This is a genomic window from Streptomyces sp. enrichment culture (genome assembly GCF_964273255.1).
GTDB lineage: Bacteria > Actinomycetota > Actinomycetes > Streptomycetales > Streptomycetaceae > Streptomyces.
This window is the reverse complement of the sequence record NZ_OZ186835.1, coordinates 2,748,646-2,806,316: the sequence shown is the minus strand read 5'-3', so window position 1 is coordinate 2,806,316 and position 57,671 is coordinate 2,748,646. Positions and strand designations below refer to the sequence as shown.

Genomic DNA, 57,671 nt, shown 5'->3' with positions numbered 1-57,671 from the left:
GTAGGAGGTGACCACCGGCGGTGCCTGCGGCTCCGGCGGGGCGTCCGCGACCGCCTGGGCGGCCAGGGGGTCCGGGCCCGGAGCACCGCGGTGTCTGGACCAGTAACCCGCGCCGGCCAGCAGGATGGACAGTATGACGGCGAAGCTCAGCACGCCGCCGTTGTTCAGCATCGTGAGGAAGACACCGCAGCCGACCAGCGCGAACAGGACGGCGGCCAGGGCGTGGCCGTCGACCCGGCCGGTCAGCAGCCTGCGGACCTCGTTCTCCTCCTCGTCCTCGTACGGGACGAGGAGCCAGGCGAAGCCGTAGAAGATCAGCCCGACGCCGCCGGTCGCGGAGAGCACGGCGAGCGTGATCCGGAAGATCACCGGGTCCATGTCGCACTGCCGGCCGAGGCCGGCGCAGACACCGCCGATCAGCTTGTGGTCGCGGTCGCGGCGGAAACGACGCGGCGGCCCGGACGCCTCGGCAGCCGGCGGAGCAGCGGGGCCGGAGGCCTCTCCGGCCGCGGGGCCCGGCGGCCGGAGAGGCCCCGCGGCCGGACCCTCGCCTCCGTCCCTGCCGTCCCTGCCACGCGCCCCCGCGGGCCCCGGCGCGCGGGGTGCATCCGCGGCGGACGCGGCATCCTGCGGCCCGGCGCCCGGGGAGGGGCGCGGGCCGGAGCCGGGTCCCGGACCCGTCGCGGCGTGCTGGTGATCTGTCATGCGTCCATGGTGACGGGCGAGCCGTCCGGACGGCAGTCGGGACGACCCTGGTCCGACCCTGATTTCGGCCCCGGACGAAGGCAGGGGGGCGCCGACGGGGCGCGAACCAGGAGATCAGGGGAGTCTCCGGGACCGACCCTGATGCCCCCGTGCAGGTGGCCGTGTGACCATCATTGACATGTCGGAAGCCGCAGCAGCGCCAGTCGTCGAGCCCCGGCCGCCGCGCAAGCTCTACCGCAGCAGCGACGGTCGCTGGCTCGGAGGAGTGGCGCGGGGGCTGGCCGGGCACCTCGGGCTGCCCGTGATCTGGGTCCGGCTCGTCTTCGTCGGCCTGTTCATGGCCGACGGTCTGGGCACGTTGCTGTACGCCGCGTTCTGGTTCTTCGTCCCCCTCGGCGTCGGCGGGGTGGAGGCGCACCGGCCGCCCTCCCTGGTCACCACCGAGACCTCGCCGGACGGCCGCCGCAGACTCGTCACGCGCAGACCGGACAAGGGCCAGATCGTCGCCCTGCTCCTCATGGTCGTCGTGGCCATGGTCTTCGTGGGCAGCGTGAACCTCACCAACGGTGCCCGGGCCTATCTCTGGCCCACCGTCCTGGTCGGGGCCGGCGTCGCCCTGGTCTGGCGGCAGGCCGACAACGCCCGCCGGGCCCGCTGGGTCGAGGTGGGGCGCCGCCGCCGCACGGTCACCCTGCTGCGTGCCGGCGCCGGTGTGCTGCTGGTGACGGCGGGCGTCTCGGGCATATTCGTGCTCCAGGGTTCGGGCGCCCACCTGGGCCCGGTGCTCCAGGCGGCCCTCGCGGTCCTCGTCGGCATCACCCTGCTCGCCGGGCCCTACCTCGTGCGCATGACCCAGGACCTGTCCGAGGAGCGGCTGATGCGCATCCGGGCGCAGGAACGCGCCGAAGTCGCCGCCCACGTCCACGATTCGGTGCTGCACACCCTCACGCTGATCCAGCGCAACGCCGAGAGCCCCGGGGAGGTGCGCCGCCTCGCCCGTGCGCAGGAGCGCGACCTGCGGGCCTGGCTCTACAAGCCGGAGGGCAACGGCAAGGACGAGGACGAGGAGCCCGCCACCCTCGCCGAGGCCGTGAAGCGCAACGCGGCCGAGGTGGAGGACCAGCACGGTGTTCCGCTGGAGGTCGTCGTCGTGGGCGACTGCCCCCTCGACGAGCGGATCGGGGCGCAGATGCAGGCCGCGCGCGAGGCGATGGTCAACGCCGCCAAGTACGGTGGCGAGGGGGGTGCCGTGCAGGTCTACGCCGAGGTCGAGGGGAAGACGGTGTTCGTGTCCGTACGGGACCGTGGCCCGGGCTTCGACCTCGACTCGATACCCGCCGATCGCATGGGCGTCAGAGAATCGATCATCGGCCGCATGGAACGCAACGGCGGCACGGCGCGCCTGCGCGCGGTGCCGGACGGCGGCACGGAGGTCGAGCTGGAGATGGAGAGGGCGGAGAAGTCATGAGCGAGCCGACCGAGGCGAACCGGCCGACGGGGCCGGCGGAGGCGGCGGAGTCCGCGTCACCGGCCCACGCTGCGGGGCGGCGCCATGTGCGGGTCGTGCTGGTCGACGACCACCGCATGTTCCGCACCGGCGTCCAGGCCGAGATCGGTCAGACCGAGCAGACCGGCGTGGAGGTCGTCGGCGAGGCCGCCGACGTCGACCAGGCGGTCACCGTGATCACGGCCACCCGGCCCGAGGTGGTGCTGCTCGACGTGCACCTGCCCGGGGGCGGCGGTGTGGAAGTGCTGCGCCGCTGCACCCCGTTGATGGGTGACACCGAGCGGCCCGTCCGCTTCCTCGCCCTGTCCGTGTCGGACGCGGCCGAGGACGTGATCGGCGTGATCCGGGGCGGGGCCCGCGGATACGTCACCAAGACGATCACCGGTACTGACCTCGTCGACTCCATCTTCCGCGTCCAGGAGGGCGATGCCGTCTTCTCGCCGCGCCTGGCCGGCTTCGTCCTGGACGCGTTCGCCTCCACCGACGCCCCGCCGGTGGACGAGGACCTCGACCGTCTCACCCAGCGGGAGCGCGAGGTGCTGCGGCTGATCGCCCGGGGATACGCCTACAAGGAGATCGCCAAGCAGCTGTTCATCTCGGTGAAGACGGTCGAGTCGCACGTCTCGGCGGTCCTGCGCAAGCTGCAGCTGTCGAACCGGCACGAGCTGACGCGTTGGGCGACGGCACGTCGGCTGGTCTGAGTCACGTCCCCGCCGCCTTCACGGGGGCCCGGCCGCCTGGACGGTCCGCCCCAGCCCCTGCCCCAACCGTTGTCGCTGTCGCGCCGGGCTGCCGTCGATGCGCGGCGTCGCCGCCCGTCGCGTGGTCCAGGCTGCCGGCCGTCGCTTCCGTGCCCAGGAGAGGGGCCGCTCCCGCGGACGCGGGGCGGGTTTCCCGGGGACGCGGGGAAGTTGTCCCCGGGGACGCGCATCCGTTGCGCGCGTCCGGCGGCGGTGTGCACAGGGGAGCGGGCCCGCCGCCGGACCTTTCCGGCGGTGGTGTCCGGCAGCCGCCCCTGGTCCGGGCGGCGGTGGTGCGCCGAACACCTGGTGAAGGACGCTAGACCTGTCGACCGGGCCGGGCCCACGTTTGCGCGGAAGTGATGCCGGCGGACCGGCGGACGACCGCAAGCGACCGGGATCCCCGCGCGTCTCCGACGCCTTCACCGAGCCCGCTGACCGATGCGGGAAACGCCCCCGGCACACGGGGATCCGGATGCTATGCGGCCCGGAGGAAGGAACCGCAGAGCCCCCGCCCCGGCCCCTACCGGCCCTCGCCCTCCCCGCTGCCCCGCCCTGCGGCCCGTGACCCGCGCTCCAGACAGAGCTCCCGCCCCGCGATCCGTCCAGCCCCCGGCGGCTGTACCGGCCCGGTGCCGGGAGCCGTGACCGGTCTGGCTAGGCTCCGGCTCATGGACGTACTCATCCACCTCTTCGTCGGCCTGCACATCATCGGCATCGCGTCGCTCCTGGGCGGCTTCCTCACGCAGATGAAGGCGATGGGCGAGGGCACCGCCCGCTTCAGCCCCGCCATGCTGCACGGTGCGCTGACGATGCTGGTCACCGGTGTCATCCTGGTCGGCCTCAACGAGGCCCAGGACCACACCGTCAACCACATCAAGATCGGCATCAAGCTCGCCCTGCTGATCGTGATCCTGGGTCTCGTCTACGTGAAGCGGGACGACGAGAAGGTGGACAAGGGCCTGTTCGGCCTGGTGGGGCTGCTGACCACGGCGAACATCTTCATCGCCGTCCTCTGGACCTGATCCCCTCGAGCTCGGGCGACGAGGCCCACGCCGACCGGGCGGAGCCGACCGCCCCGGCGGCGACCATGAGCCACACGGCCACCGCCACCCACACCAGTACGTGCCCCAGGTGCTCCAGCCACGGGGCGTCGACGGCGGCGGACGCGGACAGCGTCGCCGCCGCCGTCATGCCCAGGGGGAACACGGTCGACCAGCGCCGGGTGTCGTAGCCGAGCCGCGGCCGCACGATCTCGCCGGCCAGCAGCACCACGTACCAGGCGAGGTCCAGGACCAGCAGGCTCACCGTCACGAACCGCAGCACGCCGCTGTCGTCCTCGTTCCACAGGTACAGGCGCGGGCTGTCCGCGGTGAGCAGCCGGGAACCGGCGAGCCCGGAGATGGCGAGCGCGCCCCCGGCGATCCAGTGGTCGCCCGCCCCGTCGAGCACCTGCCGCCAGTCGAAGCGGAACAGGGCGAGGACGTAGAGCACCAGCCCGAACCAGAACAGCACCATCGCCGGACGCGCGAGCCACGCCGTCGCCTCGGCGGCGGCGAGCGTGGCGCCGAGCACGGCGAGCCCTTCCGTGGCCACACAGCACAGGAACACCGATCCGGGCATGCGCGGCTGCCAGCGGCTGACCACCAGGACGAGCAGCACCGGCCAGAGCACGGTGGCCAGCGCCAGCAGCGCCTCGGACAGGACGAGCAGGTCCCGGGCCGCGAACGCGGCACCGATCACGGTCGTGGCGGCGACGGCCGTGAGTGCGCCCGGCGTCGCCGCCTCGGTGACCCAGCGCTCCCGCTCCCGCAGCAGCCGCAGGACGAACTCCGCCGCCAGCCCCAGCCACCCGGCACAGGCCAGCACCAGGGAGACGTGCGAGAGGAACGCGTAGCCCGCCAGGCTCAGGGCCACCGACACGATGCCGGTCGCCATCACGGCGGCTCCGGCCGAGGGGGGACGCTGCGCCCACCAGGCGCGGACGGGTGAGGCTGAGGGGCGGCGCATGGGCGGAATGCTAGAAGAGCGCACCGGGCGGTGATCGGCGGGGCGCGCGGGGCCCCCGAAACGCCCGCCTCCCGGCCGTAGCGGAGCAGGCCGTGACGGCCCCGGGCAGCGGCGGACCTCGGGCCGCCCCGGGCCGTAGCAGACCCGGGCCACGACCGGCCCCGGGCCGTAGCCGACCGGGCCGTCGCGTACCGGCCTGGAGCTGGACGAGCCCGCAGCAGGACGAGCCCGCAGCAGCAGGAGCGGCCCGAAGCAGGAGCCGGCCGGCTGCGTCAGGCGGGGCGTACCACGCTGTGGATGGACGACTCGCCGTCGTAGAACACCGACTCCTCGCGGACGAAGGTGCCGGGCTTCGGGGCGTGGATCATCTTGCCGTTGCCGATGTAGAGGCCCACGTGGGTGATGTCGTCGTAGAAGAAGACCAGGTCACCGGGCTGCGCCTGGGACAGGGGGACGGTCGTCCCGGCCTTGACCTGGTCGTAGGTGGTGCGCGGGAGGACCACACCGGCGGCCTTCCACGCGGCCTGGGTCAGGCCGGAGCAGTCGTACGAGCCGGGGCCGGTGGCGCCCCAGACGTACGGCTTGCCGATCTGGGCGCGGGTGAACGCGAGGGCCTTCTCGGCCTTGGTGGCGTACCCGGAGTCGGACGACGCCGGAGGGGCGGTGGTGGAGCCCGAGGAGCCCGAGGAACCGGAGGTGCCCTGGCCGCCGCTGTCCGGCTGGGCCTCTTCCCGGGCCTGCTGCCGCTCGGCCTGCTGCTCGGCGAGTTCGGCGGCCTTGCGGGCGGCCTCGTCCTGCTTCTTCTTCTCGATCGCCGCCAGCCGGGCCTTCTCCTCGGCGGTCAGCTTCGACATCAGTTCGCGGGCGTCCGCGAGCTTCTTCTGGACGGTGGCCTTGGCCGTCTTCAGGTCGTTCTGCGACTCGGTGAGCGTCGCCAGGCCCTCGGTCGCCTCCCGGCGCTTCTTCATCGTCTCGGACTGCTGGGTGACGTAGTCGTCGACCGCGGCCTTCTGGCGGCCGGTCATGCGGTCCATCAACTGGCTGCGGTCGAAGAAGTCCTGCGGCGAGTCGGCGAGCAGGAAGGTGGCGGTGTCGGGGGCGCCGGCCCCGGTGCGGTACTGGGCGGCGGCGTAGGACCCCAGTTCCTCCCGCGCGTCGTTCAGCTTCTGGGTGCGCCTGGCCACGTCGTCGAGGAGGGTGTCGACGCGTTCGCGCTGCTTGGCGGTCTTCTCCTTGGCGGCGTTGTACTTCTCGGTCGCCGACTCGGCCTGGCGGTAGAGGTCGCCGACCTTCTTCTCGACCTCTTCCAGGCTGGGCTTGCCGTCGTCGGCCGGGGCGGCGTCGGCCGTCTGGGACAGCAGGGCCACGGAGGTGAGGGCCGCGGTGGCCAGAGCGGGGGTGCGTATGCCTGCCACGCGCGTGCCCGGGGTGCGCGACTTGCGGTGCGACGCCAAGGGAGGCGACTCCTTCCAGAACTCCGCCCACCGGTGTACGGCGGGGGTCCCCGCCCAGGCCTGCCGGCACTGGGGGAGGGTTCGGGCGGGTGCTTCGGAAGGGTTGCCCTACGGCCGCTCCGCGGGGGAGTGGGCCGATTCACCCCATGGTCTCGGTGGAACCCCGGCTCCGGCTGCCCTGACGGACAGTGACGGACTCGGCGGGGGCCGCGCGAGCCGGCGAGGTTCGCCGGCGGGGGACGAGCGGCCCGCCCGCACCGTAGCCAACTGATGTGGCCCTTGTGAAGGTTGATGGGTGATATGCCCGATACATTTTCGTGACCTGTTCGATGCGGTCACCGTCGGTCACCGCACGACACTGCAGGGTGCGCACGTGCCGGACGCGGGGGCGGGCCGGCGGCGGGGCCTCGCGGCGGGCGCGGAAACGGCGTGATGTTCCCGGGGCGGCCCCGGGCTGTCGGTGGGGCACCCTAGACTCGGAGAGCGATGAGCAGCCTCTTTGACGACAGCTTCCTGGCGGACCTCCAGGCCCAGCGGGGCCCCGTGGACGAGCCCCCGCCGCCGCCCGAGGACGAGCACGGACCGGAACCGGTTCCGGACGACCTGTTCGGCGGGAAGTTCGACGTGCCGCCGGACCGTGAGGCCTACTACCGGGACGGTGCCCCCCGCCCCGTGGTGGACTCCGCGGCCCTCCTGGAAGGGCTCAACGACAACCAGCGCGCCGCCGTGGTGCACTCCGGCTCCCCCCTGCTCATCGTGGCCGGTGCCGGCTCCGGCAAGACCCGCGTGCTCACCCACCGCATCGCCCACCTGCTCGGCGAGCGGGGCGTCCACCCGGGCCAGATCCTCGCGATCACCTTCACCAACAAGGCCGCGGGCGAGATGAAGGAGCGCGTCGAGCAGCTCGTCGGCCCCCGGGCGAACGCCATGTGGGTCATGACGTTCCACAGCGCCTGCGTGCGCATCCTGCGCCGGGAGAGCAAGAAGCTCGGCTTCACCTCGTCGTTCTCGATCTACGACGCCGCCGACTCCAAGCGTCTGATGGCCCTGGTCTGCCGCGACCTGGACCTCGACCCCAAGCGGTACCCGCCCAAATCGTTCAGTGCCAAGATCAGCAACCTGAAGAACGAGCTGATCGACGAGGAGGACTTCGCGGCCCAGGCCGCCGACGGCTTCGAGAAGACCCTTGCCCAGGCGTACGCGCTCTACCAGTCGCGGCTGCGCGAGGCCAACGCGCTGGACTTCGACGACCTGATCATGACCACGGTCAACCTGCTGCGTGCCTTCCCGGACGTCGCCGACCACTACCGCCGCCGCTTCCGGCACGTCCTGGTCGACGAGTACCAGGACACCAACCACGCCCAGTACGCCCTGGTCCGCGAACTCGTCGGCACCACGGAGCACCCCGTCGACGTACCGCCGGAGGCCGAGGTCCCCCCGGCCGAACTGTGCGTGGTGGGCGACGCCGACCAGTCGATCTACGCCTTCCGCGGTGCGACGATCCGCAACATCCTCCAGTTCGAGGAGGACTACCCGGACGCGACGACGATCCTGCTGGAGCAGAACTACCGTTCCACGCAGACCATCCTCAGCGCGGCCAACGCGGTCATCGAGCGCAACGAGTCCCGCCGCCCGAAGAACCTGTGGACCAACGCCGGCGCAGGCGCGCGGATCACCGGGTACGTCGCCGACACCGAGCACGACGAGGCGCAGTTCGTCGCCGACGAGATAGACCGGCTCACGGACGCCGGCGAGGCCAAGGCGGGCGACGTCGCCGTCTTCTACCGCACCAACGCCCAGTCCCGTGTCTTCGAAGAGGTCTTCATCCGCGTCGGCCTGCCCTACAAGGTCGTCGGCGGGGTCCGCTTCTACGAGCGCAAGGAGGTCCGGGACGTCCTGGCCTACCTGCGCGTGCTCGCCAACCCCGAGGACTCGGTGCCGCTGCGCCGCATCCTCAACGTGCCCAAGCGGGGCATCGGCGACCGCGCCGAAGCCATGATCGACGCGCTCGCCCAGCGGGAGAAGATCAGTTTCCCGCAGGCGCTCAAGCGGGTCGACGAGGCGTACGGCATGGCCGCGCGCTCGTCGAACGCGGTGAAACGGTTCAACACGCTGATGGAGGACCTGCGGACCGTGGTGGAGTCCGGGGCGGGGCCGGCCACCGTGCTGGAAGCCGTCCTGGAACGCACCGGGTACCTCGCCGAGTTGCAGGCGTCCACCGACCCGCAGGACGAGACCAGGATCGAGAACCTCCAGGAACTCGCCGCGGTGGCCCTGGAGTTCGAGCAGGAGCGCGCCGAGGGGGAGGCCGGTACGCTGGCCGACTTCCTGGAGCAGGTCGCCCTGGTCGCCGACTCCGACCAGATCCCGGACGAGGACGAGGACGGCTCGGGCGTCATCACGCTGATGACCCTGCACACCGCCAAGGGCCTGGAGTTCCCGGTGGTCTTCCTCACCGGCATGGAGGACGGCGTGTTCCCGCACATACGCGCCCTCGGCGAGACCAAGGAGCTGGAGGAGGAGCGGCGCCTGGCCTATGTCGGCATCACGCGGGCGCGCGAGCGGCTGTACCTCACCCGCTCGACGCTGCGCAGCGCGTGGGGGCAGCCGTCCTACAACCCGCCCTCGCGTTTCCTGGAGGAGATCCCGGCCGCGCACCTCGACTGGAAGCGCACCGGGGCGAGCGCTCCGGTGTCCTCCGGACCGGCGTCGGGGATCGCGGCGTCGCTGTCCTCCTCGCGGTCGCGTTCGTCGGCCTCGGGTGCCTCCGGGTTCGCCACCCGGCGGACGGCGGAGAAGCCGGTGGTGTCGCTGGCCGTCGGGGACCGCGTCACGCACGACCAGTTCGGGCTCGGCACCGTGGTGGCGGTCAAGGGCACGGGCGCCAACGCCGAGGCGACCATCGACTTCGGCGACACCAAGCCCAAGCGGCTGCTGCTGCGGTACGCGCCGGTGGAGAAGCTCTAGCGGACGAGACGGCCCGTGGGCACCGTCGGCACGGCGGAGCCCACGGGCCGAGGGGCGACGAGCGATGGGCCGACGCGACGGAGCTCACGGGCCGGTGGCGACGAGGGGTGGGCCTGCGCGGCGGTGCCTGCGCGTCCGGCTGCGGCCGGCGGTGGGTCGGTGCGTCAGGACGGGTTGAGGCCGTGGCTGCGCAGCCAGGCGAGCGGGTCGATCGTGGAGCCGCCGCCGGGCCGGACCTCGAAGTGCAGGTGCGGACCGGTGGACTTGCCCGAGTTGCCGGAGAACGCGATCGGATCCCCGGCCTTCACGGTCGTGCCCGGGGCGACCTTGTAGCTGGAGAGGTGGCAGTACCACGTCTCCGTGCCGTCCTTCGCCGTCACGATCATCATGTTGCCGTAGCTGGGGTTGAACTGCGTGCGGACCGTGCCGTCCGTCGCGGCCATCACGGTCGAGCCGTACGGCACGGGGAAGTCGATGCCGGTGTGCACGGACATCCAGTTGGTGCCCGCCTGGCCGTAGTAGGCGCTGAGTCCGTGCAGGGCGACCGGGAGCGCGAACTTGGGCCGCAGCCGCTCCTTGCGGGCGGCCTCCTGGGCGGCGCGCTTGCGGTCGGCCTCCTGCTGGGCCCTGAGGTCGATGCGTTCCTGCGTGCGGCTGGCGCGGTCGGCGAAGTCGTCGGCCCCGGCGGTGAGGCTCTGCAGCTGGGTGTCCAGCTTGATGTTCGCGGCGGCGGGTTTCACCGGCTGGGCGTCCGCCGCGGTGGTGTTCGTCTCCTGGCCGCCCGTCTCCCCGTTCAGATCGACGACCGAGGCGGCGGCGACACCGGCCACTCCCATGACGCACACCGAGGGAACGGCGACCGTGAGCAGGGCGGACCGCTTCGGGGGCGTGCGGCGGCGGGAGCGGTTGCCGCTCCGGGAGCCCGCGCGGGGGAGCGGTGCCGGGGCGAGCTCCTCCTGGCCGTCCAGCAGGATCACCGCGGGCAGTTCGCCGGTGTCGCCCGGGCCGTCCGCCGCCGGGTACGCGGTGTCCTGGCCGCCGTCCGGTTCGTCCTGGCTGAACTGCGCGGTGCCGGCCGGCTCGTAGGTGGCGGTGGCTTGCTGGTCGAAGCCCTCGGCCTGTGTCCCGTGGACGTCGGACGCACCGGTGGCGGTGCCGTCGGAGTTCCACTGGGTGGCGTCGTACGCGCCGGAGTCGAAGGTCTGCGTGCCCCATTCCCACTGCTGGGTGCCGTCGGAGGGGAACCCGGAGGGTTCGGGCTGGAGCCAGGCCGAGGCGTCCCACTGGCCGCTGATGTCGGGGGCGTCGGCCTGCGTCGGGATCACGGCCGTCTGCTGTCCGCCGGTGGTCCAGCCGGTCGCGTCGTGGAAGCCGGTGTCATAGGCGGCGTACTGCTGGGCGTCGTAGGCGTCGTAGGAGCCGGTGCCCGGTGTGTCGCCGCCCCACTGTGCCGCGTCGTAGGTGCCCGCGGCCGGGACGCTGCCGGGCAGGTCTCCGAAGAGCGGATCGGTGGCGAAACTGCCGGTGGCAGGGGGCGCGGAGGCAAAACCGGTGGCGTCGTAACCGCCGTACGTGGTGAAGTCGCCGTACTGGCTCTCCTGCGTGCCGTACGGCGCGTAGGGCACCGAGGCGGCGTCGGAGGCCGGAGCCGGGGGCGTGGTCCCCGACGGGTGACGGTCGTTCACCAACTTCTCTTTCGCCTCGACAACGGTGGCTGCCAGAGCAGTGCGGCGACTGTACCCGGCGGTATGCGGGCGCGACAATCTTCCGCAGGTTTCAGGCTCGCAGGAAACGGGCATTCGGTTGCGTTTTGGCGGCGCCCACACGAGGTCTTGGCTCTGCGTTCGAAATACGTTCGAGTGAAGCGTGGGGTCGACGCTGACAAGTCGGCTCCACGGGACGGCTGTTGTGCGAACGGCCGAGGGCGCGGGATGCCGTCGGCAGGTGGCAAGTGCCCCGGGCGTGTCGGCTGCCCGGGGGCGGAGCGTTGTCGGGACGGTGACGAGTCGACCTCAGACCGGTGACGAGTCGACCTCAGACCGGCGTCGGACAGACCTCGGACCGGCGCCGGACCGGCGTCGGAGCAGCGGCGGACCAGCGGCGGATGGGCGCCGGACCAGCGGCGGACCAGCGGCGGATGGGCGCCGGACCAGCGGCGGACCGGCGCCGGAACGGGTGCGCTCTGATGCTGGTCCGGCCGCGGATGAATGCCGGGCCGGCGGCGGACCGGGCTCAGGCCACCGTCATGCTGCCCGCGCGGCCCGCGGTCGGTTCTCCCGGCTGTGCGGTGTCCAGGGCCTCCCGGATGCCGGTCGCCACGGCCGGGTGCACCGGCAGGGCGAGGTGCCCCACGCCGCTCACCCGCACGTTGTCCACCGCCAGGTCCGGGTGCTCGATGCAGGCGGTCTCCAGCGGGTCCATGATGTGGTCCAGGTCGCTCCAGAAGGCGACGAACCGGGTCCGGCAGCCCGGCGCGGGCCGGGCGAGCTCCTCGAGCACTGCGGAGCCGGGGCGCATCTGCCGCACGATGGGGTGCGCGTTGGCGAGCGGCGCGACGCGCGTGCCCGCGTGGGGGGTGCCGAGCGTGACCAGCGTGCGCACCCGGGTGTCGCCGCCCAGCCGTTGCACGTAGTACCGGGCGATGAGGCCGCCGAGGCTGTGCCCGACCACGTCGACCCGGTCGCTGCCGGTGCGCTCGCACACCTCCTCGATGTGGCGGCCCAGCAGTTCGGCGGCGGTGCGGATGTCACAGGTGAGCGGGGAGTAGTTGAGCGACTCGATCTGCTGCCTGCCGTGCTGGGCGAGGCTGCGCCGCAGCAGGAGGAACACCGAGCGGTTGTCGATGAACCCGTGCAGCAGGACGACCGGCGGCTTGGCCTCGGCCGGCAGCTGGGCGGTGCCCTCGGGGGCGGGCAGGGCGGGCCGTGTGCCCCGCCGCTCCTGGACGATGCCGGCGGGATAGAGGAGGAGATGGCCCGCGAGGATCGCGAGCTCCAGGGCGGTGGCTTTCAGCAGGGCCAGGGAGAGGTCCGCGAGCCGGGTCGGCAGAAGACGCCGGCACAGCGGAAGAAGGGGAAGAGCTGCCTGGGTGACCTTCATGGGCCGACCTCCTGTCGGCACGCGGAAGGACAGCCCTGTCCCCCGTGTGCCCTCATGGGACGTCGCGACGACGAGGGCCGACGCTGCGCGCACGCGTCGCGTCGGACGGTCGCGGTACTGCGGCGACCTCGTCGCGGATCCCTTATGCGCATGTTCCCACTGATGTCCGCGTGTCGCACGATCACGTGGAGTCCGGAGCCGGCGGCCCGGGAACGCTGCGCGGTGAACGTGTCCCTGTGTGTGATTTCCCCCTCGCTCCGCACCGCGAAACGGCCGGTTGCGGGATGCTGGAGATAACGTTCGTTCACTCCCCGGCCGGGCTCGGCCGGGGCGTCCGTGTTCCGGCCGTGCGCCCGGCCCAGCGGGCTCGGGCACCTGCGGCACACGCGACCGGTGCGGTCGGTGCGACGTGCCCGAGGTGTACGGCATGACGGATGTGTGCGGTACTTGTCGGTACGGATGGATCTATTCGGTTCAGTCGGTTCAGTCGGTTGATGGAGGCAGTGATGGGTGTGGCAGCCGGTCCGATCCGTGTGGTGGTGGCGAAGCCGGGGCTCGACGGCCACGATCGCGGGGCCAAGGTGATCGCGCGGGCGCTGCGGGACGCCGGTATGGAGGTCATCTACACCGGGCTCCACCAGACTCCCGAGCAGATCGTCGACACCGCGATCCAGGAGGACGCCGACGCCATCGGGCTGTCGATCCTCTCCGGTGCGCACAACACGCTCTTCGCCGCCGTGATCGAGCGGCTGCGGGAGCGTGACGCGGCGGACATCCTGGTGTTCGGCGGCGGCATCATCCCCGAGGCGGACATCGCTCCGCTGAAGGAGAAGGGCGTCGCGGAGATCTTCACCCCGGGCGCGACGACGGCGTCCATCGTGGACTGGGTGCGCGCGCACGCCCGGCAGCCCGCCGAAGCCTAGGCCCCGGACCGGCTGAACAGCGCCGGAGCCGTTGACGGCACCGGCGATGCCGCCCACCGCAGGTCGTTCCTCCGTCCCCGTGCGGCCTCCCGGACCGGGTGGGGCCGTCCCGCGGTGCTTCCCGGGCACGGGCGGTGCCGGGCGCGCGGCCACGGCGCGCGTCCCGTCGGCCCGTGCGCGACCGGGCCGGCTCACGGCGCGCCTCCCGTGGGCGATGGCACCGGCCGGACCGGCGGCGGGGGCCCCAGCTCCTGAAGCATCGTGGCGCGCAGGCGCAGCGTCGTCACCAGTCGCTGGAACGCCTCCGCCCAGTAGCCGCCGGCCCCCGGGGAGGCGTCCTCGGACTCGTCCGGCAGGGCCAGCAGCGCGTCGAGACGGCCGGCCTCGCCGGGGTCGAGGCAGCGTTCGGCCAGGCCCATGACACCGCTGAAGCTCCATGGGTAGTTCCCCGCGTCCCGGGCGATGTCGAGTGCGTCGACCACCGCCCGCCCCAACGGCACACCCCAGGGGACCGCGCACACCCCGAGCAGCTGGAACGCCTCCGACAGGCCGTGGGTCCGGATGAACCCCGCCACCCACGCCGCCCGTTCGTCCGGAGGCAGGGCGGCGAGCAGCCGGGCGCGCTCGGCCAGCGACACCGCGCCCGGGCCCCCGGCCTCCGGGGCCGAGGGGTCGCCCAGCAGGGCCCGTGACCAGTCGGGGTCCCGCTGCCGTACCGCGGCCCGGCACCAGGCCGCGTGCAGTTCGCCCTGCCAGTCGTCGGCCACCGGCAGCGCCACGATCTCCCGCGGCGTCCGCCCGCCGAGCCGGCGCGGCCAGGTGGCGAGCGGTGCCGACTCCACCAACCGGCCCAGCCACCAGGACCGTTGCCCCCGTCCGGCCGGCGCCTCGGTGGTGATGCCGTCGCGTTCCATGCCCGCGTCGCAGGCATGGGGTGCCTCCACGGCGATGGTCGGCGTGTCCCGGGTATGGTCCATGGCCACGCAGGCCGCCGCCCGCACCGCCATCCGACCGGCGAACGCCGACTCCGGGAGGGCCGACAGCAGTTCGGCCGCGGTCGCCCGGACGTTGCGGCTGCGGTCGCCCAGGGCCTGTTCCAGGAACGGTTCGTCGTCGGGACCGAGCCCGGTGCGCAGCGAGTCCAGGAACATGAGGCGGTCCTCCGCCCGCTCCGTGGCCCAGGTCCCGGCCAACAGGCCCCGGGCGGCGGCGGGCTGCCCGGAGCGCAGGGCGGCGAGCAGCGCGACCCGTTCCGCGAACAGGCCCTCCTGCCACAACCGCTGTCGCGCCGCCGGATCCTCGATGCCGGACCGGGAGAGCCCTCCGCCCGGTGTGGCACGCAGTGCGAACCGCCAGCCGGGGTTGAGCCGTGCCAGCCACAGGGCGCGGGGACCGGCGAAGCGCAGGGCCGCGGGGCGCAGGTCGGTCCGCCCCCGTGCGGCGTCCAGCAGGGCAGGGATCAGCGCGGGCGGCGCGGCGAAGCCCCGGTCGTTCGCGGCGGCGAGCCACTGGGGGAGCAGTTCCCGCAGGTCGGGCGCGGTCCCGCGGCGTCCTCCGGAGGCGCCGGGACGGTCGGAGAGAAGCACCTCGAGACGCCGGGCGGCGGCCGGGGGCAGCACGGGGCGTGGGTCCGGCGGTGCGGGCCGCGGCCGCTCGGCCGCCCCGGCGGGCCGCAGACCGGCGCGCCGGCCCACGGTGGCCTCGGCCGCCGCGTCGAGCAGGGCCCCCGGTGCGTCCGGGCCGGGCGGGATGCCCGGTGGCGTACGGCGGTCCGTCCCCAGGAGGGCGGTGGTGACGAGCTCGTCCCAGGCGTCCGGCCCGGTGGCAGGAGCGCCGGGCGGTGCCGAGTGCGCCCCGCCGGGACCGGCCCCGGCGGCGGGGGACTCGGCCGGGGCCCCGGGCGGGCGGCCGGCCGGGGCCGCGGCGGCGGAGATCCTGCTCATGAGCTTCCCTTCCGTCGGATGTCCCGGAGCGGTCGGAGCCTCACGGGTGCCGGGTGTCCCGTGAGGCCGGTGCCATGCATGAGGCAGGTGGGTCCGGAGTGAACGCGGCGGCCGGGCCGGTTCAGCACAGCGGGACCACCTCTCCGGGCCCTTCCGGCCATGCCGCCAAAGGGGTGAATCCCTGGTGGCCGTACTCACCGAAGACCCGCACCGGTGTCCCGCCGGCCAGGGACACCAGCCGCCACAGTCCGGAGCGGGAGCACGCCGCCGGGGTGAGCGGCAGGGCGGCGTCGGTGCCGGCGTCCGCGAGCTGCCAGGCGGCGCCGTCGGGGACCGGGACCACGCGGTCGAGGGTCACCGGCACGGCGTCCAGCCACGGGTCGTCCCGCAGCGCCTCCCCGTACTGGCGGGCGGCCTCGGCCACGGTCGTGCCCGGTGGCCGCGCCGTCGTCGGGACGGGGGGCCCGAACCGCTCGCGCAGTGCGGCCCGCAGCCGGACCGCACCGGGATACGGGGCCAGCTCCGCGTCCAGGGCCAGCCCCACCGGCAGCGACGGTTCCGGCGTCCGGCCCGCCGCTCCGTAGGAGAGGTGCAGGGCCGTGCGGCCCGACGCGATGCCGTGGAACCAGATCCGGCGGGTCGTCAGACGGGCGTCCGCCGTGTCGTACTGGGCGAGCACCAGCCAGTGGTCCCGCGCCCCCGGCCCGTCCGCCGGCGCAGGCAGGCCGACACGGGAGCGGACCGTGGCCGCGAGACCGTCGGGCAGCAGCTCACGCCGCAGCCACCCCCGCGCGAGGAGATGCAGCAGCGCGCACTCCTCCAGCAGCCGTACCGGCCACTGCGGCCCGGTGCCCGGTATCGCCGCCAGCTCCCGCACCCGGGCGGCCAGCCCCGGTGCCTGGGCGTCGACCATGCGGGCCGCCGTCTCCTCCCACAGGCCGGACCCGGCCTGCTCCGCGGCGGCCAGGCCGCCCCGCAGCAGGTCCGCCAGGCGCTGCTCCAGTTCCGTGACGCCCGCGGTGACGCGCTCCGCCCGCCGCTGAGCCCTGCGCCGCGCCGCCTCCGGATCGGCCGGCCCCGCGGTGGCAGCCCCGGCCGCCCCCGTACTCCGCGTGCCCCTCTCCTTCTGCCGGTCGCGCCGGTCGCGCCGGTCCGCCGCCCAACGCACCGCCCATTCCGGTGCCGCCGCCCGCGGCACCGGCCCGTCCCCCGCGGACCAGAGCGCCAACAGCCCCTTGGCGTGCCGGCACGGCTCCCGGCGGCTCGGGCAACTGCACCGGGACGCGGGCGCGGACACGGCCGCCACGTCGACGACCGTCCGGTGCCGTGCGCCGCCGACGGTCCCCTCGTACAACCCCCACACCACACCGTCGTCGGACCACCCCGTGTCCGACCAGCCCCCGGGCATGCCCGGTTCGCCGCCCGGCACCCCTGACGCCTGGTCAGAAGCCGCTGCGGCCCGCTGATCCGGGTCCCGGCACACCCCCTGCTGACTCATGTTCACGACCGTACGCACCACCACTGACAACGGCCCCGGCGCAGGGTTTTCCACAGGTGGGCGCGCGCAGTTTCCACAGGCCAGGACGATTGTCAGTGGCGTGGTGCACCGTGGTGACAGATCCGAACCGGCCGAGCTGGAGGGGGACGACTCAGCCATGTCCGCACCCGTAGAACCGACGTCCGGCGCCGCGCGCCGGAGCGGCTCCGCACCCGTGGAAACGGGCGCGCGCACCGGCCCGTTCCCGGCCACTCCGGCCCCCGCACCCGGCTCCGCCACCGTGCCGGACCCGGCCGCGCCGGTGCTCCGGCCGCACGCCGAGGACGCCTTCGCCGGTGAACTCGCCGCACTGGCCGCGCAGGACGACCGCCCCCGCCCGGCGAACTGGCGGCTCTCGCCGTGGGCCGTCGTCACCTACCTCCTCGGCGGCACCCTGCCCGACGGCACGGTGATCACACCTAAGTACGTGGGTCCGCGGCGCATCGTGGAGGTCGCCGTCACCACCCTCGCCACGGACCGGGCGCTGCTGCTCCTCGGCGTGCCCGGCACGGCGAAGACCTGGGTGTCGGAACACCTGGCCGCGGCGGTCAGCGGCGACTCGACCCTGCTGGTCCAGGGCACCGCCGGCACGCCCGAGGAGGCCCTCCGCTACGGCTGGAACTACGCCCGGCTCCTTGCCCACGGTCCCGGCCGCGACGCCCTCGTGCCCAGCCCCGTGATGCGCGCGATGTCGCGGGGCGCCACCGTCCGGATCGAGGAACTGACGCGCATCCCGGCCGATGTGCAGGACAGTCTGCTCACCATCCTGTCCGAGAAGACGTTGCCGATACCGGAGTTGGGCGAGGAGGTGCAGGCGGTCCGCGGCTTCAACCTCATCGCCACCGCCAACGACCGCGACCGCGGGGTCAACGACCTCTCCAGCGCTCTGCGCAGGCGTTTCAACACCGTGGTGCTGCCGCTTCCGGACACGCCGGAGAAGGAGGTCGGCATCGTCGCGCGGCGGGTGGACCAGATCGGACGGTCCCTCGACCTGCCGCTGCTGCCCGACGGCATCGACGAGATCCGCCGGGTCGTCACCGTCTTCCGCGAACTGCGCGACGGCGTCACCTCCGACGGCCGTACGAAGCTCAAGTCGCCCAGCGGCACCCTGTCGACGGCGGAGGCCATCTCCGTCGTCACCAACGGGCTCGCCCTGGCCGCCCACTTCGGTGACGGGGTGCTGCGGGCCGGGGACGTGGCGGCAGGCCTGCTCGGCGCCGTCGTGCGCGATCCGGCGGCCGACCGGGTCGTCTGGCAGGAGTACCTGGAGACCGTGGTCCGTGAGCGCGACGGCTGGACGGACTTCTACCGCGCCTGCCGGGAGGCCGGCGCATGAGCGGCGGCACCCGACCCGTGAGCCGCCGCTCGGCCGGCCTGCCGGGCGCGGCCCCGACCGCCAGGGGGACGGGATGACGAGCGGCGGCCGACAGGGTTCCGACGGGCCGGGGACGGCACCTCTGCTGCTGGGCGTGCGGCACCACGGACCGGGGTCGGCGCGAGCGGTGCGCGCGGCCCTGGACGCCGCCCGGCCCGCCGTCGTCCTGATCGAGGGGCCGCCCGAGGCGGACCCGTTGGTTCCGCTGGCCGCCGACCCGGACCTGCGCCCGCCGGTCGCGCTGCTGGCCCATGCGGTGGACGAGCCCGGACGGTCCGTGTTCTGGCCGCTGGCGGAGTTCTCCCCGGAGTGGGTGGCCCTGCGGTGGGCCGTCGAACACGGCGTCCCCGCCCGCTTCATCGACCTGCCGGCCGCCCACACCCTCGCGTGGGAAGCAGACGAGGAGGACCACGGCGACGGTCACGGCGACGGTCATGGTGACGGCCACGGGGGGACCGGCGGCCGGACGGACAGGGCGGACAGGGGAGATGGGGGAGACAGGGGAGACAAGGAGGGCGGCGGGGCCAGCGGGGCCGGCGGGGCCGGCGGGGACGCATCCGGCCCGGGCGGGGAGGCCGCCCCGGGGAACCGGGTGCGGATCGACCCGCTGGGCGAGCTGGCCCGCGCCGCCGGGTACGACGACGCCGAGCGGTGGTGGGAGGACGCGGTCGAGCACCAAGGTGGGGGCAAGGGGGACCCCTTCGCACCGTTCACCGCGCTGGAGGAGGCCATGACGGCCCTGCGGGAGACCCACGGCAGTGGCGGGCACGAGCGGGACCTCCTGCGCGAGGCGCACATGCGGCTGGGCATCCGGGCGGCCCGGCGGGAGGCCGGGGACGACGTGGCCGTGGTGTGCGGGGCGTGGCACGTGCCCGCCCTGCGCAGGAGGACCACCGTCGCCGCCGACCGGGCCCTGCTGAAGCGGCTGCCCAGGACGAAAGTGGACCTCACCTGGGTTCCCTGGACCCACCGCAGGCTGTCCCGGAGCAGCGGGTACGGGGCCGGTATCGACTCGCCGGGCTGGTACGGGCACCTGTTCGCCGCCCAGGACCGGCCGGTCGAGCGCTGGATGACCAAGGTGGCCGGACTGCTGCGGGCCGAGGACCGGATCGTCTCCACCGCACACGTCATCGAGGCCGTGCGGCTGGCCGAGGCTCTGGCGGCGCTGCGCGGCCGTCCGCTGGCCGGCCTGAGCGAGACCACCGACGCCGTGCGGGCCGTGCTGTGCGACGGTTCCGGCATACCGCTGGCCCTGGTGCACGACCGGCTCGTCGTCGGGGACGTGCTGGGCTCGGTCCCGGCCACGGCACCCGCCGTACCGCTGCAGCGCGACCTCACGCGGACCCAGCGGCGGCTGCGGCTGAAACCGGAGGCGGCCGTCCGTGAGCTGGAGCTCGACCTGCGCAAGGACACCGACGCGGGCCGCAGCAGACTGCTGCACCGGTTGCGCCTGCTCGGCGTCGGGTGGGGCGAACCGGCGGCCTCGCGCGGGAGCACGGGCACCTTCCGGGAGACCTGGCGGCTGCGCTGGGAGCCCGAACTGTCCGTGCGGGTCGCCGAGGCGGGCGTGTGGGGGACGACCGTGGCCGCCGCCGCGAACGCCAAGGCCGAGGCCGACGCGGTCGGCGCGCGCGGGCTGGCCGAGGTCACCGCTCTCGCCGAGCAGTGCCTGCTCGCCGGACTGCCGGACGCGTTGCCCACGGTGATACGGGTCCTGACCGACCGGGCGGCGCTCGACACGGACGTCGGTCACCTCGCCCGGGCGCTGCCCGCCCTGGTGCGCGCCCTGCGCTACGGGGACGTCCGGGGCACGGACACGGCAGCGCTGGCCGGGGTCGCCGCGGGTCTCGCCGAGCGGGTCTTCGTCGGCCTCCCCCCGGCCTGCACCGCCCTGGACGCCGACGCGGCCGAGGAGATGCGGGGCCATCTGGAGGCGGTGCAGAGCGCCCTCGGCCTGCTCGGCGACGCGCCCGCCCCGGGCCACGGCGGCCTGCGGAGACGCTGGCAGGCGGTGCTGCGGACGCTGTCGGGGAGGGACGCCGTGCCCGGCCTCGTCCGCGGGCGCGCGGTGCGCCTGCTGCTGGACGGCGGTGCCCTGACCTCCGACGAGGCGGCACGGCTCATGAGTCTGGTGCTGTCCCCGGGGACGCCACCGGCCGATGCCGCCGGGTGGATCGAGGGCTTCGTGGGCGGTGGCTCCGGCGGCATGCTCCTCGTCCACGACGCACGGCTGCGCGCCCTCGTCGACGCCTGGCTGACCGGCGTGCCGGTGGAGGCGTTCACCGACGTGCTGCCCCTGCTGAGACGGACGTTCTCGGCCTACGAGCCGGGAGTGCGCCGCACGCTCGGCGAACTCGCGCGACGCGGACCGGGAGCACCCGCCCGCACGAGCGGACCCGGGCGCGGTGAACCGGGAAGCGCGCCGGGCCTCGACCAGGAACGGGCCGCCGCCGTGCTCCCGGTCGTACGGCTGCTCCTCGGCGGCCGGGAGCCGGACGGCGAGGAGCGTGAGGACGAGGGAGACGGCGGGCGCGACGGGGACCGAGGGGACAGCGGACGCAGCGGATACAGCGGACGCAGCGGAAACAGCGGGCACAGCGAGGAAGGCGGGGGCGGCGAGGGAGGCGGGGACCCGCGCACGGAGCCGGCGGGGGTGGTCTCGGCATGACATTCGACCCGCAGGGCCCGAAGTATCCGAGGGACTCGCCGTATCCGAAGGACGCGCAGGACGGGACGGGCCCGCAGGGTCTGAAGGCGGGACCGGGTGAAGGGAGCGGACGGGTGGAAGCGCAGGACGACCCGGAGGGCGAGCGGCTGCGGCGGTGGCGGCTGGTGCTGGGCGGAGACACCGCGGACGGCACCGGTTACGCGTTGTCCGGACGGGACACCGCGGTGGACGGTGCGCTCGCCGCCCTGTACGGCACGGAGCCCGAACCGCGAGCGGGTCACGACCGGACGGCGGGACTTGGTGCCTCGGCACCGTCGGTGGCGCGCTGGCTGGGGGACATCCGCACCTACTTCCCGACCCCGGTCGTCCAGGTCATGCAGCGCGACGCGATGGACCGCCTGGGGCTCGCCTCCCTCCTGCTGGAACCGGAGATGCTCGAGGCGGTGGAGGCGGACGTGCACCTCGTCGGCACCCTGCTGTCGCTGGAGAAGGCCATGTCGGACACCACCCGGGAGACCGCCCGGGTGGTGGTCCGCAAGGTCGTCGCCGACCTGGAGCAGCGGCTCGCGACCCGCACCCGGGCCACCGTGACCGGAGCGCTCGACCGCAGCGCCCGTGTGCACCGGCCGCGCCACCGCGACATCGACTGGAACCGCACCATCGCCGCCAACCTCAGGCACTACCTGCCGGAACACGGCACGGTGGTCCCCGACCGGCTCATCGGCCACGGCCGGGCCGCGCAGTCGGTGCGCAGGGAGATCGTCCTCTGCGTCGACCAGTCGGGGTCCATGGCCGCCTCCGTCGTCCACGCGTCGGTGTTCGGCGCGGTCCTGGCCTCGATGCGGTCGCTCCACACCCGGCTCGTCGTCTTCGACACGTCGGTCGTCGACCTCACCGACCAGCTCGACGACCCCGTCGACGTGCTGTTCGGAACCCGGCTGGGCGGCGGTACGGACATCAACCGGGCGCTGGCGTACTGCCAGTCGCGGATCACCCGGCCGGCGGAGACGGTCGTGGTGCTGATCAGCGACCTCTACGAGGGCGGGATCCGCAACGAGATGCTGAAGCGGGTGGCGGCGATGAAGGCGTCGGGGGTGCAGTTCGTGACGCTCCTCGCGCTCTCCGACGAGGGGGCGCCGGCCTACGACCGCGAGCACGCGGCAGCCCTCGCGGCCCTGGGCACCCCCGCCTTCGCCTGCACTCCGGACCTCTTCCCCGACGTGATGGCGGCGGCAATCGAGAGACGGCCCCTCCCCATACCGGACCCGGCGGGCTCTCCGGGAGCGCACCTCGGGCGGTAACCCCGCCGGGGGCGGCGTCGCCGTTGGGGCGCACGGGGAGGACCGCTGTGGGGCGGCGACAGCCTTTCCGGGGACGGGGGATGGGAACGAGGGACGGGGAGGGGGCGGGGAACGAGAGGGGGAGACGCGGACGGGGAAACGAGGGCGGGGGACGAGGGGCGGGAGACGGGCGACCGGACCGAGGGCGGGATCGGCTGCTGACGGACACCGCAGGGGGACGAGGTGGGCGGGCTCGGGGTTGGTGGTGGGGCGAGAATCAGCTCCGCCGCGCCGGGAAACCGGGGTGACCGCCCCGTAGTGCGATCCGTGTCGCGCGCCTACGGCGACCGGGGTGTGGGAGCGCGTGCCGATGGGATGCCGAACCCCCGGCTCGGGTCCGCAGCCGGGTGCCCCCGCCGGACACGCGTGGTGCTCACGGCTCCCGAACAGACCCTCGACCGCGCCCCCTCCCGCCCCGCTCCGGCATCCGCCCCGCTCCGACATCCGCGCCCGGCCCGGCCAAGGCCCCCACCGTCCGGGCCGGCCGGCAGGCCGGGCCGCGACGTCCTGCCGACAGCTCCACGGCACCACCCGGTCCGCCCGGTCCGCCCGGTCCGTCCGGTCCGCCCGGTCCACAGGGTTCACCGCCCGTCCGGTGCCGCCCGCCTGCCACCCGCCCGGCGCGTCCTCCCTCGGGGCCCTCCCGTGCCGCTGCCCTTCCGCGCTCCTGCGTGTGCCCCGTTCTGCCAGAGTGCCGGGACGGCCGACGCGGACCGAGGCGGGCGGCCGGGGTGAGGCGGGGGAGGAGCGGGTGAGCCGGAACATTCCGGTTCTGCCCCGCTCAAAGGCCGCTCTTGCCCGCCGCTCCGCGCCGACCCTGATGCGGTGCGGGGCTGACTTTCGGGTAACAAAGAGTTCCGCGGGACGCCGGAGCCCGAACGGCCGAAGCCATCGGAACCCGTCGGCCGGGTTCCCGCGGACGGGGAGAGCGGTTCCCATTGGGGTGGGGGCCGGGTCCCCGGCATCCCGGAGGACAGGGATCCACCGCTCCCTCCGGGCTGTACAGCGGGCCTCACCGGGTCAACCCCAGCCCGGTGAGGCCCCTCGACGGCGGCACGGCGTGCCGTACAGAATGGCATCATGTGACAGGTATCACCGCTCACGTGTGACCCGCGATTTAGGGTGGCCATGGAAGCGGGGATAACCTGCGAGGCGGACATGCCGCGCGCTCGGACACCGTGTGCGCCTCCCTTGTGACAGAGCGGACGTCACGTTGCCCTTCGCGGCACGCCCACGCATCCAACGAACCGCGAGATCACTGATAGGGACGGAAGCGCGTGGACCTGTTCGAGTACCAGGCGAGGGACCTCTTCGCCAAGCACGGTGTACCGGTGCTGGCCGGTGAAGTCATCGACACGCCTGAGGCGGCGCGCGAGATCACCGAGCGTCTGGGCGGCAAGTCGGTCGTCAAGGCCCAGGTGAAGGTCGGTGGTCGAGGCAAGGCCGGTGGCGTCAAGCTGGCCGCCACCCCGGACGAGGCCGTCGCCCGCGCGACGGACATCCTCGGCATGGACATCAAGGGCCACACGGTCCACAAGGTGATGATCGCCGAGACCGCTCCGGAGATCGTCGAGGAGTACTACGTCTCCTTCCTCCTCGACCGCGCCAACCGCACGTTCCTCTCCATCGCCTCCGTCGAGGGCGGCATGGACATCGAGGAAGTCGCGGCCAGCCGCCCCGAGGCCGTCGCCAAGATCGCGATCGACGCCATCGACGGTGTGGACAAGGCCAAGGCCCAGGAGATCGCGGCCGCCGCGAAGTTCCCGGCCGAGGTCGCGGACCAGGTCGCCGACGTCCTGGTGACCCTGTGGGACGTCTTCGTCAAGGAGGACGCCCTCCTCGTCGAGGTGAACCCGCTGGCCAAGGTCGCCTCCGGCAAGGTCATCGCCCTCGACGGCAAGGTGTCCCTGGACGACAACGCCGAGTTCCGCCACCCCGAGTTCGAGGAGCTCCAGGACAAGGCCGCCGCCGACCCGCTCGAGGCCGCCGCCAAGGAGAAGAACCTCAACTACGTCAAGCTCGACGGCGAGGTCGGCATCATCGGCAACGGCGCGGGTCTCGTCATGAGCACCCTGGACGTCGTCGCGTACGCCGGTGAGGCGCACAAGGGTGTCAAGCCCGCCAACTTCCTCGACATCGGCGGCGGCGCCTCCGCCGAGGTCATGGCCAACGGCCTGGAGATCATCCTCGGCGACCCTGACGTCAAGTCCGTCTTCGTCAACGTCTTCGGCGGCATCACCGCCTGCGACGCCGTCGCCAACGGCATCGTGCAGGCGCTGGAGCTCCTCGAGGGCAAGGGCGAAGAGGTCACCAAGCCGCTGGTCGTCCGTCTCGACGGCAACAACGCCGAGCTCGGTCGGAAGATCCTCGACGACCGCAACCACCCGCTCGTGCAGCGCGTGGACACCATGGACGGCGCGGCCGACAAGGCCGCCGAGCTGGCTGCTGCCGCGAAGTAAGGGACGAGGTCACAGAACACCATGGCTATCTTCCTCACCAAGGAATCCAAGGTCATCGTCCAGGGCATGACCGGCTCCGAGGGCCAGAAGCACACCCGGCGCATGCTGGCCTCGGGCACCAACGTCGTCGGCGGCGTGAACCCCCGCAAGGCGGGCACCAGCGTCGACTTCGACGGCACCGAGGTACCGGTCTTCGGCTCCGTGAAGGACGCCATCGAGAAGACCGGCGCCGACGTCACGGTCATCTTCGTCCCGGAGAAGTTCACCAAGGACGCGGTCATCGAGGCGATCGACGCCGAGATTCCGCTCGCGGTGGTCATCACCGAGGGCGTCGCGGTCCACGACACCGCCGCCTTCTGGGCGTACGCCGGCAAGAAGGGCAACAAGACCCGCATCATCGGTCCGAACTGCCCCGGCCTGATCACGCCCGGCCAGTCGAACGCCGGCATCATCCCGGCCGACATCACCAAGCCGGGCCGCATCGGCCTGGTCTCGAAGTCCGGCACGCTGACGTACCAGATGATGTACGAGCTGCGTGACATCGGCTTCTCGACCTGCGTCGGCATCGGCGGTGACCCGATCATCGGCACCACCCACATCGACGCGCTGAAGGCGTTCCAGGACGACCCCGACACCGACCTGATCGTCATGATCGGTGAGATCGGCGGCGACGCCGAGGAGCGGGCCGCGGCCTTCATCAAGGAGAACGTGACCAAGCCGGTCGTCGGCTACGTCGCGGGCTTCACCGCGCCCGAGGGCAAGACCATGGGCCACGCCGGCGCCATCGTCTCCGGCTCCTCCGGCACCGCCCAGGCCAAGAAGGAGGCCCTCGAGGCCGCCGGCGTCAAGGTCGGCAAGACGCCGACCGAGACGGCCAAGCTGGCCCGGGAGATCCTCGCGGGCTGACCCGCGGCAGGACACACGGATGGGCCCGTTCCCCTCGGGGGGACGGGCCCATCGTCGTTCCCGGCGGCGTGCGGCGTGCGGCGTGCGCGGCCCGGGGGTGCGGGGTCACCGTGACTGCGGGGCCAGCCGTTCGGGTCCGGGGAGCAGTTCCTTGCGCAGCTTGCTGCGCAGCTTCCGCTCCTTGTCCGACAACGGCCCCGGGGCCACGTGCGGCGGGACGCCCTGCACCGTCTCACCGGGCGGCACCGGCGGCTCATAGTGGGTGGGGGCGGTGCGCAGGGTCAGGGCGGTGGTGCCGATCAGGGCGACCGTGAAGGCGATGGCGGCACGGGTCCAGAATCGGGCCCGGCGCTCGCTGCCGTCGCGCACCGCGGGCGGCTGCGCGGCCCGCAGCCGCTCGGCGGACGCCAGTTCGGCCAGCCGGTCGTGCAGCGCCCGCGGATCGGACAGCTCGGGGAGCCGTTCCGCCACGGCCTCGCGGGCGTGCAGCAGCCGGTTCGCCGTCGCGGGGGTGCTCGCCTCGGTCTCCGCCGCCGTCTCGGGCAGGTCGAGGCCGACGCCGTCGTACAGCACGAGCGTGCGGCGGTGCGGGGCGGGCAGCGCCATCAGGGCGTCCAGCAGCGCGCGGTCGGTCGCGTCGGACGGGGGCGGTTCGAGGTGCCGGTAGCGGGGCCGGAACCGGTGCCAGGGCGAGAGCGCCCACTCGTACGCCGCGGCCCGCACCCATCCCGCCGGGTCGCGGTCGCGGGCCACTTCGGGCCAGCGTTCCCAGGCCATCTGGAACGCGCGTTCCACGGATTCGCGGGCCAGTTCCCGGCGGCCGGTGAGCAGGTAGGCCTGCCGGACGAGGGCCGGGGCGCAGAAGGCGTAGAGGGCGTCGAAGGCCTGAGCGGGCGTCAGCGCGTGCGGATCCCGCTCCGGGGCCCGGGCGGCGTCGGGGCCGGGGTCCGGCTCCACCACCAGGGTGTCGCTCAGACGGGCCGGTTCCCGTTTTCCCTCCGGATCGTCGGTGCCCGTAGCCCCGCCGGAGGTCTCCGTCCCGCCGGTGGCCACCGTCCCGCGGGTGGTCCCCGTCCTGCCGCTGCCGGTCTCCGGCCCCGGGGTGGGCGCGGGCCCCGGGCCGAGGCCCGGGCTCCGGTCGGCGGCGAGGGCGGGCGGCTCCGGCTCCTGCGGACACACCGTCACCGCACCGCCGGGCGCGTGGGTTCCCTCCGCCCCGTTCCTGTACCGGTCCCGGTCCCGTCTGTCCTTCCGGTTCCTCCGGGCCTCTCGCGACCCGCGCACCCGCCGGGTCTCTCGCGGAGGGCGCCCCTCCTTGCGCTTCGTGCTCTCGCCGCCGTCCGCGTTTCCGCCGCCCTCGCGGCGCCCACCGCTATCGGAGCCTTCGCTGTCCATGCCGTCCGTGCCGCCTTCGCGAGCGCTCGGGTCGTCCTGAGGGCGGTTGTCCGGCACGTCCTGCACCGTCCCGGTGCCACCGGATGCGTGCACCACGCGTGCGGTACCCGCGGTACCCGCGGCACCCGCGGCACCCGCGGCACCCGCGGTACCGGTGGTGCTGGAAGCGGTCGATGCGCCCGGACCGGCCGGAGCGGCGGAGGAGGCGAGCGCGGGTTCACGCCGGGCCCGGTCCGCCAGGTCGGCGAGCAGGCCCGCGTACTCCTGCCGCTTCCGCCCGCGCGGTGTCGAACGGCCGGACTCCCACGCGCGCACGGTCTCCCGGCTGACGCCCAGACGGGCGGCGAGCTGAGCCTGGGTCAGGGCGCCCGACACACGCAGGCGTCGGCGTTCCTTGGGGGCGGGCAGTGGGGCGGCAGGACTTCGCGGCACGGGGCGCCATCCCTCCGTACGAAAAATGACATAAACGTATATTGAGCGACACAGCCGGGCTTCGCCCGTTACGACGGAAAAGCGCGTGTCGTTGGGAGCATGGCGGGCGTGATCCACACCACTGCTCGTCGTTCACCGCGGGTCCGTCTCCTCGACCGGTTGCGGGACCGCTCGCCCGGACTCGCCGGCGGGATGCTCGGGGGCGCCCTCGCGGCCGGGCTGGGGCTTGCCGCGTTCGCCGTGCTCGTGATGCTGCTGTGGATCAGTTCGCCCTACCCGGACAGCGGTCCCGACGGCGCCCTGCACACCGCGGCGGCGCTGTGGCTGCTGGCGCACGGGGCCGACCTGGTCCGCACCGACACGCTCACCGGGGTCCCCGCCCCTGTGGGGCTCCCCCCGCTGCTGCTGCTCGTCCTGCCGGTGTGGCTGCTGCACCGGGCGGCCCGGGACGCCACCGACCACGACGCGGACGGCGAGGCCCCGCTCGTGCCCGGCCGGACCGCCTGGGCGGGCGTCGTCATCGGCTACCTCGCCGTCGCCGCCCCGGCCGCGCTGTACGCCCGGGGCGGGGAACTGCGGCCGCAGTGGGAGTCCGCGGGGCTGTGCGTGCCCCTCGTCGCGGTGCTGGCGGCGGGCGCCGGCGTGTGGTCCGCCCACGGCCGGCCGAGCGGCCCGCCGGCGCGGGTGCTGGGCGCGGTGCTTCCCCGGCGGGTGCGCCACCTCGTCCTCGGTTCGGACGGGCGTCCCGGTGTCGCCGCCCGGGCGGCCGGTGCCGGGACGGCCGTGCTGGTGGTGGGCGGCGCCCTGTTGCTGACGGTGTCACTGGCCTGGCACGGCGCCGAGACCCAGGGGGCGTTGCTGCGGGTGACGGAGGGCTGGTCGGGCCGGTTCGCGGTGCTGCTGCTCGCGGTCGCCCTGGTGCCGAACGCCGCGGTGTGGGCGGCGGCGTACGCCCTGGGCCCGGGGTTCCTGCTCGGCGCGGGTGCCGCCGTGACACCGCTCGCCTCCGCCCCGGTGCCGCTGCTGCCGCCGTTCCCGCTGCTGGCGGCGGTTCCGGAGCCGGGAGCGGGAAGCTGGCCGAACTGGGCGGCCGGGGCGGTGCCGCTCGCCGCCGGGGTGGTGACGGGGTGGTACGCCGGGCGGGACGCGGCGGCACCGGCGGGCCCCTGGGCGCCGGAGCGCCTGCCAGGGCAGCCCTCGAGGCCGGGTGAGCCGGCGAAGCGGGGAGCCGATCACTCGTCGGACCCGGCCTCCGGGCCGTCACTGGGCGGAGCCGGAGAGGCATCCGCGTCGGCGCACGGGGCAGGTGGTGCGGGCCGGTCGGTGCACGGGCCGGACGGTGTCCGGTCGGTGCCGTGGACGGTCGGCGTGACCCTGCTCGCGGCCGTGCTCTGCGGTGTCCTGGTGGCGGGGCTCGCCGCCCTCGCGGGCGGCCCACTGGGAACGGACCGGCTCTCCCGCTTCGGTCCCGTGTGGTGGCAGGCCGGGGGAGCGGCCCTGCTGTGGACCGGGCTGGTGGGAAGCGTGACGGCGCTGGCCGTCCGGGCCGGGCGGAGCCGCACGCCGCGTGCCGCCCGGGTCGACGACGAGCGGAGCAGCCCCCGGATCGGCAGGCCGCGCACCGGGACTCCGCAGGAAACCCTCACGGGCCGGCGGAACGCGGGCCGGCGGAACTCCGCGGGTCGGCGGATGTTCCGTATGCCGTGGTCGGCGAGCAGGTCCGAGAACGCCGGGGCCGCTACGCCGGGGGCCGGCCCGGCCGACGAGACGGACTGGGAGGCGCGGCTGTGGGAGGACTCCGTCCTCCTCCCGTACACGGAGGAAACACACCCCCTCTCGTCCCAGGACCCGGCGCCGGGCGGCAGAAGCCCGTCCTTGCCCGGAACCGCCGACCCCGCATCGGCCACGGACCGGGCCTCCGCCACGCTCCCGAAGGGCGACGACCGCGCCTCCGGCATCACGGCCCGGCCGCCGGGCGACGATCGTGCCTCCGTCCCGGCCGGGACGGACGACGTCGGTGCCGGGCGAAACGGATACGGCCCGTGGGGCACAGGGGAAGCGAACGACACCGACCCGTGGGGCACACCGGACAGAGGCGACCCCAATCCCTGGGGCGCGGGCGCATCGGCCACGGATCGTGACGTCCCCGCCGGTCCTCCGTCCGGCATCGCGACCACGCCCCGGGCGACGCCGCCAGACCGCGAGGGAGCACGCCCGGGAAGCCCGGCCTCGGACCCGTCGCGCCCCACAGCCCCCACAGCCCCCTCGAACCCCTCGGACCCATCAGGCCGATCAAGCACTTCAGACCCGTCAGGCCCGTCAGACCCGTCTGGCTGGTCAGACCCGTCAGACCGGTAGATCCGTCAGACCCCGGGACGGCCCCCACTGCGCGTGGAAATCAGCAGAGAGGTATGGCCGAGGGTCAGGCCGGTGTCGGATACCGCCCGGCGGCGGCAGCACCGCCGGGGCGTCGGCCCGCGAACGGCCGGGCCCCGGGCATCCGGGCCCCGGGCGGCGTCACTCCTCCATGCCCAGCAGCCCGCGCAGCTGGTCAGGCAGGAGTTCGTCGCAGGACTCCTTGGCGACCTCGGTGAGGGCATCGTTGGTGCAGGTGTAGTAGTCGCGGTAGACCAGCTGTGCCGTGAAGGAGGCGGCCACCAGGGCGAGCGCGAGCGAGGCCGTGACCAGGCCGCTCACCGCGGCCGTGGTCTGGGGGCGGCCCTTGGGCTCCACGGCCGTCGAGTCCTGGTCGCCGGAGCGCGGCTTGGCGCGGAGCGCGCTGATGCCCCAGTACAGGGCGAGGGAGCCCAGCAGCAGAGCGACGTACGGCCAGCTGAACAGGGCGAAGAAGAAGGCCCACATGCCGGACAGCAGGGCGTAGCGCGCACGGCGCTGGGCCGGGTCGGTCGGGTCCCAGCGCATGCCGGACGGGCCCTGCGGTCCGCCGCCCTGGTTCTCCGGGCCGCGCGGCCGGTCGCCGAAACCGCCGGAGGAACGGCCGGGCTGCCGGTCGCTCCACTGCCGGCCCCACAGGGAGCGTCCGCCGTCGCCGCGGGAGTCGTCCCGGCCCTCGTCGCCGGACGGGTGCCGGGGCTGCCACGGCTGGTCGGGCGTGCCCTCCGGCGGCGGCGCGAACGGATTGTCCTGCTGGGAGCCCCCGGATTCCCGTCCGCCCCGGGAGTCGCGGCGCCCGTCGTCGCCGTCACCGCCGCCCCGGGGCGCGTCGGGCGGGGAGGAGGGGCGCTCCCGCAGCAGCACGGCGCCACGCTCCCCTCCCTGCGGCAACTGCTGGGGGAACGTGAGGAATCGCAGGCTGCGGTCCGGCATCAAGTGAGCGTCTTCCCCTTTGTGAAGTACGGCGTGGTGCGGCGCTGGGGGCCGCGCACGGCGCATCGACTACGACTGAGCTGGAGCGTGCCCGAGGGCACTCCGGCCCGGGTCCGTCTCTCCGTGAACGCTCGGTGCGCGGGCGGCGTTCCCCGTGTGCCTCATGCGTTCCCGGATCAGCTCTTCCCAGACGCTACCTTCCGGCCACGCCCCCGTCCCGCGGGGGCCGCCCGGTGTGCCGGTATCGTTGCTGACGGTCGGCCGCTTCGTAGGCTTCCCCGTATCCGGGGGCCCGAAGCATTCGTATGAATGAACAAAGCGCTGTGCCGTCGACCGTGCAGACGCTCCCCGAGAAAGGGCCCCACCGTGGCTGCCGAGCCCGTGGCCGAACGCCCCCGGCGTCTCGTCGTGCTGGTCTCCGGATCCGGTACGAACCTCCAGGCACTCCTCGACGGGATCGCCGCCACCGGGGCGGAGGCGTACGGGGCCGACGTCGTGGCCGTGGGCGCCGACCGGGCCGGGATCGAGGGACTGGCCCGCGCCGAGCGCGCCGGCCTGCCGACCTTCGTGTGCCGCGTGGCGGACCACCCGAGCAGGGAGGCGTGGGACGCGGCGCTCGCCGAGGCCGTCGCCGCCCACGAACCGGACCTCGTGGTGTCCGCCGGTTTCATGAAGATCGTCGGCAAGGAGTTCCTGGCCCGCTTCGGGGGGCGGTTCGTCAACACCCACCCCGCGCTGCTGCCGAGCTTCCCGGGGGCTCACGGGGTGCGGGACGCACTGGCCTACGGCGCCAAGGTCACCGGCTGCACCGTCCACTTCGTCGACGACGGCGTCGACACCGGTCCGATCATCGCGCAGGGCGTGGTGGAGATCCGGGACGGGGACGACGAGAGCGCTCTGCACGAGCGCATCAAGGACGTCGAGCGAAGGCTGCTCGTCGAGGTCGTGGGGCGGCTCGCCCGCAACGGCTATCGCATTGAGGGACGAAAGGTAGTTATCCAGTGACCGCCGAGAGCAACAAGCGGGCCATCCGACGGGCGCTCGTCTCCGTCTACGACAAGACCGGCCTCGAAGACCTCGCGCGCGGCCTGCACGAGGCCGGGGTGGAGCTGGTCTCCACCGGGTCCACCGCCGCGAGGATCGCCGCCGCGGGCGTCCCGGTCACCAAGGTCGAGGAGCTCACCGGCTTCCCCGAGTGCCTGGACGGCCGGGTCAAGACCCTGCACCCGAAGGTCCACGCCGGCATCCTCGCCGACCTGCGCCTGGACTCCCACCGGGAGCAGCTGGCCGAGCTGGGCGTGCAGCCGTTCGACCTGGTGGTCGTCAACCTCTACCCGTTCCGCGAGACCGTCGCCTCGGGGGCCACGCCGGACGAGTGCGTGGAGCAGATCGACATCGGCGGTCCCTCCATGGTGCGCGCCGCCGCCAAGAACCACCCCTCCGTCGCCGTGGTGACCAGCCCCGGCCGGTACGGCGACGTCCTCGCGGCGGTCCGCGACGGCGGCTTCGACCTCACCGCCCGCAAGCGGCTCGCCGCGGAGGCGTTCCAGCACACGGCCGCCTACGACGTCGCCGTCGCGAGCTGGTTCGCCTCCGACTACGCCCCGGTGGACGAGTCGCGGTTCCCCGACTTCCTCGGCGCCACCTGGGAGCGGAAGAACACCCTCCGTTACGGCGAGAACCCGCACCAGCCGGCCGCGCTCTACGTCTCCGGCACCGGCGGCCTCGCCGAGGCCGAGCAGCTGCACGGCAAGGAGATGTCGTACAACAACTACACGGACACCGACGCCGCGCTCCGTGCCGCGTACGACCACGACGCGCCCGCCGTCGCGATCATCAAGCACGCCAACCCGTGCGGCATCGCGACCGGTGCCGATGTCGCCGAGGCGCACCGCAAGGCGCACGCCTGCGACCCGCTGTCGGCGTTCGGCGGGGTGATCGCGGTCAACCGGCCGGTGTCCCGGGAGATGGCCGAACAGGTCGCGGAGATCTTCACCGAGGTCATCGTCGCGCCGGACTACGAGGAGGGCGCGCTGGAGGCCCTCACCAGGAAGAAGAACATCCGCGTCCTGCGCACCCCCGGCGGCCCGGCCGCGCCCGTCGAGGTCAAGCCCATCGACGGCGGAGCCCTGCTCCAGGTCGCCGACCGCCTGCAGGCCGACGGCGACGACCCGGCGCAGTGGACGCTGGCCACCGGAGAGGCGCTCGGCGAGTCCGACCTCGCCGACCTGGCCTTCGCCTGGCGGGCCTGCCGCGCGGTGAAGTCCAACGCGATCCTGCTCGCCAAGGACGGTGCCTCCGTCGGCGTCGGCATGGGCCAGGTCAACCGCGTCGACTCCGCGAAGCTGGCCGTCGAACGGGCCGGCGCCGAGCGCGCCGCCGGTTCCTTCGCCGCCTCGGACGCCTTCTTCCCCTTCCCCGACGGCCTGGAGATCCTCACCGAGGCCGGCGTGAAGGCCGTGGTGCAGCCGGGCGGCTCGGTCCGCGACGAGCAGGTCGTGGAGGCCGCGAAGAAGGCGGGCGTGACGATGTACTTCACGGGGACGCGTCACTTCTTCCACTGACACGGCAGCCGCTGTCCCGTACCGGTACGGCTGCGGTACGGGACAGCGGGTGGTTGTGTTCGGCGGGGCCGGCCGTGACACGGCCGTTCGGAGTCCGGTTCTAGCTGATGGTCTTGCTGCGGTGGTGGATACGTGTCCCGTTGTAGAAGACCTGGACCCCGTCGCCCCGGTTCACTTTGTGCAGGTGGTAGGCGCCCCCGTCCCGGCTCTTGGAACTGCTGCCGCGATGGAACGTCACAGAGCCGTACCTGATGCCGCTGATGTATCCCACGGTTGAGCCGTTGTTGCTCCAGCGGAGCCGGTCGTCCGCCTTGCCCCAGGTCTTGTCGCCGACCTTACCGTCTGCGGTAAGGCCGTAGAACGACTGCCACTTGACCGTGGCCCGCCGAGTCTGAGTGCCGAAGTACCCGTCGATCTCGGAAAGTTCGAGAAGGTGTTCGGCGGCGAGGATGCTCTGCCAGAGCATGACGATGTCGGTGCCCCAGGATTCCCCGCAGCCCTGGCAGAGGGAATTGCCGAGTTCCTCGAAGTGATCGCCGAAGTCGTCGGTGACAGATCCTGCACCGTCCACATACGAGGTGCTGTAGGCACCCGAATTCCCTGCGTATGCGGCGTGGGCGGTGCCCACGGCCAGTAACAGGGACATTGCTGCGCCGAGGGTGCCGAGCCCGAGCGTCCAGCGAGTTCCAGGCATGAGTGCTGTCCTCCAGGTGAGGGGTGCTGGTGGTTCAGACTGTGGTCAGAGAACGGAGCTGGATCCGCGTGCCGCGCATCGACTTGATGCGGTCGTACCGGTAGACGGCGGCGAGCTTGTAGGCGCCGCCGTCCTCCTTCTTCGACGTGCTGCCGCGGTGGAAGGTCACTGCGCCGGTGTTGTACTTACCGGTGTAGGAGATGATGGTGCTGGAGAGCCACACGAGCCGGTCGTCGGCCTTGCCCCATGTCTTGTCACCGACCATGCCGTCCGCGGAAAGGCCGTAGCGCTTCTGCCAGGCAAGGGTCGCGTTCCGGGTTCCGGAGCCGAACTTCCCGTCGATGTCATCGATCTTCAGTAGGTCGTCGGCCACCAGGATGCTCTGCCACAGAACGACGATGTCGGTGCCCCAGGATTCTCCGCAGCCCTGGCAGAGGGAATTGCCGAGTTCCTCGAAGTGGTCGCCGAAGTCGTCGGTGAGCTTTCCGGCTCCGTCGACGAATGACCTGCTGTAGGCGCCGGAGTTCTGTGAGTAGGCGGCATGGGCGGGGGTGGTGGCGAGTAATGCCGCGAGGCCTGCGGCCACGGTGGCGATGGCGAGCTTTCCTTGCGTCTGCAACACGAGGTTCCTTCGTGATCGAGTTCGACGGCAGTCGTTGCGAATGCCGTCGAATCAAGGTGATGCCGCCTTGCGCATCAGGGAACCTGGAATGTTCGAGGTTGCTGTGCCCCAGTTCGAAGTGGTCGTGCACCCGCAGTGCGGCATGCGTGTGCCGTGGCCTGGCGAGGCCGGTACATCCCGGTCGTCCGGGTCCGTTCCGTTCCATGGGCTCATGCGTCTCTCCGCCGGTCACCACGGCGTCAGATAGTCCAACACCGCCGTGAACGACGAGCAGCTGTCGATGAGTTTGTGCGAGCGTGGGGCGTACGTGCCCGCCAGGTTGCCCATGCTGTTCACCGGGGTGCAGCCGGTGCGCTGGGCCGTGCGGCGGCGGTCGGCGTCGGCGGGGCGGAACCCGGTGTTGCGGAAGTACGCCACCGCCGGGTCGTCGCCGTGCCAGGCGCACATCAGGCCGTTGCCGTTGTGCTCGCTGAAGAAGCAGATGCTGTCCTGCGGGCAGTGGTGGTAGCCGTAGACGACGTTGCCGGTGGGCCCGGTGGGGAACGCGTGCTCCTTGGGCAGGGCCGCGTACACCGGCGTCCCGTCCTGCGCGGTGACGTGACCGTGGACGGCGACCGCCGTCACGGTCGTCCCGAGCGCGGCCGCCGTCAGGACCGCGGTGAGGACCGGATGACGGTGCCGGAAGCGGGGGCGATGCCTGGCCAGGCGGGGTGATCCGGAGACGCCGGCGGCCTGCTCGGCGCGACGCAGCAGGGCTTTCGCGGGGACCCGGTCCGCGCTCTGGGGAGCCAGGCAGTCACGGATGATGTCCCGCCAGGCGGCGGGGAGTTCGGGGGACAGGCGCAGCTCCTCCCGGCCGCGCGCGTAGCGCATCGCCGCGTCGGCGCGGGCTTCCGGGGTGCCGCCGGGCAGTGGGAGTGCTCCCGTGAGGGTGAGGTGGGCGAGGACACCGAAGGCCCAGACGTCGGCCGACGGCCGGACGCGTGTGCCGCGTTCGTCGATCTCGGGCCAGAGGAGTTCGGGCGGTGTGTAGTCCGGGGTGGCGAACGCGGGGGCGTAGGCGTGGGTGCCCTCCAGTTCGGCCGCCGTGTTGAAATCGCCGAGCCGTACCGAACCGTCCGCCATCATCAGCACGTTGGCCGGCTTCAGGTCGCCGTGCACCCAGCCGGCGTGGTGCAGTTGGTGCAGGCCCTCACAGATCTGGGCCAGCAGGACGGGTGCGGCCTCGGGGACCGCGGACCGGTCCAGTACGGCGTCGAGGGACTCCTCGGCCCGCTCCAGGACCAGGACGGTGGCGCCGTCCAGCTCGGGACGGTCGGGATCGTCGACCGTCAGGGTGTCGTACATCCGGATCAGCCGCGGTGAGCGGAGCCGCCGCAGCACCTTCACCTCGCGTTCCGCCAGATCGCGCAGGTGGTGCAGTTGGCGCGGGGTACGGGTGCCGGTCGGCAGGAACTTCAGCGCCGCTCGGCGCGGCAGGCCGCGCTCTTGCGTGGCGTACCGGACCGCGTGGTAGACCGTGGCGAACGCGCCGGACGCGAGCGGTTCGCGCACCTCCCACGCGCCGATCCGATAGCCCTTCGGCACGGTGACCGCGTACGGACCCGAGGTCACCGTGCCACCCCGCTCGGGGCGGGCGCGAGGACCACCAGGTCGTCCTCGCGGACGAGGTCGAAACGGAGTGCCAGGGAGGCCAGCGACTCTTTCTTGCCGTGCACACGACGGCCGTGCCGGGCCGCCTCCTCGCGGCCCGGCCGCAGCCGCAACTTGACGGCCAGGTAGTCGATGTTCCAGTAGACGGCGGAGCGGGTGACCTTGGGCCAACTGGGGCGCAGCAGCTCCACGATCTCCTCGACGGCGGGCAGCGGGGCGTTCGGTTCACCCCGCAGACGACGCTCACAGAGGGCGATGAGCACCGCGAAGTACCGTTTGGTGCGGTCCAGGTCGAACGCCGGCACGGTGGCGGATCCCGCGAGTGAGTGGCGCTCCGCGCTGCGGAACGCGTGCCGCGGTGCCCAGACGTCGAAGGTGAGCAGATCGCCCGCGGCGGGCAGCGTCACCCGGGAGAACTCGAAGGGTACGGGCGCGTCCACCCGGCCCGGCGCGACCTTGACGTGTTCCCCCGCGCCCTCCGGGTTCTCCACCACGTAGGTCTGGTCCTCGCTGAGGTTGCTCAGCAGCCAGAACGTGCGGTGCGCGGCGATCTCCCCGGCGATCCGCGGCACTCCCCCGTGCGAGATGACCAGGCTGTTCTGCCGGCCGGCCCGGCCGAACCCGACGCGTTCCCCCGCACCGAGTCTGATCTGTTCGGTCCCGGCACCGCCCGACGGCGGCACGACGATGATGCTGTACATGGAGTCGTTCCCCCTTCCCCGATGTCTCGGGGCCAACTTTCCCCAGTGCAACAAGAGGCAGCGCAGCAGGTGGATCGGTGCGACGACGACTCCTCCGGCCGGCCGTCGGGCCCGGTGACGGCACCGTTCGCTGCGGTGGCCCCGACCGCCCACTCCTGCTCCCTCCGGAGCGATGGTAGGGGCTCACGGGCTTCCCCGACGGAGGGCCGGACGCCGGGCACCCGCGGTGAGCCGGGCTTTTGCGCTGCAGGTCAAAGGCATTGTTTTTCAGGGTCGTTGCGCCCTCGTTTATCGGACCTTGAGTCAGGCGCCGTACGTTCGTCCGGTCGGTCGCGCCGGGCGGCAACGGGGGCGCGCCGGGCGGCGGGAACTCGGGCTCATCGGGGGGAACGACATGCTGCGCATTCACTTCACCGACGTGGACCTGGCCAGGACCCGGCTCGCCCCGGCTCCTGACCCGCTCTTCGAGATCACCGCGAGTCTGCACAGGCTCCAGTCCCGGAAGGGCCGGTGGGCCTACACCGGGTGGTACCGCACCGCACGGGAGCAGATGCGGGAGAGCGGTCTGGAGCGGGCCGTGCATGACGTTCTGCTGCCCCTGTGTCCGAGGGCCGCCTACTTCCCGGACTTCCTCACCCCGGTCGACGCCGTGGACGGTCTGGACGCGGGGCTGGAGTCGGTCCTCGCCACGCCCGCGGAACGGGTCAGGACGGAGATCGGCATCCTCGACCGGACCGTCGGAGCACCCGCCTGGAGCCGGCGGCTGGACGCCCTTCAGGCGCGCAAGCAGTTGGTGGGGCTGCTGCGCGCCTACCACCGGACCGTCATCGCCCCCCATGCGGAGCGTGTCCAGGCGCGCATCGAGGCCGAGCGGGCGGCACGCTGCCGGGGCCTGCTCGACGGGGGAGTGGAGGGCATGCTCGCCGGACTGGACCCCATGCTGCGGTGGCGTCCGCCCGTGCTGGAGGTCGCCTACCCCCGGCAGGCGGAGGACCGGGACCTCCATCTGAACGGCCGCGGGCTCACACTGGTCCCGTCGTACTTCAACTGGGGCGAGCCGGTCGCCTACGCCGACCCCGGTCTCCCGCCCGTCGTCTGGTACTCCCTGCTGCACGAACCCGAGGCCCCGCACACCCGTGACCCCGGGCGGTCACTGACGAACCTCCTCGGGCGCGCCCGTGCGATCGCCCTGCGCACCGCGTCCGGAGGCGCCACGACCGGCGAGATCGCGCGGGCAGCCGGAATCTCGGCCCCCGCCGCCAGCAGACATGCCTCCGCGCTGCGCGACGCGGGTCTCGTCACCTCGGTCCGCAACGGCCAGACCGTGCTGCACACCCTCACCCCGACGGGCGCCGCCGTGCTGCGCTCGGCCCTGCGGGAGGCGGACGGCGCCGGATCGAGCCGCGCGGCGGCTGCTCCTTCCTGAACCGGCACCTGTTGGGCCCAGGGGGTCCCCCGCGCCCTTTGGCACCCGGCCGAGGACGTCGAGTGCCCTCCGGGCGACGGGCCGCCTACCGCTGTGCGCGGCCCGGCGGCGGAAACAAACCCGGACGGAGGGGTGTTGCCGAGGTGACGGCACGGGGGAGCCGCATCGGCCGGTACGTCCCCTGGCTCCGCCACCTCCACGGAAGGGGACCGCACCCGATGAGCAACGGCGCTTCGACGAGGCGCGTGGCGCCTCCGCACCTCCGCGAACTCGGCCGCTTCCTCGTGGCGCGGCGGGCCGAGGTGTCCCCGGCCCAGGTGGGACTGCCGGACGCCGGCCGGCGCCGGACGCCGGGCCTGCGGCGCGAGGAGGTCGCGCTGCTCGCCGGGGTGGGCGTCTCCTGGTACACCTGGATCGAACAGGGCCGCGCCGAGAACGTGTCGGGCGAGGTGCTGGACTCCATCGCCCGGGTGCTCCTCCTCAGCGAGAACCAGCGGTTGTACCTGCGTCGGCTCGCCGGGGTACAAGCCGAACCGCCGCTGCCGCAGGCTCCGCCGGAGGCGGAGGCCATGCGCCCGTTCGTCGACAACTGGTGGCCCAATCCCGCGTACATCGCCGATCACGCGTGGAACGTCGTGGTGGCCAACGCGGCGGCCGAGACGCTTCTCGGCATGGCCGGGGAGCGCGCGGACGGCGACCTCATCGGTGCAGGTCCCGGCCCCGGCCCCGGCCCCGGTCTCCCCGCGGACCGCCGGCCGTACAACCTGCTCAGGGAGTTCTTCACCAGCGACCACGTGCGGTCCGCCTACCCGCTCTGGGAGGAGATCGCCCCGAGCGTCGTCGCCCGCTTCCGAGGCCAGGCCGCACCGCACGTCGAGGACAAGGCGATTCCCGCGCTGGTGGACGAACTCCGCGCCACGAGCCCCCTGTTCGATCGGCTGTGGGAGCGGCACGAGGTGCTGGAGGACTCCTGCGGCCCCGAGGTCCTCACCCACGCGGCCGTCGGCGACCTCCACTTCAGCCGCGCCACACTGGACTTCACCCGTCGCATCGCGGTGCGGTTGACGGTGTTCCTGCCGACCCCGGGCACCGGGACGGAGGCGGCGCTGCGCAGGCTGTCGCACGTCACGCCCTCGCGGCAGGCGAACGGTCTCGGCTCCGACGGCCTGGTGCGCGGGGCCCGTTGACCGCCTCGGCGGTCCGCCGGGCGACCGCCCCGGCCTGCGCCGGGCTCGTCACCCACCGGGCGATGCTGCTCCCGGGCGGCCCTCGCACGGCCGACGCACCCCGGTCCCGGGCGGCCGTGCGGTCGGGCCCACTGGGCCATCCCCCCACGCTCGTCGGGTAGTCGGCCCACCCGGCCCACCCGGCCCAGCCCCCGCCCCGTCGAGCTGTGGGGACGGTGGCCGCGCCCCGGCGGCGCCGTCGGCCGCCGTCCGGCTGCCCCCGGGTCCCGGCGGTCCCTGGACCCCGATGCGCTGCCGGGCCGGGTCCCGCCCACCGCCCCGGCCCGGCCGGGGCCGAGTTCGCGCGCCCGCCCGTCGCCGTGCCCAGGCTGTCGCTGCGCAGGGGGCGCATCCCGGGTCCGCGTGGGTCCCGTACTCCGTGGCCATTCCTGGCTGTTGGCACGACCACTATGTTCCGCCCGCACTGGCAGGGCACCGGCGTGCGGCCGAGCCTGGAGCCATGTCCTCCACGTGGTCAGCCCGATGTTCCACCCGGTAGCGGCAACGGCAGGTCCGCGGCGGCGCTTCGGTTCGGCCGGCCGCCGGCCCCGTCACCGTGTCTCCGGTCCCCGTCGGCCTGTTCAGCGGGACGCGGGAGAGACACAGCGCCCAGGTCAGGCCCTGATCGCGCCCGCTGCCTCCTGAGTCACCGTTCTCCGCTCCCCTGCCGCGCCCTCACCCTTCGCTCCTCACCCTTCGCTCCTCGCCCTTCGCGCACTTTCCCGTCCTCCGGTCCCTCTCCCTCCGTCCCCTGGCGCCCCTTTCGCTCCTCCGCTCCTTCCGTCCCTCCCTCACTTCCTTCCTTCCTTCCTTCCCTCTGCCCTTCCTGCTGTTGTCCCCTCTCTTCGCCTTCTTCGTCTCTCCCGTCTCCCGCCCGTCCGCTGACGGGCCACCATGAAAGGAACCGGCGTGTCCGGCATCCACTCGACACGGCCGCGTCATCTGGGAGCGGTGCTCGCACTGCTCGCCTTCGCCCAGATGATCATTGCGATCGACTACAACATCGTCTTCGTCTCCCTGCCGGAGATCGGGGCGGACCTCGGCTTCGGTGCCCAGGACCTGCAGTGGGTGGTCTCCGCCTACGCCGTCGCCTTCGGCGGGTTCCTGCTGCTCGGCGGCCGGGCCACCGATCTCTTCGGCCGGAAAAGGATGTTCGTCCTCGGCCTCTTCCTGTACGCCGCGTCGTCCCTGGCGGGCGGATTCGCCGGTGACCCGTGGCTGCTCATCGCCGCCAGGGCCGTGCAGGGCCTGGGCGGTGCCTTCCTCGCGCCGGCCACTCTGTCCCTGGTCACGACGCTCTTCGCGGAGGGGGCCGAGCGCAACCGCGCCCTGTCCGTCTGGGGCGGTGCCGGCGGCTCGGGCATGGTGCTCGGCTCGATCCTCGGCGGTCTGCTCACCGACGCCTTCGGCTGGCCCTCGGTCTTCTACGTCAACGTGCTGCTGGCCGGCGCCGCCATGGTCGTGGCCGTGTGGCTGCTGCCCGACGACACCCCGCAGGTCGGCGGCGGCTTCGACCTGCCGGGCGCCGTCACCGGCACCCTCGCCTCCACGCTGTTCGTGTTCGCCCTCGTGCAGGGCCCGGACGCGGGCTGGAGCTCCGGCCAGGTCCTGACCTCGCTCGCGGTGGCCGTCGTCACCTTCGCGCTGTTCCTGGTCATCGAGCGCCGGAGCGCGGCCCCCATGGTGCCGCTGCGGCTGTTCGGCAACCGCAACCTGTCGACCGGTGCCGGGATCACGTTCCTGTTCATGGCCACCTTCGGCGCGCTGGCCTACTTCCTCACCCAGTACTGGCAGGTCGTGCAGGGGTACTCCGCCTGGACCACGGGCTTCGCCTTCGTCCTGCCGTCCGGCAGTGTCCTCGTCGGCACCGTCGTGGGCGGCAGGTGGGCCACCCGGTTCGGGGTGCGCACCACCCTGTTCGTCGGGCTGACCATGGGGCTGGCCGGCACCGTCGTCCTCGCGCTCACGCTCGGCCAGGACGCCTCGTACGCCCGGATCGCGCCGGCGCTGCTGGTGCTCTCGCTGGGCCAGGGCATCGTGTTCACCACCATGTTCGCCGCGGCCACCACCGGAGTGCGGGCAGCCGACCAGGGCATCGGCTCCGGTATCGCGACGACCGGCCAGCAGATCGGCGGGGCCGTCGGTCTGGCGGTGCTGATCGCCGTCGCCGGCGCCGTGGGCGGCGGCACCGAGGACACCGGACGGCTGATGGACGGTGTCACCACCGCCACCTGGGCGATCGCCGTCGGCCTCGCGCTGACGTTCCTGGTGGTGCTCAACCTCCGGAAGCCGGCCGCGGACGACGGCGCCGCCCCGGCCGGCCCCCACGGGACCGAGCCGGCCGCGCCTCCGGAGCCCGTCCGGGCCACGCCGAGCGCCTGAGCAGCGCTCCGGCCCGGACGGCGGCGCTGCCCGGTCCTCCGTCGCGGAGGGGCCGGGCAGCGCCGCCGCCCTGCGGCGATCCGCCGCCGCGGGGTATCGGCCGCCCGCGGAGGAGGCCCGCCCGGATCACCCCGCCCCGGTCACCCCGCCCCCGGCGGCGTGTACCGCTCGACGTAGTGCGCGACGCGGGTGGTGTAGCTGCGGTACTTCGGGGGGACGCCGCCCGCTTCGTTCACCTTCCGGTACGAGGTCCGGTAGGCGGCGGCCAGCAGGACCCCGCGGTCGTCCGTGAGATGGGTGTCCAGGCGTGGCTCGATCCAGCACAGGTAGCGGCCCATGGCCGGGATGGACTCGGCGGGCGGGAACGGCGGTTCGGGGACGGTCTCGCCCGGGGTGCCGTCCTCGTGCATCCACCAGCGAAGCACCCTCGGGGTCCAGCGGGCGATGCCGTACTCGTCGCGGGCGGGGTCGGCGAGGTTCGGGTCGAAGTCGCTCTCCACCTTCAGCATGGCCGCGATGAGCGCCGGGGTGACGACGGGCCGCCCGCAGTCCTGCGCCGTCCGCACGATCAGCAGCCGGTAGGCGGGCGGCACGCCACGGTCGGTGCGCAGCACGTCCGCCCCGTACGTGGCGGCCGCGGCGTCGGTGCCGCTCGCGGTCGCGGCCCGGCCGCCGCTGCCGGAGAGGTCGCCGGTCCGGACGCCGAGTCCGTAGCCGACGGCGGCGACCGCGGCGGTGGCGAGGGCGGCAGCGACCGTCACCGCCCGGCGGGAACGGCCGCGCCCGCGCGGCATCCGGGGCCGCAGCCGCCGAAGGGGCGGCCGGAGAGGGCGGGGCAGCCGGGAGGCGCGGGTGCGGCCTGCCGCCTGCCGCACCCGGCGCAGCAGGTCCTCGACGCCGACGCGCTCCTCGTGGGTGCGGGTCAGGCAGGCGCGGACGATGTCCCGCCAGGCGTCGGGGAGTCCGGCCGACAGCCGCAGTTCCTCGGAGCCGCGCGCGTACAGGGTGGCTGCCTGCCGGCGCAGTGCGGGGGTGGCGCCGGGGAGCGGGAACGTGCCGGTGAGGACGAGGTGGGCGACGACCCCGAACGCCCAGATGTCCGCCGAGGGACGGATCCGGCGGCCCCGCTCGTCGATGCGGGACCACAGCAGTTCGGGCGGGGTGTAGTCGGGGGTGGCGAAGGCCGGGGTGTAGGCGTGGGTGCCGTCGAGTTCGGCGGCCATGTTGAAATCGCCGAGGCGGACCGAACCGTCCGCCATCACCAGCACGTTGGCGGGTTTGAGGTCGCCGTGCACCCAGCCCGCGCCGTGCAGCTGGGCCAGCCCCTCGCAGATCTGGGCGAGCAGTTCGGGTCCCGCGCCGGGGCGGGGCTCGTCGGCGAGCAGACCGGCCAGGGAGCGCTCGGCCCGCTCCAGCACCAGGACGGTGGCCCCGTCCAGCGCGGGGTGTCCGGGGTCGTCGACGACGAGCGCCTCGTACATCCGGATCAGCCGCGGGCGGTGCAGCCGCCGCAGCAGCTCCACCTCACGCTCGGCCAGGTCCCGCAGGTGGCTCAGCTGGCGGGGCGTGGCGGTGCCGGTCGGGAGGAACTTCAGGGCCGCCGTGCGCGGCGGGGTGTCCCCGCCGTCGGCGCGCCGGGCCGCGTAGACGCTGCCGAACGCGCCCGTGGCGATCGGCTCGCGCACCTCCCACCCGCCGACGCGGTACCCCTGGGGCACCGTCACGGCGTACCTCTCGCTCACCGGCCGTACCGGTCCGGCCGCGTGGCCGTCCCGCTCCCGGCGCGGACCTGACGTCCTGTGCCCGTGCCCCCCGTGGCCGGCGGAGGTGCGACGACGTTGCGGTACAAGGCTGCGTCCCCCTGTGCCCTTCGGCTCCCCCGGACCAGCCTAGGACGCACGCACGGGGCCGTGCCTCCCTCGTACGGGTGAGGCACGGCCCCGTGCGGTGGTACGGGACGGGCGTGCGCGGGGCGCAACCGGCGCCCGTGGCTCAGAATTTGGGCCGGTTGAACCAGGCGGCGCCGTTCTTGTTGGCGCAGTAGACGACGATCAGGATGCCCAGGACCAGGCTGATCAGGGCGAAGAGGTTGGCACTGGCCAGGCTGATCACGCTGAACAGGATGACGAACGAGGCGTAGACGATCGCGGAGACGCGCACACCGCCGCGGCCGGTGCCGAACTTGGCCGCGGTGAGGATCGCCCACAGGGCGAAGCCGATCACGATCGCGCCCAACACGATCATGACTCCGACACCGATGCTGACGACCCGGTCGGCGTCCTCGGCGGAGATGTTCGGATCGCTGTTGGCGGCGTCCTCGAAGTACTCGGTGAACCAGCTGGAGGCGATCATCATGAACAGGCCGCCGACGACCTGGAAGCCGCCGAGGACGAACAGCATGATGCGGGCGCCCTTCACGGTGCCCGGCATCGGCATCTGCACGGGCGGCGGTCCGCCGTAGGCCGGCGCCGCCGGGTACCCGTGGCCTCCCTGCTGCGGTGCTCCGGGGTACTGGGGCTGGCCGTAGCCCTGCTGGGGCTGCTGGGGCGGCTGCCCGTAGGGGTTGTTCGGGTCGCCGAAGCTCATGGCGGTCCTTCCTCCGTTGTCGCTCGTGCGGGGACGACGCGTGCACGGCTCGGAGGAAGTCCTGTGGATGCGGTCCGTCCCCCCGGTTCTGCCCGCGGCACTTCTGGACTCATCGTTCTTGACCTTTCTCTTACTTGTCCAGCCGCGCGCGGCAGGTGTTGTGCAAGTGCAACATCGTCGATCATGGCGGCTGCGCGGCGGAACGGCCCGGGACAAGGGCGGACGGGATGTGCGGCGGTCGCGGTGTGCGCGTTCGCGGACGTTGCTGCCGTCCGTCGTCCGGGCTGATTGGAACCGGGGGCCCGTCATCCGCGAGGATGGGGGCATGACCGCCCAGATTCTCGATGGCAAGGCCACCGCAGCCGCGATCAAGTCCGATCTGACCGCCCGCGTGGCGGCGCTGAAGGAGAAGGGCGTCACGCCCGGCCTCGGCACCCTCCTCGTCGGGGAGGACCCCGGCAGTCAGAAGTACGTCGCCGGGAAGCACCGGGACTGCGCGCAGGTCGGCATCGCCTCCATCCAGCGCGAGCTGCCGGCCACGGCCACGCAGGACGAGATCGAGGCGGTCGTCCGCGAGCTGAACGAGGACCCGGCGTGCACCGGTTACATCGTCCAGCTGCCGCTGCCCAAGGGCATCGACGAGAACCGCATCCTGGAACTGATGGACCCGGACAAGGACGCCGACGGCCTGCACCCGATGAACCTCGGGCGTCTCGTCCTCAACGAGCCGGCCCCGCTGCCCTGCACCCCGAACGGCGTGCTGACCCTGCTGCGCCGCTACGGCGTGGAGATCAAGGGCGCCGAGGTCGTCGTCGTCGGCCGCGGTGTCACCATCGGCCGTCCGATGCCGCTGCTGCTGACCCGGCGCAGCGAGAACGCCACGGTGACCCAGTGCCACACCGGCACCCGTGACCTGTCGGCCCACCTCAAGCGTGCCGACATCATCGTGGCCGCCGCGGGCAGCGCGCACCTGATCCGGGCGGAGGACGTCAAGCCGGGCGCGGCCGTCCTGGACGTCGGTGTCTCCCGCAGCGCCGAGGGCAAGATCGTCGGCGACGTCCACCCGGACGTGGCCGAGGTGGCCGGCTGGATCTCCCCCAACCCCGGCGGCGTCGGTCCGATGACCCGCGCCCAGCTGCTGGTCAACGTGGTCGAGGCGGCGGAGCGCAGTGTCGGCTGACAGGAGCCCCCGCGGCGCCGGTGAGCGGGTGCGCGACGCCGCCGACGAGCCGGTCGAGGGCCGTGACGCACGCCCCGGCGTCCGTGACGACGGCCGCCGTGCGGAGGCGGACGGCGGACGCCCCGCCGACGGCCCCGCCGCCGACGTCGCGAACGCCGCTGCCGCCGACGCCCCCGGCGCCGACGCCCCCGAGGGGGAGGCCCCCGCAGAGGACGCCGGCGACGAGGACATCGTCGTCCGGGACCCGGTCAGCGCGCCCGACGCCCAGGGGCGGCCCCGGCGCGCCACCCGCCGTTTCCCGCTGTTCACCCGGGACACCGCGCGCCCCGAGGGCGGTGGCCGCGCGGCCGCCGGTGACGCCCCCGCGCCCGCTCGGCAGTGGCCGATCCTGGCCGTCCTGGTCCTGGTCGGGCTGGGGCTGCTGCTGACGGCGTCCGACCTGTTCCGGCTCGGCACCCTGCTGGTCGGGGTGGCCCTGCTCACCGGTGCCGTGCTGCGCTGGGTGGTGCCGGACGTCGGCATGCTCGCCGTGCGCTCCCGGTTCACGGACATCGTCACGTACGGGGTGCTCGGCACCGGGATCGTGGTGCTGGCGCTGATGGTCCAGCCGGATCCGAAGTTGCAGATCCCGTTCCTGAAGGACCTGCTGCACTTCACCGTCAGCGGCTAGGAACAGCGCCGGCGGCTAGGAACAGCGCCGGCGGCTCGGAACAGGGGGCCTGTCGCCGGGATCACCCCGAGGACGCGGGGCGGGCAGGACACCGCCGGGTCCCCGCGCCGTGATCCGGACGACAGGCCCCAGCGCGTCGTACGGCGGCCCGCCCTCACCCCCGTGAAAGGACGGGCCGCCGTGGGAACAACCTTCCGGTACGGCGAACGGCCTGTTCAACGGGTGTGGTGCCGCTGTGGCACGGAAGTGACCGTTCCGCTACGCGCCGCGGATTCCCCGGACCGCCTCGCGACCTTCGTGCCTGCGGGGGAGAGGGCGCCTGGCCGGAGCGGGAGGCGTCGTGCCGGGTCAGGAGGACGCCGTGCCCCGGTCGGGAGGGCGACGGCGCGGACGTTTCGGCCCGTGGGCGCAGGCGGTCACGCCCGGGCCGGGACCGGTGTCCTGCGGCCGCACGGACAAACCGGAAGTTCCGGGGCGTTCCGCGCGCTTGTGCCGGGTTCCGTTCGGAACAGGGGGGCGCCGGTGGGAGACTGGACGCAAGCAAGTAGGCGTGCGAGGGTGCACGCCCGCGCCCTGACGCTCCCGTGCGCCCCCACCCCGGGAACTGAGATCCTCACTGGCGGCATCCCTGTGGGTAGCCAGAACCGGACTCGGCCAAAGGGCACCATGCGCGAGGGAAATACCAGCACGTACCGGGGGGAAGAGGGGGGAAGCAATGCCTCGTTGGAAGGCCTTGCCTGAGGAACTCGATCCGCAGATCAGGGAGTTCACCAGCCAGCTCAGGCGGGTGGTGGACCGCAGCGGCCTGAGCGTCGCGTCGGTCTCCGACCGGACGGGCTACAGCAAGACGTCCTGGGAGCGGTATCTCAACGGCCGGCTGCTCGCGCCCAAAGGCGCGATCGTGGCCCTGGCCGAGGTCACCGGCACCAACCCGATGCACCTCACGACCATGTGGGAGCTGGCCGAGCGCGCCTGGAGCCGCTCGGAGATGCGCCACGACATGACCATGGAGGCCATCCGGATCTCCCAGGCGCGCGCGGCGCTCAGCGAACTCGCCGGCCCCCAGGGAGGCGGCAGAGCGCGCAAGGGCGGCGCCGCGGTCCGGCCGGGGGTCGCGGGTCCGGCCGGTGTCTCGCCGTCGGTTCCCCCGCAGCCGTCCGCCACGGACGTCCGGGACGCCGTCGGCGGGCGCGAGGGTGCCTCCGACACCAACTCCTGGGGCGTCACGGGTCACGGCGGGCCGTCGCAGCACGCCCGTCCCGGCCACGGCGCCACGCCGCCCGCGGGGCGCGGTCGCACTCCCGGTTCCTCCGGCGCGCACGGCGCACCGCCCGCGGGACGCGCACGCTCCGGCGGACCGGCCGGCCCGGGTGGCAAGCGGCGCACCTCGACGTTCGTCGCGGGCGCCATCGGCGCCCTGGTGGTGATCGCCGCCGGGCTCTACGTCACCAGCATCGAGGACGCCAAGAACAAGGACACCGTCGCCACCTCCCCGTCGCCCACCGCGTCGGCGGACGCGAATCTGCCTCCCGGCGTCAAGTGCAGCGGTGACAGCTGCACGGGCAAGGACGCGGAGAACATGGGGTGCAGCGGCGACCTCGTGACCACGGCCAAGACGGCCACCGTCGGCACGGCCACCGTCGAGGTCCGGTACAGCGAGACCTGCGCCGCCGCCTGGGGGCGGATCACCCAGGCCGCCCAGGGTGACGCCGTCGAGATCAGCGCGGGCAAGGCCAAGCAGACGAACGACATCACCGAGGCCGGCGACACCGTCACGTACACCGCGATGGTGGCCGTGAAGAACGCGGAACAGGCGAACGCCTGCGCGGTGCTGGCCTCCGGCGAGGAGGGCTGCACCGAGTGACGGGGCCGGGGCGCCGGCCGGTCCGCCGGTGACGCGCCCCGCGTCCGGCCCCGGCAGGGCCGCGCCGCGGTGCCCCGCGGCGTCCGCCGGGCGCATGGGGGTCTCGAACGGGCTTCGTGGGGGATGTGTGGCGACGGGTATGGGCCGCCTCCCGCGGGGCAGGCGAACCGTACCCCCACGGGAGCCGGCAGCGGTCCCCGACGGCGGCCGCCCCGGTCCCCCTCTCCCGGACGGGCGGCCGCCTCTTCGCGTCCCGGGTCGACTCCCGGGCCGGAGTCCTCGGGTTGGAGTCCTCGGGCCGGAGTCTTCGGGCCGGACCCCCGCATCCGCACTTCGTACCGGACCCCCCGGACGAGATCCCCGCACCGCACCCCCGCACCTCGCACCGGACCCCCCGGACGGGATCCCGGACCGTATCCGTGCGCACGCCGGGCCCGTCGCTCACGCTGCGTGGACGACGTCGTCGCTCTGTGGGGTGGGCCACAGAGAGCCCGGCCGTGCGGGCGGATGGATGCGCGATAGCCTGACCGCTGGATCTCTCTTGACGCCAAGAGATCGATCATCCGTCGGCGATCCTTCCGTACCGGTGGTCGATCGTCGCGGCGGGCACCGGTCACGAGCCGGAAGCGGGATCCCGCACCCCGGGGCAGGGACCGCCCCACCGCCAGCTGTCATACGGAGAACGCCATGACCCGCACTCCCGTGAACGTCACCGTCACCGGCGCGGCCGGCCAGATCGGTTACGCCCTGCTCTTCCGCATCGCCTCCGGCCAGCTGCTCGGCGCGGACGTGCCGGTCAGGCTGCGCCTGCTGGAGATCACCCCGGCGCTCAAGGCCGCCGAGGGCACGGCCATGGAGCTGGACGACTGCGCGTTCCCGCTCCTGCAGGGCATCGACATCACGGACGACCCGAACGTGGCCTTCGACGGCGCCAACGTCGCGCTCCTCGTGGGTGCCCGTCCGCGCACCAAGGGCATGGAGCGCGGTGACCTCCTGGAGGCCAACGGCGGCATCTTCAAGCCCCAGGGCCAGGCCATCAACGCGCACGCCGCGGACGACATCCGTGTCCTGGTCGTCGGCAACCCGGCCAACACCAACGCCCTCATCGCCCAGGCCGCCGCGCCGGACGTGCCCGCCGAGCGGTTCACCGCGATGACCCGCCTGGACCACAACCGCGCCCTGACCCAGCTGTCGAAGAAGACCGGTGTCCCGGTCTCCGAGATCAAGAAGCTGACGATCTGGGGCAACCACTCCGCGACGCAGTACCCGGACATCTTCCACGCCACCGTCGCCGGCAAGAACGCCGCCGAGGTCGTGAACGACGAGAAGTGGCTGGCCGAGGACTTCATCCCGACCGTCGCCAAGCGCGGTGCGGCGATCATCGAGGCCCGCGGTGCCTCGTCGGCCGCGTCCGCCGCCAACGCCGCCGTCGACCACATCCACACCTGGGTCAACGGCACCGCCGAGGGCGACTGGGCCTCCATGGGCATCCCGTCGGACGGCTCCTACGGCGTCCCGGAGGGCCTCATCTCCTCCTTCCCGGTGACCGTCAAGGACGGCACGTACGAGATCGTCCAGGGCCTGGAGATCAACGACTTCTCCCGGGCGCGCATCGACGCCTCCGTCAAGGAGCTTCAGGAGGAGCGCGAGGCGGTCCGCGGCCTCGGCCTCATCTGATCCGACGCGACGCCGGGCCCCGGGCCCGGAACGACGCGTGCCCGCGTGCCCGCGGGTCCAGGGCCCCGTACCGGTTCCGGCCGGTGCGGGGCCCTGCCGCTCCCGCGGCCGTTCCCCCGGCGGACGGGGCAGGTCCGCGCGGAGGAGGGCCGGGAACACCTTTGGCCATAGGTTGACGCATGTCACACGATGGCGATCTTGACAATCTGGTTTCTGCTGTTCCACCCCACCCCTTATGCTGATGCACCTTCACCCCGGGCCGCCCCGCGGTCCCTTGCTCCCGAAGGATCGGCATGAGCACCGCCCCCGTGCCGCGACGGCCGCCGCCCCCGCGCCGCCCCGCACCCCCGGACCCGCAGCCCGTTCCGCCGCACACCAGTGAGGCCACCCGGCTGATGTGCGCCGGCACCTACCAGGACGCCGCGTACCGGAACCGCGTCATCGACGAGCTCTACGTCCAGGAGCACCGCATCGCCGCGCCCGCCCTGGGACACGACGCGGCCCGGGTCCTCGCGCACGCCCTGCGGGCCCGGCGGGAACACCTGAAGTGGTCCGCCGCCGTGCTGGCGCTCTGGGTGGTGGGACTGCCGCTCAGCGGCTGGCTGCTGGCCGGACCGCTGCTCGCCGGCCTGGTGCTCGCCCTCGCCCCCGGGCGCAAGGCCGGCCGCCCGGCCCCCGCCTACCGGCCGCTCGTCCTGGCCGCGGGGTGGCTCCTGGTCGCCGCCGCCCTGGCCGTGCTGCTGGGCGTCGCGTTCGGGGCCGGCTCCTCGTCCGGGCCGGGGTCCTCGTACGACTCCGGGTCCTCCTACGGCACGTCCTCCCCGTACGGCGACAGCTCGTCGTCCTACGGGAGTGCGGGCGGGACGCTGGACCCGCTCGACGGGCTGCCGGCGGGGCTCGGGGGCGGCGGGGCCGAGCCGTGGCAGGCCTGGATCGGGCTCGGGACGCTGGCCCTCGTCGCCCTGTGCACGGCAGCGCGACGGGAGCGGTACACCCGTGTGTTCGTCGAGGAACTGTCCGAGGGCGGCTTCACGGAACTCGCCGACGACCCCGCCGAGCGGGCCGACGGCGAGCGGTTCCGGCGCGTGATGGAGCGCATCCGCCGGGAGCAGCGCGCGCCGCTGGTCCTGTACGACGAGGCCGGTCCGTTCCGCGGAGCGGGGGCGCGGCGCGACACCTGGGTGCTGGCGGTCGAACTGCGGCCGGTCCCCGGCACCCCGCAGCAGCCGCTCAGCAACCGGGTGATCCTGGACAAGGTCCGCCCGATGCTGGAACAGCTGCGGGTGCCCGCCGAGCACGCCGATCCGGAGGCCGTCCGCGACCGGCTGCGCCGGCTGGAGATCGACGAGTGCGTGTTCCTGCCCGTCGACGGGCTGGCCCGGCGCGAGGAAGCGCCCTCCTCCCCGCAGGACTTCGAGCAGCACCGCGCGCGGGCCGTCGAGGAGGGCGGCGAGCGGCGGCGGCACTTCCTGCGCATCCGCGTCGGCGGCTGGGAGGAGGAACTGGTCGTCACCGTCTTCGTGCGGGTCCACACCCAGGGCGGGATGCTCATGCTGGAGGTCGCCCCGCACGTGCTGCCCCCCGTGCGGGCCGCCTACCGGGACGTGGAACGGGACGCGCTCCGGATGCGCGGTGCCCCCGCGTTCGCCCGGGCCGCCGCCGCACTCGGCCAGGTGCCCGCCTCGGCGGGCCCCGCGCTGGTCGCCCTGTGCCGGGGCGCCGTCGAGCAGTGGCGGCTGCTGACGGACGGTCACGCCGACCTGCCCCCGGAGGGACCCGCGGTGTCCGTGCGGGAACTGGCGGCGGCGGCCCCGGGGTCCACCTTCCAGATGATGGACGTGGACCGGTACCTGCGCAGCATCCAGGACCGCATCGGACGCGGAGTGCGCCGCGCCCTGGCCGACGCGGGCTACGAGACCGGCGAGTTCGTACAGAAGATCGTCAACGTCAGCAACGGTGCCGTGCACATCGGCCGGGTCGAGGGGTCCACCTTCGCCATCGGTGAGCACGCGCGTGCCGGCCACCGCGGCCCGGGGCCGCAGAGAGGACCCAGCGAAGATGACACATGAGGAGCCGGGCGTCCGGATCGGGGACGTCACGGGCAGCACCTTCGCCGTCGGCAGCCACGCCCGGGCGGAGAGCCACCACCACGCCCCGGACCGCGCGGACGGCAGCGCCGAAGAACTTCTCCGGGCCGTCCGCGAACTGCGGGCGGATCTGGCCCGGGTCAGGCAGAGTGAGCAGACCGCACAGCTGGACGAGGCGCTGGCGGACACCGAGGACGAGATCGGCCGGACCGGTGCGGTGGGCGAGACCCGCCGCCGCAGGGTGCGGGAGCTCCTGACGGACGCCCAGGCCCTGACGGCGGTGCTGGCCTCGGCCGCCACCGTTGCGGGGCTGCTCGGCATGTGACGCGGGCGGCGAGCGAGACGAGGGGATGCCATGACCGGGGGACCGCGGTACTGGAACGAGGACTCCCAGCGCTGGGAGGAGGCGGACGAGGACGGTGCCGCCGACCCCGGCACCGGAGCACGGGGAGAGCCGGCGGCGGACGAGGGCGGCGCCCCGGCGGTCGTGTGGCCCACGCCCACGGTGGTCTCCGCCGGGGACCCGGGCACCGGCCCCGCCGCGCCGGGCGGCGGGGGAGCGGGTCCCGGTGATCCGGGAGCACCCGTGGCGGACGGCACCGGCGCCACCGCGGCCGGAACGCCGGCCGGGTCCGCCGCTCCCGCCGCTCCCGATGTCTCGCCGTCCGCGCCGACCCTCACCGGCCTGCAGTGGCCCGGCCCCGTACCGCCCCCGCCGTCCGGGGGCGTCACCCCGCCGCCGTGGACCCCGGCCGACCCGTACCCGGCCCCCGCCCACCCCGCGGGCACCCCGCTGCCCGCGCCCGGAGCGGGCACCGGCCGGCGCCGCCTCTGGCTGGTGGTGGGCGGCGCCGCCGCGGTCGGAGTGACCCTGGGGCTCGTGGCCACCCTGGCCGCGCGGTCGGGGGACGGCACCGACGACCGCGCGGGCGGGCCCACGGTCTCGGCGAGCCCGTCGCCGACGGACGCGACCTCGGCGCCCGGCGCGCAGGGCGTCCCGCCGTCCGCCCCGGCCGACGGTACGACCGCCTCGGCGCCGTCCCCCCTCGCCGACGAACCGCCCGCCGGGTACGAGCTGTTCACGGACCCCGAGGGCTTCACCATCGTCCGCCCCGAGGGCTGGACCCGCGAGGACGTGGACTCCAAGTACGGCATCGACGTGGTCAACTACTACAGCGCCGACCGCACGCGCCGGATCCAGGTGTTCGAGGTGTCCGAGGCGTCGCCCGCCGAGTCACACGCGCTGTTCCTCTCGGACGCGGTGCAGAAGGCCCCCGGGTTCACCGAACTCTCCCTGACGGACGGCGGCTCGGGCGGCGACTCCGTGTCCCGGCTGGAGTACCTCGTCGACTCCCTCACCGGGCAGCCCGACGTCGGACCGTGGCACGTGGTGGACGAGCGGTTCACGGCCGCCGACGGCAAGGTCTACGCCGTCGCCGCCTACGGGCCCGACGCGGAGGACCGCGAGACCCGGCGGCAGGTGCTGCGGACGGCACTCGGCGGATTCTGCCCGCCGGACACCACCTGCGGGAGCGGCACCGGCTGACACCGGTACGGCATCCCGTACCGCGCCCCGTACCGGTCCGGGAACCGCCCCGAACCGGCCCCGGGCCGTGACCGTGTGCTCACGGCCCGGGCGTTTCCTCCCCCGGAGTCCAACTCATCCGTGACTCGGCGCACTTCTGTCCGGGAATCGCGCATGCTTTCGGCCTTCCGGGGCAGGTGCACCCGGTCCCATGCGCGGGCAGCTGTGTGGCGCGTGGGCGGGCAACAGGAACGGAAGGCAGTCACCGATCATGGCGGACAAGACGGAACGCGAGGCGCGCGGCACGATCCACGCGGGGGGCGAGTGGCGGGCGGCGGTGTCCGGCGCCACGCGCGAGATCATCGACCCAGCCGACGCGCAGCCCTTCGCCGTGGTCGCCGAGGGCGACGAGAAGGACGTGGACCTGGCGGTGGCCGCCGCGCGGCGCGCGTTCGACGAGGGCCCCTGGCCCGCCACCCCGGTCGCCGAACGGGCCGGACTGCTGCGCCGGGTCGCCGACCTGCTCACCCGCGACCGCGAGCGGCTGGGCCTGCTGGAGAGCCGGGACGCGGGGAAGACCGCGGAGGAGGGCCGGGTCGACATCGACTGCGTCGCCGACGCCTTCCGCTACTTCGCCGACCTCGTCGCGGGCGAGGCCCCCGGCCGGGTGGTGGACGCGGGCTCGCCCGACGTCCACAGCGTGGTCGTGCACGAGCCGGTCGGCGTCTGCGCGATGATCACTCCGTGGAACTACCCGCTGCTGCAGGCCAGTTGGAAGATCGCCCCGGCGCTTGCCGCGGGCAACACCTTTGTCGTCAAGCCCAGTGAGATCACCCCGCTGAGCACCGTCGCGCTCATCGACCTGCTGATCGAGGCCGGGCTGCCGGACGGGGTCGCCAACATCGTCACCGGCCCCGGGCACACCGTGGGCGCCCGGCTGGCCGAGCACCCCGACGTGGACCTGGTGTCCTTCACCGGCGGGCTGGCCAGCGGCACCAAGGTCGCCCGGGCCGCGGCGCCGACCGTGAAGAAGGTCGCCCTCGAACTCGGCGGCAAGAACCCCAACGTGGTCTTCGCCGACGCCTGCGCCACCGAGGAGGACTTCGACACCGCCGTGGACCAGGCCCTCAACGCGGCCTTCATCCACAGCGGCCAGGTCTGCTCGGCCGGCGCGCGGCTCATCGTCGAGGAGTCGGTCCGCGACCGCTTCGTCGCCGAACTCGCCCGCCGCGCCCAGAAGATCAGGCTCGGCCGGGGCACCGCGGACGGCGTCGAGTGCGGTCCGCTGGTGTCCGCGCAGCAGCGCGACAAAGTCGAGGCGTACGTGGCCTCCGCGCTGGAGGAGGGCGCGGTGCTGCGCTCCGGCGGCAAGCGGCCCGAGCCGTCCGAGGAGCGCCCCGCGGAGGGCTACTTCTACGAGCCGACCGTCCTCGACCACTGCCACCGTGAGATGCGCGTGGTGCGCGAGGAGGTCTTCGGACCGGTCGTCACCGTGGAGACCTTCCGTACCGAGGACGAGGCGGTCGCCCTCGCCAACGACACCGAGTACGGCCTGGCCGGGGCAGTGTGGACCACCGACGCGGGCCGTGCCCGGCGGGTGGCCGGCCGGCTGCGGCACGGCACGGTGTGGATCAACGACTTCCACCCCTACCTGCCGCAGGCGGAGTGGGGCGGCTTCGGCCGGAGCGGAGTCGGCCGCGAACTGGGCCCGGCCGGACTGGCCGAGTACCGCGAGACCAAGCACGTCTACCAGAACCTCGCGCCGAAGCCGGTGCGCTGGTTCGCGGGCTGAGCCACAGGCCACCCGCCGGTGGACCGGGCCCCTCCGCCCAGTGCGACGCACCACCCGCGCGACACCCCGCGGCGCACCGCCCCGCGGGGTCCCGCCCCCGCCGCGGCGAGCCGCGACGCCGCCGCCTGCCGCCCGGTCACCGGACGCCCCGCGGGCCGTGATCCGGCCTCAGGGCGGCGGCGGACCGCCCCCTCCCCGGCCGCCGTGCGCCGCCGCGCCCGCATCCCGCCGGGCGCAGCCGGCCCTGTCCGGCCCCTCCGTCATCCTTCGACGCCCGGCGTCGACACCGTCGTCATTCCATCCACCCGTCCCCAGTCCCGGAGGAGTACCACTCCCATGCCAGAACACACCCACGCGTACGACTACGTCGTCATCGGCGGCGGCACGGCGGGCTCCGTCATCGCCTCACGGCTGACCGAGAACCCGGACGTGAGCGTCGCCGTCATCGAGGGCGGCCCCAGCGACGTCGGCCGCGACGACGTGCTGACGCTGCGCCGCTGGATGGGCCTGCTCGGCGGCGAGCTGGACTACGACTACCCCACCACCGAACAGCCGCGCGGCAACTCGCACATCCGGCACAGCCGCGCCCGGGTGCTCGGCGGCTGCTCCTCGCACAACACGCTCATCGCCTTCAAGCCGCTGCCGTCCGACTGGGACGAGTGGGAGCAGGCCGGCGCCCGCGGCTGGGGCGCGGTGCAGATGGAGGCGTACTACGCCCGGCTGAAGAACAACATCGTGCCGGTCGACGAGAAGGACCGGAACGCCATCGCCCGCGACTTCGTCGACGCCGCGCAGAAGGCCCTCGAAGTGCCCCGGATCGAGAGCTTCAACAAGAGGCCGTTCCAGGAGGGCGTCGGCTTCTTCGACCTCGCCTACCACCCGGAGAACAACAAGCGGTCCTCCGCGTCGGTGGCCTACCTGCACCCGGTGATGGACGAGCGGCCCAACCTGACGATCCTGCTGGAGACCTGGGCGTACAAGCTGGAACTCGACGGGACCCGCGCCACCGGCGTCCACGTGCGCACCAAGGACGGCGAGGAGATCCTCGTCACCGCCCGCAACGAGGTGGTGCTGTGCGCCGGCGCCGTCGACTCGCCGCGCCTGCTGCTGCACTCGGGCATCGGGCCGCGCGCCGACCTGGAGGCGCTCGGCATACCCGTGGCGCACGACCTGCCCGGAGTCGGCGAGAACCTCCTCGACCACCCCGAGTCCGTGATCGTCTGGGAGACGGACGGGCCCATCCCGGACAACTCGGCGATGGACTCCGACGCCGGTCTGTTCGTGCGCCGCGACCCGGACCACGCGGGCCCGGACCTGATGTTCCACTTCTACCAGATCCCGTTCACCGACAACCCGGAGCGACTGGGCTACCAGCGGCCGGAGTTCGGCGTGTCGATGACCCCGAACATCCCCAAGCCGAAGTCCCGCGGGCGCCTCTACCTCACCAGCGCCGACCCCGAGGTCAAGCCGGCCCTCGACTTCCGGTACTTCACCGACGAGGACGACTACGACGGCCGCACCCTCGTCGACGGCATCCGCATCGCCCGCGAGATCGCGAAGACCGAACCGCTGGCCCACTGGCTCAAGCGCGAGGTGGCCCCCGGCCCGGACGTCACCGGCGACGAGGAGCTGAGCGAGTACGCCCGCAAGGTCGCCCACACCGTCTACCACCCGGCGGGCACCTGCAGGATGGGAGCCGCCGACGACGAACAGGCCGTCGTCGACCCCGAGCTGCGCATTCGCGGCCTGGAGGGCATCCGCATCGCGGACGCCTCCGTCTTCCCGACCATGACCGCCGTGAACCCGATGATCGCGGTGCTGATGGTCGGCGAGCGGGCCGTCGAACTGATCGGCGGCGATGCCCGATGAGTACCGCCACCTCCGCCGCGCCCGCCACACCGCCCGCGGCCGGACCGGACGGCACCGCGCCCGTCTTCTCCGTCCAGGGGCTGTGGAAGGTCTTCGGTCCCAAGGCGGACCGGATCCCCGGGGACCCCGGACTCGCCGCCCTCGAACCCGCCGAACTGCGCGCCCGCACCGGCTGCACCGCCGCCGTGCGCGATGTGAGCTTCGACGTCCGCAAGGGCGAGGTCTTCGTCGTCATGGGCCTGTCCGGCTCCGGCAAGTCCACCCTGGTGCGCTGCCTGACCCGGCTCATCGAGCCGACCGCTGGCGCCCTCGCCATCGACGGCGAGGACGTCCTGGCCATGGACAAGGCCCGCCTGCGCGAACTGC

General features: G+C 73.6%; 40 protein-coding genes and 2 pseudogenes (2 of these 42 only partly in view). 26 read left to right on the top strand and 16 right to left on the bottom strand.

Translation table 11 applies throughout. The features are described from left to right. On the bottom strand, positions 1-705 hold the 5' portion of the coding sequence (locus tag ACSU53_RS11850) for a PspC domain-containing protein (protein ID WP_437027132.1). 810 nt of this gene lie to the left of the window's left edge; 705 of the gene's 1,515 nt are visible here — the first part of the coding sequence; the start codon lies at positions 703-705; the stop codon falls past the left edge of the window. Between the two features lie 178 nt (positions 706-883). Here ACSU53_RS11850 and ACSU53_RS11845 point away from each other — a divergent pair, with 178 nt between their 5' ends. The 3 genes from ACSU53_RS11845 to ACSU53_RS11835 all read left to right on the top strand — a co-directional run bounded on the left by ACSU53_RS11845 (position 884) and on the right by ACSU53_RS11835 (position 3,977). Then, entirely contained in the window at positions 884-2,173 is a 1,290-nt protein-coding gene (locus ACSU53_RS11845) for an ATP-binding protein (protein ID WP_437033145.1), read from the top strand. Further along, entirely contained in the window at positions 2,170-2,913 is a 744-nt protein-coding gene (locus ACSU53_RS11840; protein ID WP_437027130.1) for a LuxR C-terminal-related transcriptional regulator, read from the top strand. The genes ACSU53_RS11845 and ACSU53_RS11840 overlap by 4 nt, the downstream gene beginning before the upstream one ends. Positions 2,914-3,623: 710 nt before the next feature. Next, positions 3,624-3,977 (top strand): hypothetical protein, encoded by a 354-nt coding sequence (locus ACSU53_RS11835; RefSeq protein WP_164336041.1) that lies wholly within the window; start codon positions 3,624-3,626, stop codon positions 3,975-3,977. On the opposite strand, the gene ACSU53_RS11830 is transcribed toward ACSU53_RS11835, so the two are convergent. Both ACSU53_RS11830 and ACSU53_RS11825 read right to left on the bottom strand, forming a co-directional pair. Then, positions 3,955-4,962 (bottom strand): tellurite resistance/C4-dicarboxylate transporter family protein, encoded by a 1,008-nt coding sequence (locus ACSU53_RS11830; protein ID WP_437027127.1) that lies wholly within the window; start codon positions 4,960-4,962, stop codon positions 3,955-3,957. The two genes, ACSU53_RS11835 and ACSU53_RS11830, sit on opposite strands and share 23 nt — an antisense overlap. Before the next feature lie 272 nt (positions 4,963-5,234). Next, complete coding sequence (locus ACSU53_RS11825; protein ID WP_437027125.1) at positions 5,235-6,416, bottom strand: NlpC/P60 family protein; 1,182 nt, start codon at positions 6,414-6,416, stop codon at positions 5,235-5,237. Positions 6,417-6,902: 486 nt separating this feature from the next. On the opposite strand from ACSU53_RS11825, the gene pcrA reads away from it, so the two are divergent. Then, positions 6,903-9,383, top strand: coding sequence for a DNA helicase PcrA (gene pcrA / locus ACSU53_RS11820; RefSeq protein WP_437027123.1), 2,481 nt, complete (start codon positions 6,903-6,905; stop codon positions 9,381-9,383). A 164-nt stretch (positions 9,384-9,547) separates the two neighbouring features. Here the strand turns inward: pcrA and ACSU53_RS11815 are convergent, their stop codons facing one another. Both ACSU53_RS11815 and ACSU53_RS11810 read right to left on the bottom strand, forming a co-directional pair. Continuing rightward, complete coding sequence (locus tag ACSU53_RS11815; RefSeq protein ID WP_437027121.1) at positions 9,548-11,182, bottom strand: M23 family metallopeptidase; 1,635 nt, start codon at positions 11,180-11,182, stop codon at positions 9,548-9,550. Positions 11,183-11,615: 433 nt separating this feature from the next. Continuing rightward, positions 11,616-12,482: an esterase/lipase family protein gene (locus ACSU53_RS11810; protein ID WP_437027119.1), complete on the bottom strand. Its 867-nt coding sequence runs from the start codon at positions 12,480-12,482 to the stop codon at positions 11,616-11,618. A gap of 506 nt (positions 12,483-12,988) precedes the next feature. On the opposite strand from ACSU53_RS11810, the gene ACSU53_RS11805 reads away from it, so the two are divergent. Continuing rightward, on the top strand, positions 12,989-13,405 hold the full coding sequence (locus ACSU53_RS11805) for a cobalamin B12-binding domain-containing protein (protein ID WP_432055075.1): 417 nt from the start codon (positions 12,989-12,991) through the stop codon (positions 13,403-13,405). A gap of 191 nt (positions 13,406-13,596) precedes the next feature. On the opposite strand, the gene ACSU53_RS11800 is transcribed toward ACSU53_RS11805, so the two are convergent. Both ACSU53_RS11800 and ACSU53_RS11795 read right to left on the bottom strand, forming a co-directional pair. Then, positions 13,597-15,348, bottom strand: a complete 1,752-nt coding sequence (locus ACSU53_RS11800) for a DUF5691 domain-containing protein (RefSeq protein ID WP_437027117.1) — start codon at positions 15,346-15,348, stop codon at positions 13,597-13,599. A 121-nt stretch (positions 15,349-15,469) separates the two neighbouring features. After that, positions 15,470-16,846, bottom strand: a complete 1,377-nt coding sequence (locus ACSU53_RS11795; RefSeq protein ID WP_437027115.1) for an SWIM zinc finger family protein — start codon at positions 16,844-16,846, stop codon at positions 15,470-15,472. 157 nt (positions 16,847-17,003) lie between these two features. On the opposite strand from ACSU53_RS11795, the gene ACSU53_RS11790 reads away from it, so the two are divergent. The 5 genes from ACSU53_RS11790 (at position 17,004) to sucD (ending at position 25,633) form a co-directional block, all read left to right on the top strand. Then, a complete protein-coding gene (locus ACSU53_RS11790) occupies positions 17,004-18,221 on the top strand; it encodes an AAA family ATPase (protein ID WP_437027113.1) in 1,218 nt (405 codons plus the stop codon). Positions 18,222-18,294: 73 nt separating this feature from the next. After that, a complete protein-coding gene (locus ACSU53_RS11785; protein ID WP_437027111.1) occupies positions 18,295-20,928 on the top strand; it encodes a DUF5682 family protein in 2,634 nt (877 codons plus the stop codon). Then, a complete protein-coding gene (locus ACSU53_RS11780) occupies positions 20,925-22,229 on the top strand; it encodes a vWA domain-containing protein (RefSeq protein ID WP_437027109.1) in 1,305 nt (434 codons plus the stop codon). The genes ACSU53_RS11785 and ACSU53_RS11780 overlap by 4 nt, the downstream gene beginning before the upstream one ends. Before the next feature lie 1,316 nt (positions 22,230-23,545). After that, positions 23,546-24,727 (top strand): ADP-forming succinate--CoA ligase subunit beta, encoded by a 1,182-nt coding sequence (sucC, locus tag ACSU53_RS11775; RefSeq protein ID WP_432057684.1) that lies wholly within the window; start codon positions 23,546-23,548, stop codon positions 24,725-24,727. Positions 24,728-24,748: 21 nt separating this feature from the next. Continuing rightward, complete coding sequence (gene sucD, locus ACSU53_RS11770) at positions 24,749-25,633, top strand: succinate--CoA ligase subunit alpha (protein WP_362090744.1); 885 nt, start codon at positions 24,749-24,751, stop codon at positions 25,631-25,633. A gap of 105 nt (positions 25,634-25,738) precedes the next feature. Here the strand turns inward: sucD and ACSU53_RS11765 are convergent, their stop codons facing one another. Beyond that, positions 25,739-26,818: an RNA polymerase sigma factor gene (locus ACSU53_RS11765; protein ID WP_437033144.1), complete on the bottom strand. Its 1,080-nt coding sequence runs from the start codon at positions 26,816-26,818 to the stop codon at positions 25,739-25,741. 537 nt (positions 26,819-27,355) lie between these two features. Next, a pseudogene (locus tag ACSU53_RS11760) lies at positions 27,356-27,403 on the bottom strand (hypothetical protein); the annotation flags it as partial. Positions 27,404-27,559: 156 nt separating this feature from the next. Here ACSU53_RS11760 and ACSU53_RS11755 point away from each other — a divergent pair. Beyond that, a pseudogene (locus ACSU53_RS11755) lies at positions 27,560-29,014 on the top strand (cell division protein PerM); the annotation flags it as partial. A gap of 963 nt (positions 29,015-29,977) precedes the next feature. Here the strand turns inward: ACSU53_RS11755 and ACSU53_RS11750 are convergent. Then, positions 29,978-30,787 (bottom strand): hypothetical protein, encoded by an 810-nt coding sequence (locus ACSU53_RS11750; protein ID WP_437027106.1) that lies wholly within the window; start codon positions 30,785-30,787, stop codon positions 29,978-29,980. A gap of 366 nt (positions 30,788-31,153) precedes the next feature. Between ACSU53_RS11750 and purN the strand changes: the two genes are divergently transcribed. Together purN and purH are read left to right on the top strand one after the other, a co-directional pair. Beyond that, the gene (gene purN / locus ACSU53_RS11745; RefSeq protein WP_437027104.1) at positions 31,154-31,792 is read left to right on the top strand and encodes a phosphoribosylglycinamide formyltransferase; all 639 of its coding nucleotides are present in this window, start codon (positions 31,154-31,156) and stop codon (positions 31,790-31,792) included. Continuing rightward, positions 31,789-33,351, top strand: a complete 1,563-nt coding sequence (gene purH, locus ACSU53_RS11740) for a bifunctional phosphoribosylaminoimidazolecarboxamide formyltransferase/IMP cyclohydrolase (protein WP_437027102.1) — start codon at positions 31,789-31,791, stop codon at positions 33,349-33,351. Before purN ends, purH begins: the two co-directional genes overlap by 4 nt. 100 nt (positions 33,352-33,451) lie before the next feature. Here purH and ACSU53_RS11735 read toward each other — a convergent pair whose 3' ends face one another. The 4 genes from ACSU53_RS11735 to ACSU53_RS11720 form a co-directional block, all read right to left on the bottom strand. After that, positions 33,452-33,997 carry a peptidoglycan-binding domain-containing protein gene (locus tag ACSU53_RS11735; protein ID WP_437027100.1) on the bottom strand — a complete coding sequence of 182 codons (546 nt, stop codon included), beginning with the start codon at positions 33,995-33,997 and terminating at the stop codon, positions 33,452-33,454. Between the two features lie 82 nt (positions 33,998-34,079). Then, entirely contained in the window at positions 34,080-34,667 is a 588-nt protein-coding gene (locus ACSU53_RS11730; protein ID WP_437027098.1) for a peptidoglycan-binding domain-containing protein, read from the bottom strand. A gap of 228 nt (positions 34,668-34,895) precedes the next feature. After that, entirely contained in the window at positions 34,896-36,281 is a 1,386-nt protein-coding gene (locus ACSU53_RS11725) for a serine/threonine-protein kinase (protein WP_437027096.1), read from the bottom strand. Then, positions 36,278-37,021, bottom strand: a complete 744-nt coding sequence (locus ACSU53_RS11720; protein ID WP_437027094.1) for an FHA domain-containing protein — start codon at positions 37,019-37,021, stop codon at positions 36,278-36,280. The genes ACSU53_RS11725 and ACSU53_RS11720 overlap by 4 nt, the downstream gene beginning before the upstream one ends. 394 nt (positions 37,022-37,415) lie before the next feature. Between ACSU53_RS11720 and ACSU53_RS11715 the strand changes: the two genes are divergently transcribed. The 3 genes from ACSU53_RS11715 (at position 37,416) to ACSU53_RS11705 (ending at position 42,055) form a co-directional block, all read left to right on the top strand. Continuing rightward, on the top strand, positions 37,416-38,447 hold the full coding sequence (locus tag ACSU53_RS11715; protein ID WP_437027092.1) for a helix-turn-helix domain-containing protein: 1,032 nt from the start codon (positions 37,416-37,418) through the stop codon (positions 38,445-38,447). A 218-nt stretch (positions 38,448-38,665) separates the two neighbouring features. Further along, positions 38,666-39,634: a helix-turn-helix transcriptional regulator gene (locus ACSU53_RS11710; protein ID WP_437027090.1), complete on the top strand. Its 969-nt coding sequence runs from the start codon at positions 38,666-38,668 to the stop codon at positions 39,632-39,634. A gap of 948 nt (positions 39,635-40,582) precedes the next feature. Continuing rightward, positions 40,583-42,055, top strand: a complete 1,473-nt coding sequence (locus tag ACSU53_RS11705) for an MFS transporter (protein WP_437027088.1) — start codon at positions 40,583-40,585, stop codon at positions 42,053-42,055. Between the two features lie 140 nt (positions 42,056-42,195). Here the strand turns inward: ACSU53_RS11705 and ACSU53_RS11700 are convergent, their stop codons facing one another. Further along, a complete protein-coding gene (locus ACSU53_RS11700; protein ID WP_437027086.1) occupies positions 42,196-43,797 on the bottom strand; it encodes a serine/threonine protein kinase in 1,602 nt (533 codons plus the stop codon). A gap of 250 nt (positions 43,798-44,047) precedes the next feature. Further along, entirely contained in the window at positions 44,048-44,641 is a 594-nt protein-coding gene (locus tag ACSU53_RS11695) for a hypothetical protein (protein ID WP_437027084.1), read from the bottom strand. Between the two features lie 325 nt (positions 44,642-44,966). Between ACSU53_RS11695 and ACSU53_RS11690 the strand changes: the two genes are divergently transcribed. The 10 genes from ACSU53_RS11690 to ACSU53_RS11645 form a co-directional block, all read left to right on the top strand. Next, positions 44,967-45,821 carry a bifunctional methylenetetrahydrofolate dehydrogenase/methenyltetrahydrofolate cyclohydrolase gene (locus tag ACSU53_RS11690; RefSeq protein WP_437027082.1) on the top strand — a complete coding sequence of 285 codons (855 nt, stop codon included), beginning with the start codon at positions 44,967-44,969 and terminating at the stop codon, positions 45,819-45,821. A 28-nt stretch (positions 45,822-45,849) separates the two neighbouring features. Then, positions 45,850-46,491: a DUF3017 domain-containing protein gene (locus tag ACSU53_RS11685; RefSeq protein WP_437033142.1), complete on the top strand. Its 642-nt coding sequence runs from the start codon at positions 45,850-45,852 to the stop codon at positions 46,489-46,491. Positions 46,492-47,206: 715 nt separating this feature from the next. Beyond that, positions 47,207-48,355 (top strand): DUF2690 domain-containing protein, encoded by a 1,149-nt coding sequence (locus ACSU53_RS11680; protein ID WP_437027080.1) that lies wholly within the window; start codon positions 47,207-47,209, stop codon positions 48,353-48,355. 687 nt (positions 48,356-49,042) lie between these two features. Further along, positions 49,043-50,032: a malate dehydrogenase gene (locus tag ACSU53_RS11675; RefSeq protein WP_437027078.1), complete on the top strand. Its 990-nt coding sequence runs from the start codon at positions 49,043-49,045 to the stop codon at positions 50,030-50,032. A gap of 293 nt (positions 50,033-50,325) precedes the next feature. Continuing rightward, entirely contained in the window at positions 50,326-52,101 is a 1,776-nt protein-coding gene (locus ACSU53_RS11670; protein ID WP_437027076.1) for a hypothetical protein, read from the top strand. After that, positions 52,091-52,444, top strand: coding sequence for a hypothetical protein (locus tag ACSU53_RS11665; protein ID WP_437027074.1), 354 nt, complete (start codon positions 52,091-52,093; stop codon positions 52,442-52,444). Before ACSU53_RS11670 ends, ACSU53_RS11665 begins: the two co-directional genes overlap by 11 nt. Positions 52,445-52,474: 30 nt before the next feature. After that, positions 52,475-53,665, top strand: coding sequence for a hypothetical protein (locus tag ACSU53_RS11660; protein ID WP_437027072.1), 1,191 nt, complete (start codon positions 52,475-52,477; stop codon positions 53,663-53,665). A gap of 250 nt (positions 53,666-53,915) precedes the next feature. Next, positions 53,916-55,436, top strand: a complete 1,521-nt coding sequence (locus ACSU53_RS11655) for an aldehyde dehydrogenase family protein (RefSeq protein ID WP_437027070.1) — start codon at positions 53,916-53,918, stop codon at positions 55,434-55,436. Positions 55,437-55,772: 336 nt separating this feature from the next. After that, positions 55,773-57,305, top strand: a complete 1,533-nt coding sequence (locus ACSU53_RS11650; RefSeq protein ID WP_437027068.1) for a GMC family oxidoreductase — start codon at positions 55,773-55,775, stop codon at positions 57,303-57,305. Then, a protein-coding gene (locus ACSU53_RS11645; RefSeq protein WP_437027066.1) for a quaternary amine ABC transporter ATP-binding protein crosses the window boundary here: on the top strand, positions 57,302-57,671 show its start. Its footprint extends 743 nt past the window's final position; only the first 370 of its 1,113 coding nucleotides appear in the window; it begins with the start codon at positions 57,302-57,304; the stop codon falls past the right edge of the window. Before ACSU53_RS11650 ends, ACSU53_RS11645 begins: the two co-directional genes overlap by 4 nt.

Coding starts and splice junctions, on each gene's coding strand:
- ACSU53_RS11845 (WP_437033145.1), top strand. CDS start 884: ATGTCGGAAGCCGCAGCAGCGCCAGTCGTCGAGCCCCGGCCGCCGCGC.
- ACSU53_RS11840 (WP_437027130.1), top strand. CDS start 2,170: ATGAGCGAGCCGACCGAGGCGAACCGGCCGACGGGGCCGGCGGAGGCG.
- ACSU53_RS11835 (WP_164336041.1), top strand. CDS start 3,624: ATGGACGTACTCATCCACCTCTTCGTCGGCCTGCACATCATCGGCATC.
- ACSU53_RS11830 (WP_437027127.1), bottom strand. CDS start 4,962: ATGCGCCGCCCCTCAGCCTCACCCGTCCGCGCCTGGTGGGCGCAGCGT.
- pcrA (WP_437027123.1), top strand. CDS start 6,903: ATGAGCAGCCTCTTTGACGACAGCTTCCTGGCGGACCTCCAGGCCCAG.
- ACSU53_RS11815 (WP_437027121.1), bottom strand. CDS start 11,182: ATGCCCGTTTCCTGCGAGCCTGAAACCTGCGGAAGATTGTCGCGCCCG.
- ACSU53_RS11810 (WP_437027119.1), bottom strand. CDS start 12,482: ATGAAGGTCACCCAGGCAGCTCTTCCCCTTCTTCCGCTGTGCCGGCGT.
- ACSU53_RS11805 (WP_432055075.1), top strand. CDS start 12,989: ATGGGTGTGGCAGCCGGTCCGATCCGTGTGGTGGTGGCGAAGCCGGGG.
- ACSU53_RS11800 (WP_437027117.1), bottom strand. CDS start 15,348: ATGAGCAGGATCTCCGCCGCCGCGGCCCCGGCCGGCCGCCCGCCCGGG.
- ACSU53_RS11795 (WP_437027115.1), bottom strand. CDS start 16,846: ATGAGTCAGCAGGGGGTGTGCCGGGACCCGGATCAGCGGGCCGCAGCG.
- ACSU53_RS11790 (WP_437027113.1), top strand. CDS start 17,004: ATGTCCGCACCCGTAGAACCGACGTCCGGCGCCGCGCGCCGGAGCGGC.
- ACSU53_RS11785 (WP_437027111.1), top strand. CDS start 18,295: ATGACGAGCGGCGGCCGACAGGGTTCCGACGGGCCGGGGACGGCACCT.
- ACSU53_RS11780 (WP_437027109.1), top strand. CDS start 20,925: ATGACATTCGACCCGCAGGGCCCGAAGTATCCGAGGGACTCGCCGTAT.
- sucD (WP_362090744.1), top strand. CDS start 24,749: ATGGCTATCTTCCTCACCAAGGAATCCAAGGTCATCGTCCAGGGCATG.
- ACSU53_RS11750 (WP_437027106.1), bottom strand. CDS start 30,787: ATGCCGGACCGCAGCCTGCGATTCCTCACGTTCCCCCAGCAGTTGCCG.
- ACSU53_RS11735 (WP_437027100.1), bottom strand. CDS start 33,997: ATGTCCCTGTTACTGGCCGTGGGCACCGCCCACGCCGCATACGCAGGG.
- ACSU53_RS11720 (WP_437027094.1), bottom strand. CDS start 37,021: ATGTACAGCATCATCGTCGTGCCGCCGTCGGGCGGTGCCGGGACCGAA.
- ACSU53_RS11715 (WP_437027092.1), top strand. CDS start 37,416: ATGCTGCGCATTCACTTCACCGACGTGGACCTGGCCAGGACCCGGCTC.
- ACSU53_RS11710 (WP_437027090.1), top strand. CDS start 38,666: ATGAGCAACGGCGCTTCGACGAGGCGCGTGGCGCCTCCGCACCTCCGC.
- ACSU53_RS11695 (WP_437027084.1), bottom strand. CDS start 44,641: ATGAGCTTCGGCGACCCGAACAACCCCTACGGGCAGCCGCCCCAGCAG.
- ACSU53_RS11690 (WP_437027082.1), top strand. CDS start 44,967: ATGACCGCCCAGATTCTCGATGGCAAGGCCACCGCAGCCGCGATCAAG.
- ACSU53_RS11680 (WP_437027080.1), top strand. CDS start 47,207: ATGCCTCGTTGGAAGGCCTTGCCTGAGGAACTCGATCCGCAGATCAGG.
- ACSU53_RS11675 (WP_437027078.1), top strand. CDS start 49,043: ATGACCCGCACTCCCGTGAACGTCACCGTCACCGGCGCGGCCGGCCAG.
- ACSU53_RS11670 (WP_437027076.1), top strand. CDS start 50,326: ATGAGCACCGCCCCCGTGCCGCGACGGCCGCCGCCCCCGCGCCGCCCC.
- ACSU53_RS11665 (WP_437027074.1), top strand. CDS start 52,091: ATGACACATGAGGAGCCGGGCGTCCGGATCGGGGACGTCACGGGCAGC.
- ACSU53_RS11660 (WP_437027072.1), top strand. CDS start 52,475: ATGACCGGGGGACCGCGGTACTGGAACGAGGACTCCCAGCGCTGGGAG.
- ACSU53_RS11655 (WP_437027070.1), top strand. CDS start 53,916: ATGGCGGACAAGACGGAACGCGAGGCGCGCGGCACGATCCACGCGGGG.
- ACSU53_RS11650 (WP_437027068.1), top strand. CDS start 55,773: ATGCCAGAACACACCCACGCGTACGACTACGTCGTCATCGGCGGCGGC.